Here is a 57157-nt window from a genome sequence, read left to right as displayed (position 1 = left end):
GCACCGGATGTACATCGAAGACCTCAGCCGTCCCGGCCTGCCCAAGGTGCTGCACCCGTCGGAATCCCCACACGTCAAGGGAATGGCCATCGACGTCAGGCCACGGGAAGGCGCGCTGTGGCTTGAACTCAACGGCTGGCGCTACAACCTCTACCGCACTTACGACAACGAATGGTGGCACTTCGAATACCGCACGCGACGACCAGTGCGATTGCCATTTCCCGGGGTTAGGCTGAGCCATGGTCCAAAGCTCAGCCGCTGACGTCGACACATTCCTCGACGAGGTCACGCCGGAACGACAGGCAGCCCTACGCCGCATTCGGCAACTATGCCTGCAGGAACTGACAGGCTTCACCGAGTCGATGCAATACGGCATGCCGACCTACAGCCGCGACGGCGAAGGCAGCTTCGCATTCGCCAGCCAGAAACAGTACATCTCGCTCTATATCCGCGCCGACGTCCGCGACGCCCACGCCCCACAGCTCGCAAACCACGACATGGGCAAGAGCTGTCTGCGATTCCGCACCCCGGACAAGATCGATTTCGACCTCCTCCAGTCACTGCTACAGGCCACCGCCCGCAAGGTCGACTGATCTCAGGATTCCAGTCCGACCAGCAGGTGGGCGATGTCGAGGCCGGTCAGCAGGTATTCTTCGAACAGTGCGTTGTGCAAGGCCCATGGTGAACGGCGTTGTCTGATCAATTGGATCGCGTCGCGGGGTTCGTAGCCGAGTTCGATCAGGGTTTGGGCGACGACCAGGCCTGATCTGTTGTAGCCCGCGTGGCAGCGGACGAGGGTTGTACGGCCGGTTTTTGTGGCTGTCGCGGCGAGCAGGGCGAGCAGGCGGACCTGGTCGATCTGGAACGCGGTGAGTGCCGCGTCCGGTATTTCGGCGACTCTGTGCTCGATGGTGGCCGGCGGGCCGTGGCCTGAGCGGGTGTAGAGGCTTATCACCAGGTCGAATTCGTCGGTCACAATGGCGGGTTGCAGTTCGCCTGCCGGGTCGGTCCAGTGGTGGCCGCCCATCCAGAGGCCGGGTCTGATCTCGTTCCATGGCGCGCCCGGGCCGGGCACGTCTCGATCCTTCTGACGGGTCCGCATGGCGATCTCCCCTCGGTCATGGGGGCAACGAGCGCTGGGCCGGGAATGTTCCGCTGGTGAACGAATGTCCAGTCGGCACTGGTCCGGCGATCACTTTCGATCATCCTCTTGACCTTCGGCTCCGAGGTGGCCGACTCTCAGGGAGAGAGCGCTCTCACGGATCCGTAACCCTGCACGGAAAATGAGGACGACGATGAAGTCTCGACGAGCTCTCGCGATACTCGCCGGCGCGGCTGCGCTTGCCGGTGTGGTCGCGCCGACCGCGACAGCGGATGAACTCTCGCCTGGCCTGACCGCCGCCATGGAGCGTGACCTGGGCTTGACGGCCCAGCAGGCACGGACCTTGCTTCAGCGCGAGGCGCTGGCGATGCGGTCTGCTCAAGCAGCTGAACTTGCTGCTGGGGAGGCTTTCGGCGGCAGCTGGTACGACGCGGACCGTGGCAAGCTGGTGGTCGGGCTGACTGACCAGAGCAAGGCGGCCGCAGTCCGGGCAACCGGCGCGGAAACCGCGCTGACGCCTATCTCGGCGCGGGCGCTGGATCAGGCCAAGGCCAAAGTGGACACCCAGAAGGCGCCACCGGCCGTGCACAGCTGGTACGCCGACCCGCGATCCGGCAGTGTTGTGATCACAGTCGGTGCCCGGAATTCCGAAGTGGACGCCTTCGTTGAGCAGGCGCGCAAAGCCGGTCCGGTGACGGTCAAGACGACTACCGCCGCGCGCCCGCAGACGTTTGCGGCAGGCACAGTCGGTGGCGATCCGTACTACATCAACGGGAACACGCGGTGTTCGATCGGGTTCTCGGTGCACGGCGGGTTCGTCAGCGCCGGTCACTGTGGTGGCGTCGGCAGCAACGTCGTGGGCTGGGACGGCTCGCAGATGGGCCGGTTCGAGGGCTCGTCCTTCCCCGGCGACGACTACTCGTTCATCCGGACCGGGTGGGGCTGGTGGAACGCGCCGGTCGTGCTGGGCTGGGGACAGGTGTCCGACGCGCTCGTGCGCGGGTCGTGGGAGGCCCCGGTGGGCACCTCGGTCTGCCGGTCCGGGTCGACCACACACTGGCACTGCGGCCAGGTGCTCGCCAAGAACGAGACGGTGAACTACAAGGAAGGCGCGTTCTACGGCGCCACGAAGACCAGTGTCTGCGCCGAACCCGGTGACTCGGGTGGCTCGTTCATCACCGGTGACCAAGCCCAGGGCGTCACTTCGGGTGGCTGGGGCAACTGCGGCAGCGGTGGCGAGACGTGGTTCCAGCCGGTGAACGAGATTCTGGGCAGGTACGGGCTGAGCCTGGTCACGGCCTGAGAGGCGGATCGGCTGGGTGCGGGCCCGTAAGACCCGCACCCAGCCGACAGGGGCCTCAGCCGATGGAGATCCGGTCGAGGTCCGGAGCGCCCAGCCGGTCGTTGAACAGTTTGATGCTGTTGTCGCCTGCCTTCAGGGTGATGGGAATTGTTGCGGTGTAAGGAGTGTTGTTGCCCTGGCCGTCGAGGGCCAGTTCGACGGGCGGGCCGCCGTTGACCGAGATGAAGTACGACCGGGGCCCGTTGACCGTGTAGTCGACGAACAGTGTGTACTGCCCGGCCGCGGCCGCTGGGACGTTGTCGAACTGCACGAACGCGTCCGTCGCGCCACCGATATTGCGGACCTTCTCACCGCCGGAGCACGGACCACAGCTGGTCAGGCCGGTGCTGCCGAACTTGTTGCGGGAGTCCTCGGCCTCCCGCATGAAGATCCGGTCGGCGGGCCTAGGCCGGACCTGGACGTTAGTGGTGACCTGCTTGGCCCGGCCGAGCACCTGGAACGACGCGGTGACCGGAATTGTGGACGGGGCAACGGCCTGGTTCGACGTCAATGCCCAGGTACCGCTGAGGATCTGGCCCAGACGCAGTGTCTGTGTCGTCGCCGGATCGCCTTGCAGCGTCCACCCGGCCGGGACCACCGGCGCGAGCTTGACCGTCTGGATAGGACTGTCCACGTCCAGCCGGAGATCCGCCGTGACCTGGACGGACCGTTGGTCGGGCCCGAGCCACTGAATCCCGTGCGGATTCACGGTCATCGTCGTGGTCGGCACGTACGAAGCCGGTGGCAGAGGCGCGACCGCGATTCTGTCGATCCCGGCCTTGCCGGAAATCGCGACCGTGTTCGAGCCTGCGCGCAGGGAAACGGGGATCGCGGTGGGGATGGGCACGTCGGGCCGGTCTGCCGGAATGGCCACGTTGATCGGGGGTGCGTCGTTGACACGGACAGCCACCGATGTCGCCTCGGCTGAGGTCGTGTTCAGCTCGAGCCGGTAGTCGCCTGCCGTGGGCACAGTGACATCGCGGAACGTCACCCCACCCTTGACTTGCAGCGTTCCGGAGCATGCCTGGCAGACGTCCAGACCGCCGTTGTGGCTGGCGCGCTCGGCTTCCAACGGCACCTGTGCCCACGGGTACAACGGGAATCCGTGCGCCACCTTGATCTCGTCGATCTGCAGCTCGTTGAAGAACCGAGGCGCCTGCGGGCCGCTCCACGTGTTGAGGACGTCCAGCTTGATGTAGCGGGCCTGCTGCTCACCGATGTCGATGAACTGGGTGCCGCGGGCGCTCGGCATCGCGCCGGCCCGGACTTGGCGCCAGCGGACGCCGTCGTCGCTCACTGAGACGCGGTAGTCCTTGATCCGTGCGGAGTCCTCTGGGCGGCCGAACGAGACCCGCGCGTACGTCGGCGACCACTCCCGTTGGTTCACCGCGAGGTACGTGGCGGGCTTGCGCTGCTTGAGATCCAGCGTCACCGACACCGGCAGCTGCGCGTTCGAGTCCCAGTTGGTTTCGAAGTTCCCGTCGGCCAGGTTCTCCGCCGGGAAGCCCGGCTTCGACGAGGAAGCGGTCGCGCTGACGGTGGACTGGTCGTAGTAGAGCTGCTGACCCAGTGTGTCTACTTTGAACACCGTGTCGTAGGTGTCCCAGTCGGTGACGCCGAGAATGGTCAGATAGCCGCCGGACTGGTTGAAGTTCAGACGCTTGCCGGTACGGATGTCGGTCACCCTGGTAATCCAGTAACCGTTGTCCCGCAAGCGAACCATATCAGTCGTGGGTTTGGTTACCACGTGCACGTACTGCGTCCGGCCGCCTGGTTTGACCGTGACCACGCCGTGGGCGCCGTCGTTCCAGAAACCGGGCTGCATGCCGCCGTACATGTAGCCGCCGCCTTCGGTGCCGTACAACGACTCCCGGATCGGCGGCACCCAACCGGCCATGAAGTTGTTGAAACTCTCCTGGCCGGGCGGGAACTTCCCGTTCACCATCGGGGTTTCGGCCATCAGCGACTTCATCGACGAGCCCGCGTTGGTGATGTACCGGCCGGTGGACAACCGGAAGTCGACCGCGTGGTCACCGCCGTCGTACCACCAGTCGCCGGTCGTCGGCAGCTTGTAGTCGGCCTCCACCAAGCGAGGCATCGGCGTCCACGCGGCCTGTGGGTAGTCATAGGCCGGGGTCATGCCGGTCTTCTGCTCGTTGCTGACCGTGTCCATGATCGGCGTGTCCTCGTTGTTGTTGCTCAGCAACCAGGACGGCCGGCGTTCACGGATCTGTTCGTAGAGCTTGTTCTCCTCCCAGTACTCGTTGTCGTTGTCGATCCAGAACCCGGCAAGGCCCTCGTAGCGCTGCATCACCTCGAAGAACAGGTCGTAGCTGAACATGCCGAAGCCGCGCCGCGTGGTCAGGTCGACCTGCTGGCCCTTGTAGGCGGAGTAGGCGGCCGAATCCAGGGTCTGCTTGCCCAGTTCGCTGTGCCACTGCGGATCGTCGGTCATGTACAGGATGATCTTGACGTTCTTGGCGTTGCCCGCCTTCACGAGTTCGCCCAGGAAGTCCCGCTCGGTACGGCAACTGCCCGGGATGTCCGACGGCCACGGCCGGGCGTATCCCAACCGGCTGTGGAACGTCGCCAGCACGATGTAGGACGCGCCCAGCTTGCGTGCCTCGTCCACCCAGTAGTCCGGCGTCCAGCCGCCACCCGTGACATCACGCTCCCACTGCGCGCAGTCCAGATGCCGGGGCGCGGTGAACATCCCCCAGTGCAGGAACAATCCCGCGGTAGCGGCGCGTAACCACTCCTGCCGCGGATTGTTCACCTCAGCACTCGCGCTGGGGACCGCGCCAAGCCCCATGACCAGCAAGAAGCTGAGGACTGCGCAGATCAGGCGCCGTCCGGTCCGAAATCGAGTGCTGCGCTGCAATCGACGACCCATTGTCCTGGCCCTCTCCGAGACATCCGATCGGTCCTGGTTCCAAACGACAGCTAAGGCCATTTGACCGCAAATGTAAACGCATACATCCGATGGATACGCGGTGTAAGGAGGGCGCTCACCGAATGGAGGTTGTGTGGTGCTGAGCGGGACAGTTCGATTGTGTCGTTTGTTGTCTGATTGCCTGCATCTTTCGGACAGGGAGGTCCTTGATGGCTGGACGCTGGCTCGGGGCGGTCATGGCTGCCTTATTGATCACGACAGGGATGGCTGTGGTGGTTACGCCGCAGGCTGTGGCGCTGGAGAACGGACTGTCACGAACACCCGTGATGGGGTTCAACAACTGGAACTCCACGCACTGCCGTGCCGAGTTCAACGAGGCGATGGTCAAGGGCATCGCCGACCTGTTCGTCTCGCGTGGCCTGAAGGACGCGGGCTACCAGTACGTCAACATCGACGACTGCTGGGCCGAGCCGCAACGCGCCAGTGACGGCAACCTGGTGCCCAACCGGACGAGATTTCCCAATGGCATCAAAGCGGTTGCCGACTACGTGCACTCGAAGGGCCTGAAGTTCGGTATCTACACCAGTGCCGGCACCGTGACCTGTGATGGCCAGGGTTTTCCGGGCGGTCTGAACCATGAGGAGCAGGACGCGCGGCTGTTCGCGTCCTGGGGCGTGGACTACCTGAAGTACGACAACTGCGGCGACCATCAAGGCCAGAGCGCGCAGCAGCGTTACACGAAGATGCGGGACGCGCTGGCGGCCACCGGACGGCCGATCGTGTTCTCGATCTGCGAGTGGGGCTCCAACCAGCCGTGGACCTGGGCCCAGCCGGTCGGCAACAGCTGGCGCACCACCGGTGACATCAGCGACAACTGGGGCAGCATGCTCGACATCTTCAAACGCAACGTCGGGCTGGCGCCGTACTCGCAGCGTGGCGCGTGGAACGACCCGGACATGCTCGAGGTCGGCAACGGCGGCATGACCGACGTGGAGTACCGCAGCCACTTCACCCTCTGGTCGATGATGAACTCGCCCCTGCTCATCGGTGCCGACCTGCGTAAAGTCGGGCAGTCCACCTTCGATGTGCTGACCAACCGCGACGTCATCGCGCTGGATCAGGACACGCTGGGCATCCAGGCCGGCGAGATCAGCAACGCCGGCGGCCGGCACGTGCTGGCCAAGCCACTCGAAAACGGCGACGTCGGGGTCGCGCTGTTCAACGAGTCCGGGTCGGCTCAGACGATCAGCACGACGGCCACCGCCGCCGGGCTCGGCAACGCGACCTCGTACCGGCTGCGTGACCTCTGGTCCAAAGTGGAGACGACGACCAGCGGTGCGATCAGCGCTTCCGTTCCGGCGCATGGCACTGTGGTGTACCGGGTCAGCCGTCAGGGCACGTTCGCCACTCCTGCGGCCGGTACGACCCAGGTATCGGACCTGACTCCGGCACTGAGCAGCAATGCTTGGGGCCCAGTGGAAAAGGACCGCAGCAACGGCGAGCAAGGCGCGAACGACGGCCGCACGCTGACCATCGGCGGCATTACCTACAACAAGGGAATCGGCGTGCATGCCCGCAGCGAAGTACGCTATTACCTTGGTGGAAAATGCACTCAGTTCACCGCGACCGTGGGCATCGACGACGAGTCCGGCGACAACGGCTCGGTGACCATGGAAGTCTGGGCAGCCGGGACGCAATTGGCCAACAGCGGGCTGTTGCGTGGCACTGATGGACCGAAGGTCCTTCTCGCCGATGTGACCGGACAGTCCTATGTGCATCTCGCTGTGCTGCCCACACAGGACGGCATCAACTACGACCACGCCGACTGGGCCAACGCCACAGTCACCTGCTCCTGATTTCCTGGGGATCCCGGGTAACCCTCGATCGGCTGATCGCCATAACCTTGGCCAGAAGGTGATGATGGATCCTGGGATCCCCTGGAAGGAGCTCTGGTGGCGGCGAACGCCCGCAAGATCGACCGAGGCGAGACCGAGGTCGCCTGCCCGGTCCGGCATGACGACGACGGGGTCTGGCGGATCACCGGATACGCGGCGGGGCGCGCTTTTCTGAGGGAGACCGCCACTGTTCAGGCCGGTCTGGGGATCGAGACCATCGAGAAGATGCCCGCCAGGATGCGGCGGCCCGTGCTCTACCGGGACGGCCCTGAGCACCGCGAACACCGCCGCCAGACCGCCAGGTTCTTCACTGCGCGCCGCGTCGACCAGTCGTACCGCGACACAATGCAGCGAGTCGCGGAAGCCCAATTGGACCGATTACGCCGGGACGGCTCCGCGGATCTGTCCGAGCTGAGTTTCCAGCTCGCGGTCGAGGTCGCGGCGGCGGTGATCGGTCTGACCGAGAGCAGGCCCGGCATCAAGCAACGGCTGGAGCGGTTCTTCCCGGACAAGTTCGGCACACCCGGTTTCACGAGCCTGCACGGGCTGTACTGGGTCTACCGGCAGGTGACCAACTGGGCGCGGATCTACTTCAACGACGTCCGCCCGGCCGTGCAGGCCCGCCGCAAGTCCCCAAAGGACGACCTGATCTCCCACCTGATCGGCGAGGGCTGCTCGGCCGCGGACATCCTCGGCGAGTGCCTGACCTTCGCGGCGGCCGGAATGGTCACCACGCGCGAGTTCATCGTGCTGGCCGCCTGGCACCTGTTCACCGACGCGGATCTGCTCGCCGGATACCAAGCGGCGCAAGAACCCGAGCGGCTGGCGATCCTGCACGAACTGCTGCGCCTCGAACCTGTGCTCGGTCACATCCGCCGCCGCACAACCGAACCGGTCGACATACCCGGCGGTTTCACCGTGCCCCAAGGCGCGATGGTCCACGTCCAGATCGACACAGCCAATCTGGACACCGACGTCGTCGGCGAGCAGCCGCTGGCCGTCTGTCCGGGCCGGGAGATCACCACCGGCCTGTCCTTCGGCGACGGCGCCCACAAATGCCCCGGCGCGCACGTCGCCATGCTGGAGACCGACATCTTCCTGACCAAGCTGTTCGCCTTGGACGGCATCACGATGCAGTCGCCGCCGACCATGAGCCACAAGCCGGACATCGACGGCTACGAGCTTCGCGGCATGCGAGTCGCGGTCAAGTCTTAGGCGTCCACTCGGCGGTGATCGTGAAGTTCGGACAGGCGGCAGTCAGCCCGGACGGCCGGCTCGCACTGCAGGTCAGCGACAACCAGGTGGCAGTGGTCAAAGCGGACGACAGTCAGACCTGGCCATGCGCGAGCCGCCCTGCTCGTGAGGACTACCGGGTTTTGGCGAAGAGTTCGAGGATCTCGGCGGTGGTGCCTGATTCGCCGAGGCGGGGGAAGACCCGCTCGACGCTGTGCTGGTGGGCCGCACTGTCCAGGTCGGACATCGCGTCCGTGGCGAGGGTGACGTTGTAGCCGTGTTCGTGGGCGGCGCGGGCGGTGGACTCGACGGCGATGCTTGTGGCGATGCCGGTCAGCACTACCTGGGTGATGCCGCGGCGCCGCAGGTGCAGGTCCAGGTCTGTGCCGTGGAAGGCGCCCCAGTTCCGTTTCAGGACAACGATGTCCTCGGGGTGGCCGGCCAGGGCGTCGACGATGAGACCCGCGCCTTCCGGCATGGCACGGGAGCGTGAGCCGGTGGCTGCCTCGGTGCGGCCGGGAGCGCCGGGGTTGGCGTCGACCCGGACGAGTACGACCGGAGCGCCGTGTGTGCGGAATTCGGCGGCCAGTTCCGCTGTCCGGGTGATCACTTCCGCCGCTGTGTACGGCTGGGTGGGGATGGCGGCGACCGCGTTGATCAGATCGAGTGCCACCAATGCGGTCTTCTCGTCGAGGGTGGTGAGAGCCATCTGGGTGTTTTCCTTTTCTCGCTGAAGAAATGATCACGGCTGGGTGAGACGGTCCAACAGGGCCATTGCCTCGATCATTGTCCGGCGTTCTGATTCGGTGTAACGGGTCTGCATTGCGCGGGCCAGCCATTCGGCGCGGGCCTGGGTGTCCCCTTCGGCGCGTTCGGTGCCCTGGGCAGTCAGGGTGATCAGTTGGCGGCGGCCGTCGTCGGGGTCCGGGGCGCGCTGGATGAGGCCGTGCTGGTCCAGTGCCGCGAGGGTGGTGGCCATCGACTGTGGACGGACCCGTTCGGCGGCGGCGAGCGCGCTGGCTGTCGACGCGCCTTCCTTGAACAGCAACATCAGCACTGACAGCTGGGAAGAGGAGAGGTCGTCCTGGGCGACGGCGACCTCCCGGAACCGGCGGCGCAGCCGGGTGAACACGACCCGGAGCTCACGCGCGGCCCGCACGGCTGAATCGTCCATGCCGCCCACTGTAGAACCGTCAGTCCAGACTGTCCAGTTTCAGCTGAACAGTCAGGACTGTCTATGCAGGATGGGTGCCCGAAAGGGCGGCCTTTTCTCCTGGTGGTATCAGGTGGAATTGTGAATGATCGGATGATCGCGTGGTCCGTGGTGGCCGAATTCCCCCGCTCAGCGGATGTGTGCCGAAAGCAATACCCTGGTCGGCCGCTAAAAGCGGGCCAATTGGTCGCGTTATCAGCTCTGTCATCCAAATTGCCTAATTTTTCGATGTATCCACGAAAGAGTGACATCCTCTTGTTCTGTGGACCCGGCCGGACCCAAGGCATTCACGGCGGTCCATGTGGGCGTATTCCTGTCACTTGAGGAGCGTAATTTGAGTAAGTATTCCCTGCGGTTGAAGACGCTGCTGGCGGTGGCGGCCGTCATGCTGGTCGCACCGCCGCTCGCCTCGGCCGCGCCTGCCGCGTCCGATGTCACCAAGGCACCCGAGGTCGGTGCGCTGTCGCAGGCACAGGCCGAGCAGTACTGGACCCCGGAACGGATGCGTAAGGCCAGACCGGTCCGCCAGGACGCCAAGGCGGCGCCGGTCGGTCCGCTGGACGCCAACCCTGTGCTCACTCCCGGCGGCGACCAGTTCGGCAACGCCCAGGTGGCGCGGCCGTACACGGGAGACTTCAAGTCCCGGGTCACCGGCAAGATCTTCTTTCTCAACCCCAAGGACGGGCTGAACTACGTCTGCTCCGGCTCGGTGATCAACTCGAGCGGCAAGAGCGTGGTCGCCACGGCCGCGCACTGCGTCTTCCAGGGCGGCCCGGCCCAGCACCTGTGGAGCCAGAACCTGATCTTCGTGCCGTCGTACGACAACAACGCCCGCCCGCTGGGCACCTGGTCGGCGGCCACGTTCTGGATTCCGACCACGTACTTCAACCACGGCAACGACGGCATCGTGCACGAGGACGACGTCGCCTCCGTGGCCATTCAGGCGCAGGGCGCCTCGAAGATCACCAACGTGGTCGGCGGCCTGGGCTGGGTCTCCAACAACAGCGGTGTGATCAACGGCTTCGTCACCCACGGCTACCCGCAGGAGCGTTACGGCGGCCAGAACCAGTTGCGCTGCGTCGGCAACGGCCGTGACGCCAACGGTGCCAACGGTGTGACCTTCCTGTTCACCAACAACTGTGTCGCGTTCGGTGGCTGGAGCGGCGGCCCGGTGATCAACGCGAGCAACCAGTTGCTTGCCGTGGTCTCCGGCAGTGACCGCTCCACCAACACGTTCTACGCCCGTGCGGCGTCGAGCACCTGGATTCCGGTTCTCAACGCCGCTCAGGCAGCCGGTTTCTGATCCGAATACTCCAGGCCGGGCGTGCGGGGCACGTCCGGCCTGGTCTTGACACAGTGAGTCTATCTACGCAACTCTTGAGGTCAGCGCGGCTTTGGGAGGCGTGATGCGGACAGCGACGACCGTGGAGGCGGCCGGCGGCTGGCGCGAGCAGGCCGACTTCGTCGTCGAGGCGGAGAAGCTCGGGCTCGACGTGTGCTTCGTGGCCGAGGCCTGGGGCTCCGACGCGCCATCCGCGCTGGGCTACTACGCGGCCCGGACCGAGCGGATGCTGCTCGGCTCCGGGATCATCCAGCTCGGCACCCGCAGTCCGGTGGCCATCGCGCAGACCGCGATCACGTTGTCGAACCTGTCCGACGGCCGGTTCCTGCTCGGCCTCGGCGCGTCCGGCCCGCAGGTGATCAAAGGCCTGCACGGCGTCGAGTTCGCCAAGCCGTTGACCCGGATGCGCGAAACGGTCGAGATCGTGCGCCGAGTGTTCGACGGCGGCAAGATCGAGTACTCCGGTGAGATCTTCCAGATCCCTTTGCCCGGCGGGGATTCCAAGCCGATGCGGCTCTCAGCCCGCCCGCACCACGACATCCCGGTCTACCTCGCCACGCTCTCGCCGGCGATGCTCCGGCTGACCGGCGAGATCGCCAACGGCTGGCTGGGCACCAGCTTTGTGCCCGAAGGCGCAGCGCAGGCGTACTTCGCGCATCTGGACGACGGCCTTGCGCGCGGTGGGCGTACGCGCAAAGACCTTGATGTCTGCCAAGGCGCGGAAGTGGCGTTCGCGAAAGACGAAGAAGCCTTGCGTGCCATGGTGGGCGCGCGCAAGAAGGAACTCGCGTTCAGCCTCGGTGGCATGGGTTGCGCATCGACGAACTTCTACAACCAGGCCTACAGCCAGCAAGGCTGGGCCGATGTCGCGGCTGAGGTCCGGGAACGCTGGCAGGCAGGCGATCGCGACGGCGCGGCAGGGCTGGTCACTGACGACATGGTGCTCGGCACGACTTTGATCGGCACGGAACCGATGGTGCGCGAACGCTTGCGAGTGTGGCGCGATTCCGGTGTGGACACTGTGCGGCTGTACCCGGCAGGCGAAACTCTGGACACCCGGCTGGCCACACTCGCCAGGGCGATCGAACTCGTCCGGGAGATCTCGTGACTGGCCGGCATGGTGCGGGAACTGATCGCGAGGTGCTGGGATGAAAAGGACTTCGTTCGCGAGGTGGCCGTGCTCGATCGCACGGACGATGGACCTGTTGGGCGACTGGTGGACGCCGCTGGTGCTGCGCGAGGCCTTCTACGGTGTCCGCCGGTTCGACGAGTTCCAGCAGTCGCTGGGTATCGCCCGCAACACCCTGACCGACCGGCTGACCAGGCTGGCCGAGGAGGGCCTGCTGGAGAAGCAGCCCTACCAGACACAGCCCACGCGCTACGACTACGTGCTCACCGAGAAAGGCCGCGACTTCTTCCCGGTGCTGGCCGCGATGTCGCGCTGGGGTGACCGGTGGCTGGCGGGCGACGACGGCCCGCCGATCACGTTCCACCACGACATCTGCGACCACGACGCGCACGCCGAAGTGGTCTGCTCGTCCTGCGCCCAGCCGCTGCGGTCGGCTGACACGACCATGCGGATCGGGCCGGGTTTCCCGGCGAAGCTCAAGCAGCTTCCCGTAGTCCGGCAACGGTTTCAACTCGACTAGACAGGACTGTCGACAATGGAGTGGACAGGTGCGCGGTACGCCGACAAGCCGACCGTCGAGGTTCGGACGTGGGTCAACGCCACGCCTGAACGGGTATGGGCGATCGTGTCGGACGTCTCCCTGATGCCGGACATGAGCGACGAGTTGCAGGCCGTGCAATGGGTGGACGGCGACCGGCCGGCAGTCGGCGGGAAGTTCGTCGGGCGCAGCAGGCACGAGTCGTTCGGTGAGTGGTCGACCACCTCGCACGTGATCGAGTACGAACCCGGGCGAACGTTTGCCTGGGCCGTGGCGGACCTGGACCGGCCCAGCGCGATCTGGCGGTTCCGGCTGAGCCCCAAGGACAGCGGCACGCAGCTCTCGGAGTGGATGCAGATGGGCCCAGGCCGTTCCGGTCTGTCCTATGCGATCGACGCGATGCCCGAGAAGGAACAGAAGATCGTGTTCGTGCGGATGCGGGAGTTCGAACAGAACATGGCCACCACGCTGGCGCACATCAAGAAGCTGGCCGAGTCCTAGAAGGCTCTCACACTCGCCCGGCGTTGAGGTTCAGCGCCGGTGTGTGCTCGGCCAGCCGGGCCCGCGAGGGAATGAACGCGGCAAGGACGAGCGCGATGACGGCGGCCACGGCACCGGCGACGAAAGTCAGCTGGAAGGCAGTGGCGGTGGGCACGGCGCGAGGTCCGATCGGCATGGTGAGGTTGGTGAGGATCAGCGCCATAGCGGCGCTGGCCAGCGATGTCCCGACCGACCTCATCAACGCGTTGAGGCCGTTGGCCACTCCGGTCTCGGTCGGCGGCACGACACCCATGATCAACGCCGGCAACGCGGCGAACGCCAGCCCGACACCGGCGCCGCTGACGCACGCGACCAGGACCAGCAGCCACACACTCGACATCATGTAGATCCCGGCGACGTAACCGACCGCGATGATCACCAGGCCGGCCATGAGCGTGGTCCGTGGCCCGTGCTGGTTGGAGATCCGCGCGGCCAACGGCGCCAGCAACATCATCACCACCCCGGACGGCGCCAGCACCAGCCCGCCGACGACCATGGACTGGCCGAGGCCGTAGCCGGTCTCGGCAGGCGCCTGCAGCAACTGGGGGAGCACCAGGGCGATGGCGTACATGGCGAACCCGGTCATGATCGACGCCAGGTTGGTCAGCAGCACCGGCCGGGACGCGGAGATCCGGATGTCGACCATGGGCTGGGATACCCGCGTCTCGAACCACATCCAGGCCGCCAGGATCACCAGGCCCGCGATCATCAGCGTGATGACGCGCGTGCTCGTCCAGCCCCAGGCCGCACCTTTGGTCAACGCCAGCAGCACGCACATAAGCCCCGCGGCGAGCCCTATGGCGCCGACGAAATCGAACCGGCCAGGCGTGCGTACGGGCGATTCCGGCACCACGACGATGATCAGGACAAGGGCGATGACGCCGACTCCGGCGGTGCCCCAGAACAACAGGTGCCAGTCGAGATGCTGACCGACCAGCGCGGACACCGGCAGGCCGATCGACCCGCCGACGCCCAATGTCGCGCTGATCAACGAGATCGCGGTGGCCACCCGCTCAGGTGGCAACTCGTCGCGCAGGATGCTGATCCCCAGCGGAACCACGCTGGTCGCGGTGCCCTGCAACGCACGCCCGGCGATCACCAGCGCCAGCGACGACGTCAGCGCGCACAGCACCGACCCCATGATCAGCAACACCACACAGACGACGAGCATCCGGCGTTTGCCGAACATGTCGCCCAGCCGTCCGCTGATCGGCGTCGTGACCGCCGCCGACAGCAGCGTCGCCGTGATCACCCAGGACGCGTTGTCCGGCGTGGTGTTCAGCAACCGTGGCAACTCGGCCACCAGCGGCACGACGATGGTCTGCATCAACGCGCCCAGAATCCCCGAGAAGGCCAGTACCGATACGGCGCCACGAGAGTCGGCGCGGCCGGGGCTTCTCGTCACAGTTGCCGACGCTACACATCCATCGCGAGCAACGCGTTAGGCCATTGGCGGACTCAACCGGTTGTCCCGGACACAGGCAGTGCCCGTCGCAGGGCGACTACCGGACACCGTTCAGGGCAGCTTCTTGCCGACGCCGGCGTATACGTGTGCGTTGAGCTCGTGGTTGTCGGCGATGTCACCGGGCCCGCCCGGGTGCCAGAGGCCACAGCCGACGACGCCCGGCTCGACCAGGTCGAACCCGTTGAACAGGCGGACGACCTGTTCGTGGCTGCGCGGAGTCAGCTGGTCGGCGCTGCGCGATTCCTGGATCATGTCCTTGGCGTCTGCGATCTGGTCCTGCCGCTGGTCGGCGGTGACGTGCGAGAGGGCGAGATAGCTCCCGGCCGGAAGGGCATCGCGGTACTGCGCGATCAGTGCCCAGGGGTCGTCGGCATCAGGCACCCAGTGCACCATCATGACCATCAGCAAGGCGATCGGCTCGTCGAAGTCCAGCAGCCGCCGGGCTTGCGAGCTGCCGATGATGCTGTCCGGGTCGCGCATGTCGGCGCGCAGGATCTCTGCCTTGTCGTTGGCGCCCAACATCAATTCACTGTGCGCCACCGCGATCGGGTCTTTGTCCACATACAGCACACGGGCCTCAGGATTGATCTGCTGGGCCACTTCGTGCACGTTGCCGACGGTCGGGATGCCGGAACCGACGTCCAGGAACTGCTTCACCCCGGCGTTGAGCAGGTAACGCACCGCACGGCCGAGGAAGGCCCGGTTGAGCCGCGCGATCTTCGCCGCGCCGGGCATCAGTTTCTCCGCCTGGTCGGCCACCATCCGGTCCACAGCGAAGTTGTGCGCACCGCCCAGCAGGAAGTCGTACGCCCGCGCCATGCTCGGCACGGTCGTGTCCACCTCGTCGGGAACCCATCCCTTGGTCGGTGTCTCGCTCATGTCCCTGCCACCTCCGCATCCCAAGCAACAGTGCAGACTAACGGCAAAGGGGCGGCAACGTGATTACCCGATCGGGTACTCGCCCATCTGGCCGCAGACCTCTACGGTAGGTGGTCGTCTCGATACGACCGCGAGGAGCGGATATCCCGTGGAATCCACCGGCGCGCCGACCGCACTGCCGGTCGCACCTGGCCGGTGGCCCCTGCTCGGGCATACGCCTTCCTTGCTGTGGCAACGTTTCAGGTTCACGTTGTCGCTGGCCGGGCTGGGCGACGTGGTGAAGGTGTACCTCGGTCCACTGCCGACCTACGTCGTGACCAGGCCGGACCTGGTACACCGGATTCTCGTCACCGAGGGGTGCAAGTTCGACAAGGGCATCATGTTCGACCGGTTCCGGCCGTTCTTCGGCAACGGGATCGCGATGTCCAACGGGCCGTTCCACGACAGCCAGCGCAGGCTCGTGCAACCGGCGTTCCACGTCAAGCGCATCGCCGGTTACGCCGAGGTGATGACGCGGGTGGCGCGGTCGGTGGCCGAGTCGTGGCAGCCCGGCCAGGTTGTCGCGCTCGACGAGGCGATGCAGGAACTGTCGGTGAAGATCGTGGGGCAGACGCTGTTCGCGACCGGACTCGGTCGTGCGGCGATCACCGAAGCACAGCGGTCCATGCCGGTCGTGATCAAACAGGGCATGGTGCGTGCCCTGTCGCCAGGGTTCGTCGGGCGGCTGCCGATCCCGGCCAACCGCGAGTTCGACCAGGCCATCGACCGGTTGCGGCGGATCGTGCTGGACGTGATCGCCGAAGGCCGGGCGCAGCAGGCCGATCAGGGCGATGTGCTGTCGATGTTGCTGGCGGCCACCGACGACGACACCGGCGAGGCCATGACCGACCAGCAGGTGTACGACGAGGTCGTGACGCTGCTGACCGGCGGCATCGAGACCACTGCGCTGGCGTTGTCCTGGATGTTCCACGAACTGGCCCGGCATCCGCTGATCGAACAGCGCTGGCACGAGGAGATCGACGGGCTCGGCGGCCGCCCGGTGACCTATGAGGACATTCCGAAACTGACCTACACCAACCAGATCGCGCGTGAAGTACTGCGCAGGTATCCGATCTGGCTGTTGATGCGGCGCACGAACACCGATGTGCGGCTCGGTGACGTCACGATCCCGCCGTCGACCGAGGTCACCATCAGTCCGCACGCCCTGCACCACGATCCCCGTTATTTCCCTGATCCGGACCGGTTCGACCCGGATCGCTGGGACCCGGCCAACCTGTCGCCACCGCCCGGAGCCTATGTTCCGTTCGGCGACGGCGGCAGGAAATGCATCGGGAACCACTTCGCGCTCGCCGAGATCGCGCTCGCCGCGGCGGCCATCGGCTCGCGCTGGCGGCTGGTTGCAGTTCCAGACAAGAAAGTCCGCGTCAAGGTGACCGGTGCGGCCTACCCGAGCCAGTTGCCGATGACCGCGGTGGCCCGCTGAGCCTATTTGTCCTTTGTGGAGGTATTCGCAGTGCGATCACGCCGTTTTCTGGCTGCTCTGACCAGTGCGCTGGCCGTGGCGGCGATCGGGTTCCCGGTCGCGCCGGCCCAGGCGGCGGTGGCGTGCCAGGACCTCACCCTGCCGGTGACACTCGCCGGCCAGGCCGAGCAGATCTACGGCAGGCTCTGCCGTCCGGCGAACGCGAAGGCAGTGCAGGTACTGGTTCCCGGGGCGTCCTACAACAGCGCCTACTGGGACTTCCCGTACACCCCGGAGACCCGCTCGTTCCGGCTGGCGATGAACAAGGCCGGGTACGCCACGCTCACGCTCGACCGGCTCGGCACCGGCCGCAGCAGCCGTCCCGCCAGCCTCGCGTTGACGTCGTTCACCCAGGCAGGCGTTGTCCACCAAGTGATCCAGGCGCTGCGTGCGGGTGATGGCGCACCGAAGTTCGACAAGATCATCCTCGGTGGGCACTCGGTCGGGTCGGCCATCGCGATCATCGAAGCCGGTACGTACCAGGACGTCGACGCCGTGCTGATCACCGGCCTGACCCACGGCATCAACGCACTCGGCGCGGTGCCGATCCTGGCATCGCTCATCCCGGCCAGCCTGGATCCGAAGTTCCTCACCAAGGGCTACGACATCGGCTACCTGACAACCATTGCGGGAACACGGTTCGCGGACTTCCACAGCCCGGGAATCCGGATCCCCGGTGTCGGCGAGACCGACGAGCAGACCAAGGACGTCTTCGCGACCGGCGAGGTCGTCGACACGGTGCTGCTCGGCGCGATCCTGCCGTACTCCAGGAAGATCAAGGCCCCGGTGCTGCTCGTGATGGGCAAGGACCCGGCGTTCTGCGGCCTCACCGCACCCGACTGCAGTACCGCGGAATCCTTGCTGCGCGCGGAAACCCCGTACTACTCACCGGAGGCCGCCCTGCAGACGTTCGTGCTGCCCAGCTACGGGCACTCGCTGAACTTCGCCCCGGACGCCCCGACGTACCACACCGCGGTGGTGAACTGGGCCGACTCGGTCATCCGGTAGAGACCCGTTCGACTGTCCGCACCAGATCGATGAGATCCGGCACGACCGCGTGCGCGATCGACGGATCATCCGCCTGCCCCAGCCGGTTCACCCACACACTCGGGATACCGAGCGAGTGAGCCGGCTGGATGTCATGGAAGTAACTCTGTGCCGCGTGAACCCAGTTCTCCCTGGTGGCCCCGAAAGACTCGGCGAACTGCGTGAAATGGTTGTGGCTCGGCTTGTACGAGCCGACATGCTCAGACGTGACCACGGCATCAATGTGGACACCGAGCCGCCGCTGAGTCTCACCGATGATGTCCCGATCACAGTTGGTCAGCAGCGCCAACCGCCACCCAGCCGCCCGCAACCCGGCCAACGCCGGCCCGACATCCGCGAACACAGGCCAATAAGCAATGGTCGCGCCCAGCACAGAAGCGTTGTCCGTCACCAACTCCAGCCCAGCCTCGTCCGCAACGCGCCGAACAGTCTCAGCCATCACATCCCGGTACCGCATCGAAGGCTGCTCAGCCTGAACCACGGCCTCAACCCGGATGTAGATCTCCAGCAGCTCCCACCCCCTCCCGGGAAACAACAACTCCAGTCCACCCGAGATGCCACGCCGCCAATCGACCAGCGTCCCGAAACAGTCGAACGTAACCCACCGAACTTCCGCCATGAGCCCACCGTAGGCCGTTGGGCAGACAGGTGCAGCGCGGGTGTCCGTGATCGGGTTGGCCCGATCACGGACACCTCGCTTCATGCCTCTGGGAGGCTAGTTGCCGCCCTGCTCGGAGCGGGCGCCGCCTTGGCCTCCGCCGGGGCCGCCGCCCTGCATCTGGCCGCCTGTGCCGCCCTGCCCGCGTTCCATTACTGAGTCGGCGGTTGCGTTGTCGCCTGAGGGGGTGGCGACGACCATTACTGTGTCGCCGGTTTGGATGTCGGAGGCTGAGGCGTTGCCGAAGAGGGTTTCTTTGTCGATTGTGTAGACCTTGGTGTAGCCGTCCGCGCTCTTCGCGGTGAGGGAGGTGTCGCTGACTGCCGTCACTTCGCCGGTTTGCATGATCGCGGTTTTGTAGCCGCCGTTTCCGTCGGAGATTGTGAACTCTCCGTGCAGGGCGTCCATCATGCCTCCGCCGCGCATGCCTCCTCCGCCTGGGCCGCCCATGCCGCCGCCCATTGCTTGCTGGGAGGTGGCTGCGCCTGCGGAGCCGGTCGCTGCGTAGACCGCGACTCCGCCTGCTGCGGCCACGCCGACGGCTATTGCGACCGCGGCCGCGGTTTTCTTGCCGGACCAGCGCTTTTTGGGCTCGGGTTGTCGTCCGCCCCAGGTCAGTTCCTGATCGGCAGGATCGTGGTGGGGTTGCGTCATGGTTCCTCCTGTGGGTTGTTGAGATCCACATTCGGCAGGTTTTCTGTGTCCGCGCTGTGTCCACGTTGGGCGTGGGCTATGAGGATCAGGCCCACAGCGGGCGCACAGCATGGCCACATCGAGTACCCAGCCAGGTCGGTGATCGTCCGTGGCATGACAGCGATCTCGGCATTGCCCACGCCCGCTCGCGCCCCGGTGAGCACCACTGGCCCAGGTCCGGTTCTGGACGTCGTCATCCCCGTCCACAACGAGGAAGCCGACCTGGAGCCGTGCATCCGCCGGTTGTACGCGCACCTCACCGGGCAGTTTCCGTACAGCTTCCGAGTCACGATCGCCGACAACGCCAGCACCGACGGCACGTGGCGGATCGCCGAAGCGCTCGCCGCCGAGTTGCCCGATGTCCAGGCTGTCCGGTTGGAACAGAAGGGCCGTGGCCGGGCGCTGCACACGGTGTGGCTTGCCTCGGACGCACAAGTGCTGGCGTACATGGATGTCGACCTGTCGACCGACCTCGCGGCCCTGTGGCCTCTTGTCGCTCCGCTGATGTCCGGGCATTCGGATGTCGCCATCGGCAGCAGGCTGGCGCGTAGCGCCCGGGTTGTACGTGGCGCGAAGCGTGAATTCATCTCTCGCTGCTACAACATGTTGCTGCGCGGCACGCTGGCGGTCCGTTTCTCGGACGCGCAGTGCGGGTTCAAGGCGATCCGGGCGGACGTCGCGCACGAGTTGCTGCCGCACGTGGTCGACACCGGCTGGTTCTTCGACACCGAACTGCTGGTGCTGGCGCAACGAGCCGGCGCACGGATTCACGAGGTGCCAGTCGACTGGGTGGACGACCCGGACAGCCGCGTTGACATCGTGGCGACTGCCCTGGCAGACCTACGCGGCATCGCCCGCTTGGTCAAAGGATTCAGCAAGGGAACGATCCCGATCGGACAGCTGCGTGACCGGCCACGGAACTCACTGGGGCGCCAGCTACTCAGCTTCGGTGCGATCGGAATTGTCAGCACGGTCGCATACCTTGTGCTGTTCTCCTTGCTGCGTGGGGGACTGGGTGCGCAAGGCGCGAACTTTGTCGCCTTGCTGGTGACCGCGATCGGGAACACCGCAGCCAATCGCCGCATGACGTTCGGGGTGCGTGGATCCGGTGTTGTCCGGCACCAGTTCGAAGGTCTCATGGTCTTCGCGTTGGGGCTCGGTCTCACGAGCGGGGCGCTGGCGCTGGTGCCCGCGCCCAATCACCTGCTGGAGATGACTGTCCTGATCGCCGCCAATCTCGCCGCGACCTTGTTGCGGTTCCTGCTTCTGCGGGTCTGGGTCTTCAACCCGGCTCGTACTCGTTCCTAGGAGAACTCGATGTCTGCCATGACCCTCACGCGTCCGGCGGTGCCACGGCACCGGACCGCGGCGGCCACCCAGCGTTGGGTTCGCCCGTCGTTCTGGGCTCTGCTCGCCGGCACAGCCCTGTTGTACCTGTGGAATCTCGGCAGTTCCGGCTACGCCAACGACTTCTACGCCGCCGCTGTACAGGCGGGAACCCAAAGCTGGAAGGCCTTGTTCTTCGGCTCGCTGGACGCCGGGAACGCCATCACCGTGGACAAACCGCCGGCCGCCCTGTGGATCATGGGACTGTCCGGGCGGATCTTCGGCTTCTCCAGCTGGAGCATGCTTGCTCCGCAAGCGCTTGAAGGCGTTGCGGCAGTGGCATTGCTGTACGCAGCCGTCAAGCGGTGGTCCGGTCCGGTCGCGGGCTTGCTCGCGGGCGCGGCACTCGCGCTCACTCCCGTGGCCGCCTTGATGTTCCGGTTCAACAACCCGGACGCTTTGCTGGTGCTGTTGCTAGTCGCCGGGGCGTACTGCGTGGTCCGGGCGACCGAGAAGGCCAGTCCCATGTGGCTGATGCTCGCCGGATGTGCGGTGGGATTCGGCTTCCTGACCAAGATGATGCAGGCTTTCCTTGTCCTGCCCGCGTTCGGGCTCGTGTATCTGCTCGCCGCACCGACTGGGCTCGGCCGTCGGCTGCTGCACCTGGGTGGCGCTGCACTGGCGGTAGTCGTTTCGGCGGGTTGGTACATCGCGATCGCGGATCTGTGGCCGGCGTCGTCACGGCCCTACATCGGTGGCTCGACGAACAACACAGTGCTGGATCTGGCCCTCGGTTACAACGGGTTGAGCCGCATCTTCGGTGGTGCGGGCAATGGCGGCGGCCCAGGCGGTGGTGGAGGTGGCGGGAACAACACGGCCTTCGGTGGCGAGACCGGCATCGGCCGGATGTTCGGAGCTTCGTTCGGCACCGAGATCTCCTGGCTGCTCCCGGCCGCGTTGATCGGGCTCGTCGCAGGTCTGTGGTTCACACGCCGGGCACCGCGCACCGACCGGACCAGGGCTTCGCTTGTCCTGTGGGGCGGCTGGCTTTTGGTGACAGGGCTGGTGTTCAGCTACATGCAGGGCACCGTGCACCCGTACTACTCGGTCGCACTGGCTCCGGCCATCGCCGCGCTGATCGCGATCCCGGGGCGTGAACTGTGGCGGGGCAGGGCGCATTGGGGCGCACGGCTCGCACTGGCCGGGATGGTCGCCGCCACGGCGATGTGGTCGTTCATCCTGTTGACACGGACCGAATCCTGGCTGCCGGCATTGCGCTGGATCCTGTTGGCCGCGGGCCTGCTGATCGCCGGTGTGATCATGTGGGGCCACAGGTTCACGGCCGTGGTGCTCACGCTGACCCTGTTCGCCGGTTTCGGTGGCACCGCGGCGTACGCGGTCTCCACGGCATCGTTGGCCCACGGCGGATCGATCCCGGTCTCCGGCCCGGTCTCCGGCGGCGGCATGGGTTTCGGCGGTGGCCGAAGCGAATCAACCGACAGCGCACTGGTAAAGGCATTGCAGGCGACCACCGAACGCTGGGCCGCAGCGAGCAGCGGATCGCAGGGTGCTGCGAGCCTGCAGTTGTCCAGCGGCAAGGCCGTCATGGCAATCGGCGGCTTCAACGGCAGCGATCCGTCGCCCACCTTGGAGGAATTCAAGCAGTATGTGGCGGAAGGACAGATCCACTACTTCATCGCCGGTGGGCGTGGGGGCGGTCCAGGCGGCGGCAACAGCGAGATCGCCACATGGGTCGCGGACAACTTCACCTCGACTACAATCGGCGGGCAGACCGTGTATGACCTGACCAGCTAGACGAAACGTCCCAGAAGTCGGCGTAACGGCCGCTGCGACGCAGCAACTCGTCGTGGCGGCCTTCCGCTGCGATCCGGCCGTTACCGTCCAGGAAGACGACGCGGTCAGCGCGTTCGACGGTCCGCAGCCGATGCGCCACCATGACCACTGTCCGGCCTGCCATCAGGCGCTCGATGCCTTCGTGGACAGCTGTTTCGTTGATTGGGTCCAGGGCGGAGGTCACTTCGTCGAGTAGGACGATGGGCGCGTTCTTCAGCAGTGCCCGTGCGATCGAGACACGTTGGCGCTCACCGCCTGAGAGCAGTGCGCCGCCCTCGCCGACAGAAGCCGCCCATCCTCCGGGCAGGCGCTCGATCACTTCGTCCAGACGTGCTGCGGTTGCTGCTGCCCGTACTTCGGCCTCGGAGGCCTCGGGACGGCCGAGACGGACGTTTTCCTCGATTGTGCCGTCGAAGAGGTAGACGTCCTGGAAGACGATGGCGATCTGTGCCATCAACACCTCGGTGCTGATCGCGCGTACGTCTACACCACCTATGCGCACCGCGCCTGCGTTCACGTCGTAGAACCGTGCGAGTAACTGCAGCAGTGTGCTTTTGCCCGCACCTGATGGTCCGGCAACGGCAAGCATCTGTCCTTCTGGGACGGACAATGACACGCTGTCCATCACTGTGCGGTTGCCGTGCTGGAAGGTGACGGACTTGAATTCCAGGTCATGGCGTTTCGGCTGGATCGGTTCGCGAGGTTCCGGCAGCGGCTCTGTGCACAACACGGTGTCGAGTCGTGTCAGCACGGAACGTGCGCTGCGGAGTTTGCCGACGATGTCCGTCAGTGACAGCAGCGGAGCGGTGCAACGGGCGGCGAGTACCAGGATCGTCAGAAGCTCTGCTGCGCCAACGCTTCCGTTCAGCGCGAGGTAGGCTCCCAGGACCAGGACTATGGTGAACATCGCCTGCACTGTGAGGGCCAAGCCGATTACGCCGGGCAGCGCCGACAGCGTTGTGCGGCGGGACGCGCGCTGGACGTCCTGCAACGAGTCGTCCAGCAGGCGGAAGCGTTCCGCAGTCCGGCCCCCGGCCCGCAGTACGGGCTGGGCCTGGAGATACTCGATTACTCGTCCGGTGGCCTCGTGGTCGCGTTCGGCACGTTCGGCGTCGGCGGCGGCCATCGAACGTGCCGTCCAGACCTGGATCGCCGCCACGAGTGGCGCGGCGATCAACGCGGCCAACCCTAGTTGCCAGTTGAAGGCAAGCATGACGGCGACGATCGTCAGGGGAGTAATGCTGGCGGTGATGAACGGCGCCAGCAGGTGCGCGATCACGCTCATCGCCTGTAGCAGGCCACGGCTGGCCATGACGGACACCTGCCCGACGCGGCCCGCGTTGTACCAGCCGATGGGCAATCGGGCCAGATGATCACCAAGACGGTGGTACATGCCGCGCAGCAACGTGATCCCGGCGCGGAACCCGGACAGGTCGCTGGCGTAACGCAGCACCCCGTAGACCGCGACCGCGGCCCCGAAGGCGATCAGCCAGGGCACGGCATCCGCGGGCCGGCTCCCGAACAGCTCCTGCAACACGGGAACCAGCAGTGCGTAGGACAAACCCTCGGCCACCGCGGTTGTTGTCATCAAAGCCACGGTGCGCCGCACCGGTTTGGCGTACTCGTGCCCCAGCACGCGTAGCAGTAATCGAATCATCGGAGCTGCTCTCCTTGCGTTGCGCCGACCTGGGATTGCCAGAACGCGGCGAACTTTCCCTTCTCTGCCAACAGCTGCGCGGGGTTGCCGCGCTCGACGATCGAACCGTCCTCCAGCATCACGACTGTGTCTGCGTCGGCTACCGTCTCCAGGCGATGGGCGATCACCAGGATCGTCCGATCGACTGACAGTGTCGCCAGGGCTTGACGTACGGCCTGTTCGGTCTGCGGGTCGGCGAAAGCGGTCGCCTCGTCGAGCACAAGCACGGGCGTGTCGGCAAGCAGTGCGCGTGCGATCGAGATTCGTTGGGCCTCGCCACCCGACAGCTTGACGTCTTCCCCGATGATCGTTTCGTATCCGCGTGGCAGCTCAAGAATCCGGTCGTGGATGTTCGCCAGCCGGGCGGCGTGCACCACGTCCTCGATGCCAGCCTGTGGCACGGCCAACGCGATGTTGTCCGCGACCGACGCGCGTAGCAGGCGAACATCCTGGAAGACAAAGGAAACCATCCGGTAGAGCTGCCGGCTGCCGAGCTCGCGCAGGTCGACGCCGCCGAGCACGACCGAACCATGGTCCGGGTCGAAGAACCGCGGCAACAGCTGAACCAGTGTGGATTTCCCGCTTCCCGACGGTCCGACGACCGCGGTGACGGTCCCTGGTTCAAGTACCAGGTCGATCCCGCGCAGCACCTCGTGCCCGGCTTCGTAACCGAATCGCACGTCACGCAGTTCCACCCGGTACCCCTGCGCTTCGACCGGGTGCGCTGGCTCCGGAAGCGATTGCACCGCAAGCACATCCCGGATCCGGCCGACCGCGCGCCGGGCCGCCTGCATATCGTCGAACCCGTGGCCGAGGGCCGCCACCGGAGCGGTCAATCCCAGTCCCAGCAAGAGGAAGGGCAACAGGTCCGCAGGGATCATGCCACCGCTCGAGATCAGAGCCGTACCACCGATCAGCACGACCAGCAGCACGAACGGCGGCGACAACGCCAGTTGCATCCCTGCGGCGACTCCGGAGATCCCGCGCACCCAACGGAGAAAGGTGCGGACGAAATCGTCCGCGGCCGCACGGAACCTGCCGTGGGCGCGCTCGCCACCGCCGAACGCCTTGACCACCGCGATGCCTTGGACGAACTCGACGACGGAGTTCGAGATCCGGGCCATGCCCGCGTCGAACTCCTCCTGTTCCTTCAGCCGGACCGGGGTCATCATCAGCGGGACCAGCGCTATCGCCAGCACCACTGGGAGCAACGTGATCAGCGTGAGCCGCCAGTCGACCGTGAACAAGTAGATCAGCGACACCAACGGCACCACGAACGCGGCAACGAGCTCGCTTGGGGCGTGGGCGATGAACGGATGCACGGCACTTACGTCGTCGCCCACGACTTTCGCCAGCTCACCAGTCCGGCGCCGGGAGAACCAGCCGATCGGTACGCGCCCCAGTTGCGCGGCCAGCCGACGGCGGAACGACAGCTGCACCTGGTCGTCGAGCATGTGCCCGATGCCCGACGACGCGGCCGTGAACAGCACGCGGACGAACAAGCCCACCGCACCCGCGAGCACGACAAGCCAGACATGACTGTGATCGATCGGGCTGGGCGACAGCAGAGTGCGGCCCAGCTCGACGACTGCAAGCAGCGGTGCCAACCCCGAGACAGCACCGATGACCTGCAGGATCACAACGGTGGCGAAACTCCCGAGATAGGGACGCAGTAACCCTGCCGCGGTCATTGATCTCACCCAGCCAGGGCACGGCGCAGGACAGCGCCAAGCTCGGCGTTCTGCCGTTGTGACACGTCAGCCGACAGGAGCGCCTGCGACCCGTGGAACGTGCCCGCCCACTGGTGTAGTTCGACCGAGACGCCTGCCTGCATCAGCCGCAGCGCATAGGTGATGTCTTCGTCTCGGTTCGGGCAGAACTCCGCGGTGGCGATGTAGGCAGGTGGCAGGCCGGACAAATCGACGGACCGCGCTGGGGCTGCGTAAGACGTGGCGGTCGCGGAGCCGAGGTAGTGCCTCCACGCCGCAGTGACTTTGTCGCGGTTCATCCAGGGTGTGTCGGTGAAGTGCCGTGCCGACCATGTCTCCTGCCTGTCGTCCAGTCCGGGCTGGTTGAGCAGCTGAAAACGGATCGGAGGCCCCTGCTCGTCGCGTGCCCGCAACGCCACCGCGGCCGCGAGCCCGCCGCCGGCACTGTGCCCTCCGACCGCGATCCGCTCCGGATCGATGCCCAGCTCAGCCGCGTGCCCGGCCGCCCAGAGGAGTACGGCGTAGGCGTCGTCCAGTGCGGCTGGGAACCGATTTTCGGGGGCCAGGCGGTACCCCACGGAGATCACCACCGCGCCGGAGTTCTCGGCGATCCGGGCGGCCCATGGGTGTTCGGTGTCCACGGTGCCCATGACAAATCCGCCGCCGTGCAACCAGATGACAGCGCCCTGCGCCTCGTGCGGGCGATAGATCCGCACCGGCACGTCCGGGTCGGCGGGCACCATGCGGTCGTCGATCTGCATGTTCGTCGTGTCCGGCGTCGGCACGGCGGCGGCCAGCTTTGCCAGGCCCTCACGCGCGGCGGCCGGGTCGGACAGATCGGCCTTGGGGAAAAACGGGATGAATGCTTCCAGCTCGGGATCCATGTCGTCGATCCTCCCGGCCGGACCCGCGAAGATCGCCCGCCATCTGTCGGCCACTGGGCCCCGATCACGCGCCGATCGTCGCTACCCTCGTGTCATGGAGGTCCTGATCGCACGGCTGTCGCACCTGGATCCGGAGGCCGGGGGTGCGCTGCGGGTCGTGATGTTCTACGACACGCTGATGCGCAGGCGGGTGGATCTCCCGGCGCTCGCCCGGTCTTCGGCGGGCCTGGCCGAGTGCGTGGCCGGCCTTCGGCTGCACGGCACGGGGCAGGTGATCCGCTTCTCGCCGGACGGCAAACAGGTCTCCGGAGCGGGCCTGCCCGCGTCCACCACGACGCCGATCACACTCGACGACGAGGAGATCGGCTCGGTATGGCTGGAACGCCCGGACGCGCCCGGCGCGCTCGACGAGGTGCTCCTGGACCGGCTCTCCATCGCCGCCGCCTCGGTAGTCGAGCGGTACGGCCCCGCCCGCACCACCATGGCCGACCCGGCTTTGGTCGAACTCGTGATCAGTTCCGACAGCGACGAAGCAGGCCGAGCCAGGGCGCTACGGCTGCTGGGTTTCGCCGCCGATCTGCCGATTCGCGTTGTCGCCGTGCGGTCGCGGCTTCCGCTCGATCAGATCGGCGGCCTCATTTGCCCTGCCCGCCCGGTAAAGGCCGCGCCGGTCGCCGGCATAGGCGTCATCCTGGCCACCACGATGGATCCAAGTCGGTTCCCGGAAGGCGTGCGTGCGGGGATCGGTGCCGCGCAAAGCCCTGGCCAGTCCTGGCTGGAGGCGCGCACCGCCTTGCGTTTCACCACTCCACGCCAGCCTGTCGTGCACTACTGCGACCTGGGGGCCTTGACGCTGCTGGCCCAGGTACCTCCGGGCCTCGCGCGGGAAAACGCCGACGTGGCCGCGATCGCCCACATGGCAGGCAATCCGGAAGACCTGGAGACCCTGGACACCTACTGCGCCACCGGTTCGCTGCGCCGGGCCGCGGACCTGCTGCACCTGCACCACAGCAGCGTCGCCCGACGCCTCGATCTGATCGGCAGGACATTGGGCATCGACCTGACCGAGCCCACCGGCCTGACCCGAGCCAGGCTCGCCCTTACCACATGGCAACTGCTCAACGACTGACGCCTTTGTTGGCAGGTCACCAGATTTCAGTAAACTCGCGGGTACAGAGAATTGCTTGTCGGCAATCCGCCCGTGTTCGCTCCTCGATCATTAGGCCGATCGGGTTGCCCAATGTAACCGGACAGCGGACGTCGGCGATTAGTGGTGACGTGGCGTCATAAGGAGGTTCATGCTCATTCGCGGAAAACGCGCCAGTGGAGTTGTCGCTCGATCGTTGATCAGAGCGAGCGGCAGGTTATCGGGTCGCGCTGCGGGTGGACAGCCGTTGTGCGGTTACCGCGCCGCGCGGCGTCACGTGCCAGCCTTTCGCTCGGCCATGCCGGTTTTTAACGAGCAGACCGCGTTCGACAAGCGCTTTTCCGCTCCGGCTGACCTGCGCCTCGTGAATTCCCAGCCTGTTGACGATGTCCGTACTGGTGATATGTGGCTGTTCACAGACGAGGATCAGCATCCGCGCGGCCCACGAACCCGGGTCGAGCGTATCGGCGATGTGGTTCTGCCTGGCCCGGTCCAGACCGGCACGAGCGACTTCCGCGAGCGTGACGACAGCGGTCTCCAGCCGCGCGGTCGGCCCGGACGGCTGCAGGCGCATGACCGCCTCGCGCAGAATCTCCAGCGCGGCATGCAGGTTGGCGGCGTCCGACAGCAGGGCGGCATCCATCAACCAGCGACTCACCGCGGCGGTCCACCGGTCGACCATGGCCTGCTCACCGAGGACTTTCCCGTCCCCGGTCTCCTCTCTGAGGCGGTCGGCCCAGACCCTGAGCCCGCGTTCGAGCCCGGCAGCCGGGGAAGCAGCGTCTATGTCCGTCGGAGACGTACCTGTAGTGGAGGCCATCTCGGAACCACCGCCGATCGTCAAGGAAGTGTTAAGCATGGATCCGGCTGACGCGTATGTCAAGCTTTATGACGAGCTCCGCACTGTCGACGCCGCGACCTTGAGTGATTGGTTCGACACACCGCAGGTCAGGGAAATCGCGGATCATGTCCGGCTCGATGTCGAAAAGACCGGCGCGCTGCCGGACCGATGGATGGCTGATCCGCCTGTCCGAGATCGGTCGTTGTTCGGTGTGCTGCTGGGCCTTGATCTGGCATTGCTGCACGCCAGCAAACAGACCGACAGCCTGGCTTTCAACGCCCTGGACGAGTTGCGGGTCAGGCTGACGATGACCGGCCGGCTGAATGCTGACACCAGCGGAGCTCTGTTGTTCAAGCGGACCACATGGCTGCGGCCCAATGAGGACCCCGAAGAGATCGACGGATTTCTCAATCTGGTTCGTGTCCCGGCGTATCTCAGCGCGGATCTGCATGTGCAATTCGTTCCCGAAGCCTATGACCTGCCCGACGTCGAGTCGGTTGTGGAAGGTGAGGAGCTGGAATCACCGCCGCCGCTTGTCCTCGCGCAGCTGCCATTTCTCGCCGAACCCGAGGACGTCGAATGGACCGTCCCCGATGTGAGTGCGGCTTTCTACAACGTGGCACCTGCAAGCGAACGTCTTCTGCCGCATTTGCGCACGGCCCTGGAATCACTTGACGAGAGTGGCGCGGTGCTCGCGATCCTTCCTGAGGCCAGCGTGGACGACACGTTGTTCGACAAGTGGTGTGAGCTGCTCGAGTCCACGCCAAGACCGGACGGTGGCCTGCTGACGTGGCTGATGCTGGGGACCGGTCCGGTGTGGAACGTCGTGCCGCACCCGCGCACAGGCCGTCCGCCGAACCGGGCGGTTCTGCTGCACCGCTCAGGACGTGCCCGGCTGCTCACGACGCAGGACAAGCATTCCGGCTTCACCTTCACCACCGACAAGCAGCGGGAGTACAAAGTCGACCTCGGGGAGGTCAAACGGGACGAGTACATCTCGCACAGCCGCCAGCTGAATCTCCTCGAATCCCGTTACGGTCGTTTCGGGATCCAGATCTGTGAGGACTTCAACCGGTTCGAAAGACAGCAGTACGTCGTGACGGCCGGGGTCACCCACCTTCTCGTGCCGGTTCTGGCGGCAGCCATGTGGACGGGCGGCTGGCAGGCCAAGGCCAGCGAGATGCTCGCGGTCAGTGCCGGAGTCAAGGTCGCGGTCAGCAACAGCCTGGCTGTCGAGCGTTTCTACGCCGAGAAGCCGGTACCGACCCTGCTGACGGTGTCCGGGCCGCCTGGCGTCCCAGAGCAGTACCTGACGACCGGCGATCTGGTGCGGCACCACGACAACCCGAACGGCAGGACGATGCAGGCCAGAGAGGACGCCCTGAAGCCGCGCACGGCAGCATGGTGAGGGCCGGTCCCCGAACGGGACCGGCCTCGCCGGGGCCGGTCAGCCGACGACGTCGTAGACCAGCTTCTGGATTCCGTTGCTGTAGGACTCGCTCTCGACGACCTTGAGGTTCTGGCGGTCCTTGTCGGTGGCGCTGAACAGCCGCTTGCCCGCGCCGAGCAGGACCGGGAAGACCAGCAGGTGGTAGCGGTCGATCAGGCCGGCGTCGGAGAGGTTGCGGTTGAGGGCGGCGCTGCCGTGCACGATGATCGGCCCGCCCTCGGTCTGCTTGAGCGCGGCGACGTCGTCCAGCGACCGCAGGATGGTGGTCTCGCCCCAGTTGGACACCAGGTCCTGCTCCTGCAGCGTGCTGGACACGACGTACTTCGGCATCGCGTTGTAGCCCGGGAACTCCGCGGTCATGCCCGGCCACACCGGCGAGAACGCCTCGTAGCTGGCACGGCCCATCATCATGGCCGTGGCCTCGTCCTGCTCGCGGCCCTTGATCTCGTACGCGGCCTCGACGAACTCGATGCCCTGGAAGGTCCAGCCCGAGTTGCGGTAGCCCGGCTCGCCACCAGGCCCTTCCATGACGCCGTCGAGCGAGACGAACGCGGTGGTGATCAGGGTGCGCATGGGGTTGCTCCTTGGTCGTTCTGACGTGCGGTCATCAGTGCGTCGAACAAGACCCGCCGGATGCGACACCGCCCGCCAGAAATTTTTTCTCCGGTGATCCTGCCCTGCTCAGGGCCCGGTCGCCCAGCCGGACCCGCGCGACGACGCGGAGGTGTGGTTGTTCCCCTCCGACCTGAACTGTGCGTCAGGTCATTTCGTGCTGATCGGCAGCGTCGCGCTGTTGGTCGGCACGAATGCTTGGGCGCGCTGGCTGGGTGAAGAGGACGAGGGTGACGAGTAGCAGGGCGCCTACGCCGAAGCCGAATGCGACGGCGCCGCCGAGTCGCTGGCTGTCCAGGAGATTGGTGTTCCAGGCGAGTCCGAGCGACCGGTAGAACTCTTCGCCGATGACTGTGCTGGTGCTCACCAGGATCGCGGCGAACAGGGCGTGTGCCGCGGTCGCTGTGACGAGCATGATTCGCCTGTGCCGTAAGGGGATCGGCGTCGGGAAGGAATCCACTGCGAGTACGGCCCAGAAGAAGAGGAAACCGGTCGCCAGCAGCCAGACGTTTGTTCCCATCTGTGTCAGCGGCCGGTTCTGGGCCCACTCGAACAGGCCGGAGAAGTACAGGGCGTAGAACGACCCGTTGAACAGGACGAGCACGACTGCGGGATGTGTCAGCAGCCGGACGACGGGTGCCTGCGTCATCATCGTCAGCCATTCGCGCAATCCGGGGGCCGCCCGTGAGATGAGCGTGAATGGTGCGCCCTGGACCAGCGGGATGGCGGCGAGCATTGCCAGCAGGATGTTGCCGATCATGTCTGTGCTGAACATCGCCGGGGCGTATCGGCCGATTCCCGAGGAGGATGCCAGCAGGATTGTGGCGCAGCCGCCCAGCCAGGAAACGGTACGGAAGACGGGCCACGGCTCACGCAATCGCCGGACACCGAGCAGGTACACCACCGCGAGGATCATGGCAGCAGTGCCGAGGATCAGATCGAACCGCCATTGCGTGAAGATCGCCAGCAGAGTGGGCGGTCCGTCGATGACGTAGCCGATCCGCAGCTCGATATCCGGCAGGACAACACCCAGGCTCGGTGGTGGCGGCGTGCGTGAGAGTGCCGTCGCCAGGCCGAGCGTCATCATCATGAGCAGGACTTCGAACGCTGCCAGCTGCACGAGGGCGCGGCCGCTGCCTTTCTCGACCACGTCTCGTACGCCACGCTTTCGTTGGAAATAGCCGAAAACGCCGAGTGCGGCCAGTGCGGCGCCCTTCGCGATCACCAGCATTCCGTAAGCCGTTGTGAACACTTCGGACAGTCGTAGCCGGACGAGAGCGTTGAACACGCCTGACGCGGCCAGCACGAGCCAGCAAACCAGGGCAAGCCTGGAGAACCGGCTCGCTGCCAGGCCGAGATGTTCGCCTTTCTGACGGCCATAGGCCAGCAGGGCTGCGAGGCCGCCCACCCACAAGGCCGCGGCGACCAGGTGCATCAGCAGGCTTGAGGTGGCCCAGTCGTGGTTGCCGCCCTCGGACGAGTGTCCGCTCGAAGCCACCGGCACCAGGTTGAGCAGGGCCACAACGAGCAGCACCGGCGTGGATCGCCATAGTTTGACCGATCTGGCCGTGACGGCGAGCACGATCGCGACAGCCGCCGTGAGCATCCAGGCCCTGGTCGGCTCCACGGCGAACGACAGCCGGACCAGCCGGTCGAGTTCGAGAACATAGCTCAGCGGTCTGCCGTACGCGTCCGCCAGCACGAACGGCACTGACAACAACGCTGCGACGCACCACACGACGGCCGACCAACTGGCGGTGCGCATCGCCGTCCGGGCGGCATCGGACAGTTCGCCGGATTGCTTTGCCGGCACCAGAAAAGCGGCAAGCAGCAGTGCCCCGGCACACAACGCCGCGGCGATCTCAGCCGCTACCCGGGCGACCGGCAGGCCGTACGCCGCCAAGGCCGCGGTGCCGCGTTTGCCCGCCGCGGCGAACTCCTCGCTGAACAGGGAAAGCAGGACAACAGCGACAAGACAGGCCGCGACCCCACCCACGACAAGCAGCGGGCTTGTCCTCGCCTGGCTTTTCCTACTATGCGCTATCGGAGATGGAGCCACGGGCGCAGCGTAGAGCCCACTGGGCGGCCGGCCAACTTCCGAGTTCGGCTTGATCGCACGCGTCGGCATCGGCGCAGGTCGGCAGTGGGTGTGTGGCGCGTGCCAGTGCGTGACGTGCATATATGGCCGGAGATCATGTTTGCCTGCGGGCGTGCGGGGGTATATAACTGTCGGCGGTGACATACCCTATGGGGGTATCTACGGAGAGGGGCTCAACATGGACGAGACACACGCCAGGGCGAGCTGGTCCACCGCCGCGTCGGCCACACTGCACTGCCTCACCGGCTGTGCCATCGGCGAGGTGCTCGGCATGGTCATCGGTACATGGTTGGGCCTGAACAACATCTGGACAATCGTGCTGGCGGTCGCCTTGGCCTTCGTGTTCGGCTACGCCCTGACGATGCGCGGTGTGCTGAAGGCCGGTGTCCCGGTGAAGCAGGCCCTCAAGGTCGCGCTGGCCGCCGACACGGTGTCGATCATCGTCATGGAGATCGTCGACAACGCGATCATGATCGGTGTCCCCGGCGCGATGAACGCCGGCCTCAGCAGCGGATTGTTCTGGGGCGCCTTGGCTTTCTCACTTGCCATCGCGTTCGTTCTCACAGTCCCGGTCAACAAGTGGATGATCGGCCGGGGTCGCGGTCACGCGGTCGTGCACGCCTACCACCACTGAAACCTGGGTAGGGCGGCCCCCGGTGAGGCCGCCCTACCGGTTGGCTACAGCAGGGCCTGCATCTCGGTGATCTCGGCCTGCTGGGCGTCGATGATCTTCTGCGCCAGGGCTTTCGCGTCCCCGCTGGCACCCTTGCCCAGCTCGGTCCGGGCCATCTTGATCGCACCCTCGTGATGCTTGATCATCATTTGTGTCCACATGCGATCGAATTCGGCGCCCTTGGCGGCTTCGAGCTGCTTCATCTCGTCGGCGGTCATCATCCCGCCGCCGCCGTGGTCCATGGAACCGTGATCCGTGCTCGCCGGGGCCGATCCCCACTTCTTGAGCATGTCGGTCAGCTGCTGGATCTCCGGATCCTGTGCCTGCTGGACCCTGGTGGCCAGGGCGAGCATCTTCGGGTTCGTGCTCCGCGACGGCACCAGTTTCGCCATCTCCACGGCTTGGGCGTGGTGCGGGATCATGCCCTGGGCGAAGCTGATGTCGTCGGCGTTGTTTGCGGCTGGGGCGCTGCTCGTGGGCGTGGGCGTGGAGCTGTGCCCGGCCATCGTGGCGTCGTTCCCGCTGCTGCCGCAGCCGGCGATCAAGGCGAGCACGGCAGCCGCGCTCGCACCGACAAGGAACTTCCTCATGGTGTACGTGTCCTGTTCTGCGTATTCGATTGGCTGTGCGAACCCGGACGGCGGCGCGGCAAGGCGCTGCCGTTGGGCCTGTCACAGCCGCAACACGCAGACCGAACTGAGCAGATCCCGGCCGGACGACTTAGGTGGGCGATCCACCCGCTGGATGCGTCGTTCTGGCCGGAGCGAAGGCACATGGACCGGTATGGCCATCGCGAGCAGCAAACCGAGGAGAAGCAATCCGGCGATCGCGCCCATCACCGCCAGGCAGAGATGCAACAGGTCGTGCTTGGGGCTGGGTGCTGGTTGCTCCGGCTCGTGCTGCGCCGGGGCTGATGCCGGCGCGTCCATCGTCATGCCGGACGACTGGTGGTGCGCCTCGGATGTGACGAAGTGATGCATGCTGACCACGCCGAAAAGCAGCAGGCACAACAGGAGCCATCGGGGCCCTGTCCTGAGTGTGCCTGCTGCTTTCATGGTCTGCGACGTAGTCCTGTCCGGGTCGGTGTCTGACTCCTAGATAGGTTAGTACTAGCTGGCGCAGTTGGTGTTGCGGGACCCGTCCTGCGGGTCCCGCAACGCGTTCGTCTTAGAAGGGACGGTTGCTGCGGTGGCGGGCCTTGGTGGGCCGCTTGCGCCACAGGTAGACCGCGCCGCCCAGCAGGACCAGCGCGCCGAGCGCGCCACCGACCAGGGCGCCGGCGGGCAGGTCGGCCAGGAGGTTGGCGGACTTGGTCTCGACCTTGGCCTCGACCGCGGCGTTGACCGAGTTGTTGTTCGGGACAGCGACATACGGGAAGCGCTGTTCGAACGCGACGTCGTTGGCATCCACCTTGTCCCCAGTGGCCAGAGCGTCCACGAGCTGGCCGGACTGGGCGGCGCCTTCCATGGCCTGCACCGCGATATCGATCACGTCATCGGTCAACCGGCGCCCGTTGGGGAAGCCCTGCAAGTCCCCACCGAGCACACCGAGCCGGTTGGGCTTCGCGGTCGGCGGTACCGACATGTTCAGCCGCAGCATCTCCGAGGGCACGAACATGTGCGCGGCGACGTCCTTGTTGTTCAGCTGCGAGTTCAGATCGGCCTTGATCGGGCCACCGGCCTTGGTGGTGATCCCGGTCAGGAAGATCTCCACCAGATCATTACGCGGCGCCGCCGGGGCCTTGATCTTGTAGATCTGCTCGATCAGCTGCGGCAGCTCCGGGGTGGTCACCCGGTCCAGCAGGGCTTTGACCTTGCCGTCCTGATCCGGGGTCAACCCGTTGAACGCGTCCTTCAATCCCGCTGGGGCGACGACCTCGTTGACCAGCGGGTTGCCCAGCCTCGAGACCTGCACGAAGTCACCCTCGGCCTTGGCCTTGCCCGGCGAGAGTTTCAGGGATTGGCGTTCGGTGTCGGCCCAGATCCCGAGCACCGGGTTGCGCTTCGCGTCGCCTTTCAGCGCGAGCAGGTGGGCGGGGATTTGCAGGGCGATGGTGTTGACGTTGTAGCCGCGCAGGGTGTCCTGGCCGACCTCGGAGAGGTTGCCGCCATAGAGCAGGTCGAACACGCGCAGGTCGGCGAAGAAGGAGTCCTCGGCCGGGCCGGCGTAGCTCAGCCCGTCCCCGGGCAGTTTGGCGATCGCCTGGTCACGCACGGTGCGGAAGTCGGGGAAGGAGGCGGGGCCGGTGTTGGACGGTGCCGCCCGCGCGCTCTTGAGCAGCGTTTTGCTGCTGCCGTGCATGTCGATCAGTTCGAGTTTGTAGTTCTGGCGGAACAGCAGGTTCTCGTCGTTGATCGAGGTGACCGCGCCGTTGTTGTAGAGGAAGGTGGCGTTCTTGCGCCGGTCGTCGGTGTCGAAGGTGTAGCGGAAGATCAGGTCGGGTTTGGCGTCGCCGTCGTTGTCGATGTTGATGTCGTAGCGGGCGTTCTCGGCCCAGGGGTAGAAGTTCGGGCCGCCGTTGGCTTCCTGGAACCCGAAGTAGTTCGCCACGACGGTCACCGTGTCCGGCCGGTCCGGACTGACGAACGCGTAGAGATCGGTGTTGTCCACGGTCGGGTCGGCGGCGATCAGCGGCGCCTCCCGGTGGCTGGACGCGCTGGCCGGACCGGGTACAAGCCCGCCCACCAATGCCGCGCCCACCGCCAAGAGGGCAGCTGTAGCACGTGACCGACGTGGTCCACGCACGATATGGGGTTGTGGCATAACCATTCCTTATGGGCAGGTCATGCGCCTCGTCCTCCCTGGACACCTCTTATACGGAGCCACGGGCGATCCGGATCGGTCCGTACGGCAAAAATCTTGATCACCTGCTGATCTGTCCGTCCTGGGGACGGCTGACCAGGTGCTTACCAACGATTGCTGTCCGCGGTGGACGCTTGTATTCGAACGGCGCCCGGCCGGATGAATCGGCTGTAACCGACAAAAGAGTAATATCGCTTGGCCGGGCCGCGCGCCAATCGTTTGCGGGCCAGGAATCTCGTTGTCCTCTCCTATCCGGCAGGGGAGTATCAGTCGTGAGGCGACACTCCGGAGTCGGGATCATGGGTGTCGAGCCGGCCGCACATGCCGAACTTCTGCGTGTCCTGCGGCGGCAGTACGCGGATGTCCGCCTCCAGCAGGTGGCTGATGTCGTTGGCCCGTAGCCGGTCCAGTTGTTCGCCGGTGCGCTGTGCGGCGGCCAACGCACCACTGCGCCAGCGCTGCTCCCAGTCTGCGAGGCGGTCTCGCTTCAACCGCACTGCGGCCTGGTAGAACTCGTCCAGGGGTGCGTAGTCGCCCGACTCGATGTGCCGCCGCAGTTCGAGGAATCCTTCGATCGCCAGGTCGCGACGTTGTTGCGCAGCAGCCTCATCGCGGGGGAGTGAAGCGGCCTTCGTGTATTCGTCGGGGTCCGCCAATGTGGTGGATGGGAAGGTGAACACCGCGTCGCCCGCCTCCGGCAGCCCGCTGTTCTGCATGATCACCACGATTTGCAGGTCGGCGTCGTTCACCAGGCGGTGGATTGTGCCGGGGGTGAACCATGCGACTGTTGCGGGGCGCAGTGGGACCTCGGCGAAGCCGCGACGCGTCAGGGTCTGCACGCGGCCGCTGCCGTTGATTACCACGTAACACTCGGAGCAGGTCAGGTGCACGTGTGGCGACCCGCCACACACGCCATCCGATGTCGGCCAGTCGTAGACGCGCAGCCCGGAGATCCCGGTAGCACCGGGAAACGGCATCACCATGGCTTTTCCTCCACATATGACTCAAGGCGCTCTCTGTCCCACGCGCCGTCAGCGATGACCACGCGGTAGCGCAGGCGTAGCGCGTCTCCAGGTGCCAGCTCTACCGTGTCGAAGAACGCGAACGACGGGTTGACCGCGGCGAACGGGGTGTTGCGCACGAACCAGTGGGTCGTCTTGTTGTCGGGGTGGTCCAGGAAAAGCAGTGTCGACGAGCGGTCCACCTCGTCGTGCTGGCCGACATAGGCCAGCCAGCGCGCGGGACGGCCCATCACTTCGGGGCCGCTGAGCCCATCCGCCGCGAGGATCTCTCCGTCGGTGAAGGATCGCGGGCCACGCCAGAACAAGCCGGTGTACCCGGCCATCTCGCGCCCCTGGGTCGTCGGGCTGCCGAGAACCAACGGCTCGGCGTGCACGTTCGTCAGCTCGGTGGCGAACTCCAGCGTCCACGCCTCATCATCGGCATCACGCACTGTGAACTCGCGCGTCTCGTCTGCCCGATGTTCTTCGGCCTGGGTGTGCCAGGACAGTCTTTCTTCGAAGCGGATCTGTTCGGGTCCTTGATCTGTGAAGGTAAAGCTCTCGTGCCGCATGGTTCCGACGTTCGGTAGGACTACGTAGCCTTCGTCGCGCACATACGTGACGCCGCCCCAGAAGTTCTGCCCGGATACTTCCGACGCGGTCATCTGAATGCCCTTGTGCCACCGGTGATCGTGTGGCCGGTAGACGGTGACGACGTCCCCCGCGAGGGTCCGCACGGGATGCAGGTACGGCTTCGGGCCCTCGAACGGCGGCATGGACGGGCGGTACACGTAGTGGAAGATCTCCACGTCACTCGCGCCCACCACGAGTTCCTTCTCGTCGAGCCGCGTGACCGCGAGGTTCACCGCCAAGGCGCACCAATCCCTTCCATTGTGGTGTAGAACGGGTTTCCTGGGCCGATATTGCCGCGACGCACGGGCGCCCCCGTGAACGCGGACGCATACAGGGCCGCGATGAACTCCATGGTGTTCCTCGCGTCGGCCAACGAGACAGGCGGTGGTTCGCCACCGTCGACCGCGTCGTAGAACGCTTCGACCTGACAGCGGTGCCCACTGGTGACGTCTGATTGCTCCTTCTGCCACAACGGAAGGATGTCTTCGTGGCCAGGTGCCGGGGTGACGCTCCAGTCGGCGTCCGTGTAGCCGTAGAGGTGTTCCACTTCGACCGTGGCGTGTTGGTAGTCGAATCTCAGTGTCGACGTCTCCCGTGGTGACACAACGGAATTCACCACCGCGGCGACCGCGCCGCTTGTGAAGCTGACCAGTGCCAGGGAAACATCCTCGGTATGCACATCGCGCGCCTGCCGTGCGGCCAGGGCGCGGATCTCCTGCCAAGGGCCCAGGATCGACAGCAGCAGATCGAACTGGTGGATGCCGTGGCCCATTGTGGGACCGCCGCCCTCACTGTCCCAGGAACCACGCCACGGCACCGCGAAATAGGCGTCATCGCGGTACCACAGGGTGGAGCATGTGGCCATCAGCGGCCGGCCGAGCTGGCCGGCCGCTGTCATCCGCCTCAGCCGGATCGCGGCAGGGCCGAAACGGTGCTGGAACACGGTCGCGACATGTCCGGCGGAACCCCGCTCCGCCTCCACGAGCGCGTCCATTTCGGCGAGCGAGAGCGCAGGTGGTTTCTCCACCAGCACGGTAACGTCCGCCGCGAGACACTCGAGCGCCATAGGCGCGTGATACTGCGGTGGCGTACATAGATGGACCACGTCCACTGTCTCCGCTTCCAAGAGCGCGCTCACGCTTGAATAGACGTGAGGGGAACCCCACTTTTCAGCGAAGGCGCGCACTCGATCGTCGTCCACATCCACGACTGCGACTAGGTCGGCTCGATCGCGTAGGGCCGCCGCGTGGGCGGCCGCTATCGCTCCCGTGCCGATGATCGCCGCGCGCTTCACCGGGCGGCGTCCACTTCGGATTGCAGCTCGGCGATGAACGACGTGGCCGCCTGCTCGGGTGTGGTACGTCCGAAGAGGACGTTCTCGGTGTGCCGTTTGAGGATCGTCTCGATGGTGCTGGCGCCGTTGGGTGTCACCCGCGGCGGATCGCTGACCGGCAGGGTGTCGAGGAACTCGGCGGCGGCCTTGTCGGTTTCCTTGAGCTGGCCGGTGATCCCCGCCCGGATCTTCTGGTTGGCCGGCACACCGCGTTCGGTGAGCAGGATCTTGGCCGCCTCCTCGTTGTTGGCGAGGAAACTCACGAACGCGGCGGCCTCGGCCGGGTGCTTCGAGCGTGCCGAGACCGACCAGAACATCGAGGGCTTGTAGTAGGCGGCGGGTGCCTTGGCCTGCGCCTCCCCAGGCAGCCTGAGCAGTTTCAGCTTGGCGCCGCTGGCGGCGGTCAGCGCGGTGAGCTGGGTGTTCCACCACAGGCCGAACGCCGCTGTGTTGGTCGCGGTCGCGGACTGGTTCAGCGCGCCGGAGCCCTTCTCGACGGAGACCGCCGGTGGTGGTGCGACTCCGGTGCGGGCGATGTCGAGCAGGTATGACCAGTACTCCTGGAGAACCTTGGCCGGGACGGTCACCTTGCCCTTGTCGTCGAACATCGACGTGCCCGCCTGACGGGCCCGGATGTGCAGGCCGCCGGTGTCGTTGAAGCCGCCCGACTGCACGCCCCACACCGTGCCGCCGCCGGCCTTGGACACTTGGTCGCCTACCTTCTTCAGGTCGTCCCACGACCACTTCGTGTCGTCGGGCAGTGCGATGCCGTACTTGGCAAGCAGATCGGTGTTGGCCACGATCGAGTAGGAGGCGAGCCCGACGGGCACGCCGTACTGCTTGCCGTCGATGGCTCCGGTCGCGAGTGCCTTGCCGTCGAAGTCGTTGGTGGAAAGGTGTTTCTTCGCCTCGTTGAAGTCCATCAACGCGCCTCGCTCGGCGTACGAGGCCAGATACAGCTCGTCCATCTGGATGATGTCCGGCGCGTCGTTGGCCGCCACGGTGGTGGCGAGGCTGTCCCAGTAGCCGTTCCATTCCTTGAACTCGCCGCGCACGGTGATGTTCGGGTGCTGCTTGGTGAAGAGGTCGATGACCTGCTGGGTCCGCTTGTGCCGGTCGTCACCGCCCCACCATGTGAAGCGCAGCGTCACCGGTTCGGCCGACAATTCGTCGCCGGCGCCGGAGCCGGATGAGCAGGCTACGAGCAACGTGGCGGTCAGTGACAGCAGAACCGCCCACGCGGTCCTACACGGTTTCCTGGTGGGCATGGCGACGGGTCCTTTCCGGCTATTTGCCTCCGGTCGTGGCGATTCCCCTGACGAGATAGCGCTGTCCGATCAGGAAGGCCAGGAAGATCGGGACCAGCGAGACGACGTTCATCGCGAACAGTGAGCCCCACGACGTCGAGACGGTCGAGTCGACGAACGAGCGCAGGGCGACGGGCACCGTGTACATCTGCGGGTCGGTCAGGTAGATCAGCTGGCTGAAGAAGTCGTTCCACGTCCAGATGAACGTGAAGATCGTCGTGGTGGCCAGGGCGGGCTTCATCAACGGCAGGATGATCCGCAGGAAGATCCGCGGATGGCCGCAGCCGTCGATACGGGCCGCCTCGTCGAGCTCCCGCGGCAGCCCGCGGATGAACTGCACCATCAGGAATATGAAGAACGCGTCCGTGGCAAGGATTTTCGGCACGATCAGCGGCAGGAACGTGTTCACCCAGTCCAGCTGGGAGAACAGGATGTACTGCGGGACGATGATCACGTGGATCGGCAGCATGATCGTGCCGAGCATGATCCCGAACCACCACCGCTTGCCGGTGAACTCCAGCCGCGCGAAGGCGTACGCGGCCATGGAACACGACACCAGGTTGCCGACGATGCAGCCCACCACCACGATCGTCGAGTTGATCAGGTAGTGCCCGAACGGCGACGCCAGGGCGTTCCAGCCCTCCAGGTAGTTCTCGGTGTGCAGCGTGTCGAGGATCAGGCCGGGGGAGCGGAAGATCTCGTCGTCGGGCCGCAGGGAGCTGACGACCATCCACAGCACCGGGTACAGCATCACGAACCCGAGTGCGATCAGGCCGATGTGCTTGGCTGGTCCCGACAGTCGTCGTCGGATGAGCTCAGTCGTCATAGAACACCCAGTACTTCGCCGCCCAGAAGTTGATCGCGGTGAACGCGCCGATGATCAGCAGCAGGAACCACGCCAGCGCCGAGGCGTATCCCATGTCGAACCGGCTGAAACCCTGCTGGTAGAGGTAAAGCGTGTAGAACATGGTGGAGTCCGACGGCCCGCCGGTGCCCGCGGAGACCACGAACGCCTGGGTGAACGACTGGAAGGCGTGGATGATCTGCAGCACCAGGTTGAAGAAGATGATGGGCGACAGCAGCGGCAGGGTGATGTGGCGGAAGCGTGACCACCGGCTCACCCCGTCGATGGCGGCGGCCTCGTAGTACACCGTCGGGATCTGCCGCAGCCCGGCCAGGAAGATGATCATCGGTGCGCCGAAGGTCCAGACGTTGAGCACGATCAGCGTGGACAACGCCGTGTCCGGGTCGGAAATCCAGCCTTTGCCCGTGATGCCGAAGAACCCGAGGACGCGGTTGACCAGGCCGTCGTTGCCGAAGATCTGCGTCCACAGCACGGCGATCGCCACACTCGAGCCGAGCAGTGACGGCAGATAGAAGGCCGAGCGGTAGAAAGCCAGCCCGCGCAGCCCACGATCCAGCAGCATCGCGACACCCAACGCGAAGGCCAGCTGCACCGGCACTGACACCAGTACGTAGGTGAAGGTCACGCCGAGAGCGTTGTGCAGCCGTTCGTCGGTGAAGATCCGGGCGAAGTTGTCCAGTCCGATGAACTTCGGTTGCTGGATCAGGTTGTACTTGGTGAAACCGAGGCCGAACGATGCCACGACCGGGCCGGCGGTGATGAGGACCAGGCCCACGAACCAGGGCGCGAGGAACCAGAACGCGGCCTTGTTGTCCCGCTTACGGGCCGGGATGTCACTACGTCGCAGCCGGCGGAGCTCGTCCAGAGCGCTCATGTTGTCCGCTTCGGCTGCTGGGACGCGCGACGACTACTCGGAACGATCATCACAACTCCGTGGATCGGGTCCGGTGCGGAAAACGCTTTCCACAGTGGCATCCGGGCAACGCCCTCGTCAAGGGCCGTTTTATCGTTTTAATTCAAGCAGTGGCCCGGGTGCTGTCGCGGATCATCAACTGTCCCTCGACTTTCACGTGAGTGACCGCGCCGGGATCTTGCAGCGCGAGGCGGATCGCCTCCATGCCCGCGTACGCCAAGGGCAACGCGACAGTCGTCAGCCTGGGAGTCACGTTGACCGCCAGCCCGATGTCGTCGAACCCGGTCAAGGAGAGATCCGCGGGGACCGCGACACCTGCCGTGCGCAAAGCCGACAAAGCACCGACGGCCATGAGGTCGTTCGCGGCCATGATGGCGTCGAGATCGTCGGTGACGAGTCCTTGTGCCGCCTTGAATCCGCCCTGCCGGCTCACTTCGCAATGCACGACCCGCACTTCGGTCTCAGCGCCCAGCCCCTCGATGAACCCCGCGGTACGCGCGGATATCGCCGCCTGTTCCGGCTCACCGGCGAGGATCGCGACCCGGCGGTGCCCGGTCCGGGCGATGTGGCGGCCGATTTCCCTTGCCGCCCGGTGGTTGTCGAAGCTGATCGAGTGAAACGGCAGGTCTGTGTCGCCGACGATCACCACACGCCCGCCGCTTTGCTGGTAGGCCAGCAGTTCGGCGAGCAGGCGCCCGGACAGGGCGTCCGCGTCGATACGACCGGACGTCAGTACGAGCGCCCGCGGCCGCAGAGCGCGTAGCTGCCGGATGGTCTCCAGTTGGCGTTGCGGATCGCAGTGTGTCGCCGACACCGTTACGAACGCGCCCCTGGTGCGAGCCTGGCGCTCCATGGCCGCCACCACGATGGCGATCGATGGTGTGGTGAGGTCGTCCGCCACAAGCGCCAGCGCATCGCTACCAGTCCGCATCGCCCGCGCGGACGCGTCCGCCGCGTAGCGCAAACGCGCTGCCGCAGCGAGTACGCGATCCCTGTACTCCGGCGCGACCGGCCGGGAACTGCCGCCGAGCACCCGCGAGGCCGTCGCCAGGGACACGCCCGCGTCCGCAGCCACGTCGTGCAGCGTCACGGATCGACGCGGATGCGGCATCGCAGTCCTCTCAGATATGTCAGCCGGCGTGTTCGAACGCGCCGATGTCAGGTCTGCCGTTGTACAGCCGGGTACCGGCGTAGTCGCGGCTGCCGGGGTCGCTGATGGTTGCGCCCGTGTCGATCGCACGGGAGCCGGAGCGAACCTTCAACGCGAATGCGGTATCAAGTCGTGGACCCGACTCCGGTGTGCCTGTCCCTTGGCCGAGCGGGGCGGCGAACAGTGGGTCGGCAACGACGGCTTTGGCATCGCTGGCGGGGACTGGGAGAGCGGCACCGCCGTACAGATTGTTGTTGTACCGCACGGTTGCACTGGTGGTCAGTGCTGCGTCAGGCACAGTCGAGTAGACGACGTTGTTGGTGATGTCGTATGTGGACTGCAGGCTTGTTCCGTAGCCGTAGATCGCGTACTGGCTGCGGTCGTTGTAGATCGTGTTGTTGTAGACCTTGGCCACTGACGCCGGGTCGGAGTGCAGGTAGATCTGATAGCGGATGTTGCGGGCGATCACGTTGTAGCGCACCACGACGTCACCGAAGGAGAACTGGCACAACAGGATGCCGTCGCCGTTGTCGTGCGTGTAGTTGTACTGGACCACTTGGCGCGTCGTGCTTTTGTCCGGGTCGATGCCGTTGGAGTCCGCGCCGCCTGCGCGTTTCTGCGTCTCGGACACCTCGTTGAACTGGATGGTCACGTCGTCGGCGTAGTAGGTCTCGATGCCTGAGGTGCCGGTGCGGTGTACGACGTTGCGCTCGACGACCGCGTGCCGCACGTTGGTGATGTACATGCCGTTGCAGCCGTAGGCCGTGTCCGGGTGGCTGATGTAGTTGCCACGAATGACGATGTCGGTGTGCGGGGCGAACTTCGGGTCGTCCGGGCGGGTGCGGATGCCCCAGCCGGTCGGGACCGCGCCAGGGGCGTCGCCCGCGTACTGCTTGATGGAGATCCCGGCGAACGACGTGTTGGTGATGACCGAGTTCTGGATCGTGACGCGGTGCAGCGTGGTCGGCGTCGCCGGTGGGGCGGCCGGGTCCGGGACGGTCGTGTCGAAGACGATGCCGCCGGTCTTCTTGGAGCGGTCCCAGCCCGTCTTGAAGGTGATGCCCGGCGCGTTGCCCGCGGTGTCGCCGCCGATCCAGTTCACGTGCCCGGTCACGTCGTGGACGTGGACGCGATCGATGACAAAGCCCTCCAGGCGTTGGCCGTTGTCGCCGGTGACGTGGATGCCGCGCAGGTCGCCCAGGTTCGCGCCGGGTGTCCCGGCCGCCGGGGCCTGGTTGGTGACCTCCAGGTTCCGGATGGTCCAGAACTGCTGGTTGGCGAGGCGGACCGCGTCGGCGACACGTCCAGCGCCGTCGACTCTAGGCGCCGGGCCGTTGCCGTAACGGTCGATCGTGATGGGTGCGGTGGTCCCGCCCGAGCCTTTGGGCCACAACTGGCCGGTCCAACGCCCGCCGGCGCGCAGCAGGATCCGGTCGCCTGGTTGGAAGGTCGTCCGGTTCACGCGGTCGAGGGTGCGCCACGCGCGTGTGGCGTCGAGGCCCGACGCGGCGTCATTTCCGCGTTCGGCGTCGACGTAGTACGCGGTATTGGCACGTTGTTCCGGTTCGGCGTAGGCGGCCTGCGGCATGGCGAGAGCAACCGCTGCGGTGAGGATGAACAGGCGAATCCAGCTGGAAGTGAGTGTCACGTTCCTGCTCCTCATGGGCCATCATGGAGCCATGGGTGGGAAAACGCATTCCAACACGTCCGGCCCGGTTCTTCAAGGGCGGGCCCCCACCCTGGCGGACGTCGCCAGGGAGGCAGGTGTCTCGCTGGCCACGGCTTCGCGCGTCCTCAACGGCAGTACGCGCACGGTCGGCAAGGACAACGTGACACGCGTGCTCCGCGCGGCGGACAAACTCGGCTACGCGCCCAACCTCTCGGCACAGGCCACCGCCAGAGGATCGACGCGGACCGTCGCACTGGTGGTGAGCGACATCGCCGATCCCTATTTCTCTTCGCTCGCCGCGGGTGTCCTCGAACGTGCCGAGGACGCGGGCCTCATCGTCACCATGGCTGTGGCCGATCGGTCTGCCGGGCAGGAGCTCCGGATCGTCACAACCCTTCGCGGCCACCGGCCGCACGTGATCATCATCGCGGGCAGCCGCCTGGACGGCCCGCAAGATGACCTGATCGACGAATTGGGGGCCTATACGGCAGCCGGCGGTCGTGTCGCGCTGATCAGCCAACCGGGTCTGCCCTTCCCGACCGTCGCGATCGACAACACCGGCGCCGCAAAGGATCTGGCGCTCGCGTTGGCCGGCCGGGGTTACGGCCGGTTCGCGGTGATCCGCGGCCCGGATGGGCTGCACACCTCACGGGATCGCTGCGACGGATTCCTCGCCGGCCTCGCACAGGCTGGGATCGAAGAGGAGCGCGTTCTCGTAACCGAATTCTCAGAGGACGGTGGATACGCCGCAGGTGCACGGCTGATCGCGGACGGACTCGGCAATGTCGAACTCCTTTTTGCGGTCACTGACGTGATGGCGCTCGGCGTCATGCGAGCACTGCGTGACGCAGGTCTCGTGCCTGGCCGTGACATCGGGGTGGCGGGCTTCGACGACATCGCGGCGGCCATGGACGTCGATCCGGCGTTGACGACCGTGCGTGTCCCGCTGCGCGATATGGGCAGACGCGCGATGGACCTAGCGCTCTCCGGCACCGACCCGGCGGAGGTGGTGTGGATGCCTACGACGTGCGTGATCCGGGGCAGTACTCGCGATGCGTTGGTGTGATCTACACGCACCGTGACGGCCTGGGGCCTGCTTGCCGAAATGCCTCCATTCAGGTCAACCATCGTGGTAGTACTTGACGGACAGCTGCTGCACTCGATGGACGGACCATGACGCCACAACGCCGCCCGATGTTCGGGCCGATCGATCCGTACTGCCTGCTGCCAGTCGTCCCCATGGCCGTCATCGGAGTGATGCTCGCGATCGCTGTCGACGTACTGGCGGGTATTGCCCTCATCGTGGTGGCCCTGCTCATCGTGGCTGTGGACTCCTGGGCCAACCGCCGGGACGCCCGGTCCTACCGGCGACAGGCACAGGACGACTACGACTACGACTATGACCCGGTTGACCGGCGACGCCATCCCTGAGATGACGCCTTCCGGCAGTGCTTCACGAAGATCGGGACTTGCCCTGGTTGTCGTTTGTGGACACGCATCCCGCGGTCGGTGACGTTTGCGTCCGCTCGGCCGGAGTGCCTGTAATCGATGGTAATTCAGGGGAATTCCACCATGTTTGCCGCTGAGGCGAACAGATTGCCGATATCAATTCCGGTGAAGCTGTAAGCGCGACGGCTCGCTGTCGCCGCAGGCCGCCTCGGGTCGTCTCCCCAGCCGTGTGACCTCAGCGTTTCTGCTATGACCCATGCGCGTGTCATGCGGCTTTCGGCTCATGTCGTCCTACTTGGACGCGTTTTTCCGGGATGGTCGATGACGAACCCGGCCGCTTCCGTGCGCTGGATCATGATCGCAATTTGGTGTATTATATACAAAGGATGACGGCTAGCACGCGGGTCAAGCCGCCAATCGTCGTCGCGGACTAGTCTGTTCGACTTTCTGACGTGTCGTACAATCTGCGTAACCGAATGTAATTATCGGCAATCCATTGTTACCGGACGGCAAGATCTCTAAAGTGTCGCCGGTATATCGGGGGGCGATCTTTCAAACATCCACCATCACCGAGGAGAGGCAATGCCTGGACGCGGCGACGCCGTGAAGGCGTCCCGGTCGCGTACGCGGCTCTCGATCATCGCCACTACCGCTCTCGCGCTTGTTCTCGCGGCCTCCGGCTGCAGCGCGATCGGCGGCGGCTCCGAACCGACGAGCTCGGGCACGCCCGGCGGACCGGTGGAGAAGCCGGCGATCAAGGTCGGAGTGCTACCGGTTGTCGACATGGCACCGTTCTTCGTCGCGGTCGACAGCGGCTACTTCAAGCAGGAGGGCCTTGATGTCCAGGTGGTGACCGCGCCGAGCGGGCCCAAGGCCATCGAGTCGCTGATCGGCGGGGACCTGGACATCGCGGTCACCAGTTACCCGGGTGCCTTTGCCGCGCAGGCGAAGAAGGCCGCCGACATCAAGATCGTGACCGACCTGTACGCCGCCCGTCCGGGCCACGGCGTCCTGGTCTCGAAGGGGAAGATCACCAAGCCCGAGGACGCCGCCGGCAAGAAGATCGCCGTCACCAGCACGGGCTCGATCTCCGACCTGGCGCTGAAGTCGGTGCTGCAGCCCAGGATCGCGGACATCAACACGATCAAGTGGGTGCCGATGCCGCTGCCGGACATGGGGCCTGCCCTGGAACGCGGCGACATCGACGGCGCGGTTGTCATTGAACCGTTCGTGACGCTGACGGAGAAGTCGATCGGTGCCATGCCGGTGATCGACATCGCATCCGGGCCCACGGCCGAGCTGCCGATGTCCGGCTTCGCGTCACTGGCGAAGTGGGTCACCGCCAACCCGAACACGGCCGCGGCGTTCCAGCGTGGCCTGGCCAAGGGCATCAAGGACGTGAAGTCCGACCGCGGTGGCAAACTCGAGCCGGTCCTGATCAAGTACGTCAAGATCGACGCCGCGACCGCTCCGCTGGTGCACATCTCCGACTACCCGGAGTCGCTGGACCCGATCCGGCTGCAGCGGGTGGCCGACCTGATGCTGAAGTTCGGTGCCATCAAGGAACCGCTGGACGTGTCCAAGATGGTCGTGGCACCACCGAGCAACAAGTAGTGATCGAACACCGGACGAGCCTGAGACCCCGCGGTCTCAGGCTCGTCCGGTCGTTTGCCGGATCGTCAGTAAAGCGTGCGGGCCTCTTCGACCACGGGAACATGCAGCAGTGTGGGGCCGTCGTCGGTCAGGGACCGCGCCAACGCTTCTCGTAGCCCGGCCAAGCTGTCCACCAGCACGCCCGCACAGCCCATTCCCGCTGCCAGAGCGACGAAGTCGATACCGCCGAGATCGACGCCAGGCAGCTTGGCGCCGTCCGCTCCGGCCAGGATCGCCAGCGCCGCGTACTGCGAGTTGTCCAGGATGACGAATGTGACAGGCAGGTGTTCGCGGACTGCCGTCCACAGTGCCTGGATTCCGTACATGCTGGATCCGTCGCCGATCACCGCGACGATCCGGCGATCCGGGCGGGCCAGCGCGGCGCCGACCGCGGCAGGCAGACCGTAGCCCAGAGTCCCGCTCGCCACCGTCAGGAAACCCGTGTGGCGTGAGCGAATGGGCAGATGGTCGTGCATGATGCCCCGGTGGCTCGGTGCCTCTTCGACCACGATGGCGTTGTCCGGCAACATCTGCGAGAGCACCGTGAACACCTTCTCGGCCGTGATCGTCGGGCCGTCGAGCGAGATCTCCGGCCTGTCCAACGGTTTTGGTGTCGGACGGTCCACCTGTGCGACCAGTTCGGACAGTTGCCGGAGCGCGGGACGCAGCATGGTGCGGATCCCGGTCCCATGTCCGGCCCTGGCCAGCAGATCGTCGTCGTCGCTGAGCACGAACAGTTCCGGCAGCGGGTGCTCGGCCACACCTCGGAAGACGTGGTGGGTGAAGACCGGCGCGCCGAAGACGAGTACCAGGTCGTATTCTTCGAGAGCGGCGGCGATGGATCGTTGTTCCGGGTCCAGAAACCCTTGGAACAGCGGGTGATCCTCAGGGAAGGAGCACCGGGAGGACATCGGGCTGACCCGCACCCCGGCCTGGATGCGTTCGGCCAGCGTGACCATGTCGGCGACGGCGCCCTCGATGTCCACCGCGGGGCCGACCACGATCCCAGGGCGTTTGCTGCCGTCGATGGCCGATACGAGTGCCCGCAAGGCATCCGGGTCCGCTACCGGACCGGCGATCCTCGGCCGTGCGGTGGTCACGCTCGTGGTCTCGATATCCCAGTCGTCAGCGGGGATCGAGATGAAAGTCGGACCGTAGGGCGGTTGCGTGGACAGGTGATAGGCGTGAGCGATCGCCGAGGGGACGTCATCGGGCCTCGCCGGCTCGCAGCTCCACTTCACGTACGGCTTGGGGAAGCTCGCCGCGTCCGTGGCGCCCAGGAACGGCTCGCCTGGGAGTAACGAGCGAACCTGTTGCCCGGCAACGACAATCATCGGCGTGCGATTGCGGTAGGCGGTGAAGATATGGCCGAGACCGTGGCCCACTCCACCGGCGGAGTGGAGGTTCACCAGCACCGGCCCGCCGCCTGCCTGGGCGTAACCGTCCGCCATCGCGACCACAATGGACTCCTGCAGTCCCAGCACGTACCTGAAGTCGTTCGGCCAGTCGCGCAGAAACGGGACCTCGGTCGAGCCAGGGTTGCCGAACACCGTGGTCAGGCCGTAGGCCCGCATCAGGTCCCGGCTGATCTCGCGCACAGTGCGCCCGGTCATGAATATTGCCCCTTTCGCGCGTCCCCCGACGTTCTTCTCGCAGAAGCACTCTGTCATGGCACGCAGGGCGATGAGTTTCGGCCGTCTGGTGAGTCTGCATGGGCGTGAAGGCGACGGACCACCACAAGGAGGACAGCGCGATGACCACACGTACCGGCAGGGTGACCTGTGACCTGACGATCTCGGCCGACGGCTACTCGGCCGGGCTCAACCAGTCCGAGCAGCGCCCGTTCGGTGATGACGGCGGCGACGGCTGGGGCGACAAGCTGCACGCCTGGATGTTCGAGACCGCCGAGGAAAACCGGGCGGAGCTCGAGCAGTTGGCAGGCGCAGGAGCATTCATCATGGGGCGCAACATGTTCGGTCCCGTGCGTGGCGAGTGGGACCGACCGTGGAACGGCTGGTGGGGCGACAATCCGCCGTACCACACCTCGGTCTTCGTACTCACCCACCACGCACGCGAACCGCAGCCGATGGACGGCGACACAACGTTCTACTTCGTCACCGACGGAATCGAGTCAGCACTGGCCCAGGCACAAGCGGCGGCCGGGGACGGCGACGTCGCAATCCAGGGCGGCGCCACCACTGTCAACCAGTACCTCGCCGCAGGCCTGATCGACGAGCTACGGCTGCACATCGTGCCGCTCACGCTCGGCGCGGGAACACGACTGTTCGAGGGCGTCCCGCCGCTGAACCTCGAGCAGGTGAACTCGCGAGCCGCGACTTCGGTCACGCACGTGACCTACCGCGTGCACTGATGCCCATCACGGAGTAATGGCCGGGTTTCGTGCGGCGTCGAGGATCGCCGTGCTCCAGGTGTCACGCGGCAAAGCGGAGGCCCCTCCGATACGGTGCTACAGTCGTGGAGCGGAGGTTCCTCCGCTTACCTCGATGGAAGGAACGCTCATGACCGCACGTAGCACGCCTTCCGTACAGCCCGCCGCCTCCGGAAAGGCTGGGACGATCGCTGGCCGCCCGGTGTCCCGGGTCGGATTCGGCGCGATGCAGCTGGAGCATCTGCATGGCGACCGTGAGGCCGCGATCGCTTTGCTGCGCCGCGTGGTGGAGCTCGGCATCAACCATGTCGACACGGCCCAGTTCTACGGCAACGGTTTCGCTAACGGGGTGATCAGTGACGCGTTCCGGCCTGAGGACGGCGTTGTGGTCGTCAGCAAGGTCGGCGCCGACCCCAACCCCGGCGGCACCATTCCGCTACGCCCCGCCCAGCGACCCGAACAGCTGAGGGCGAGCGTCGAGGACAATCTCAAATCCCTGGGGCTGGACCAGATCCCGGTGGTGAACCTGCGCCGCCTGGACACCCGGCCGGGCCTGCGCGCCGAGGGTGATCAGATCGTCGGCCTCGACGACCAGCTCGCGGTGATGACCGCGCTGCGGGACGAGGGCAAGATCGGCGCGATCGGCTTGAGCGCCGTCACCCTGGACGGACTGCGCCAAGCCCTTCCCGCCGGGATTGTCTGCGTCCAGAACGCCTACAGCCTGATCTCACGTGGTGATGAGCAGATGCTCCGGCTCTGCCTCGACGAACAGATCGCCTGGGTCCCGTTTTTCCCACTCGGCGGCGCCTTCGCCGGCATGCCGAAGGTGACCGATGAGCCGACGGTCACGGCGATCGCGCAGTCCCTCGGCTATAGCCCCGCACAGGTCGCCCTTGCGTGGCTGCTGCACCACGCACCGAACGTGCTGCTCATTCCCGGCACCGCGAACCCCCGCCACCTTGAAGCGAATGTCGCTGCCGCGAAGATCACTCTGGATGACTTCACCATGTCCGCGCTGGATGCCGTCCAGTAGTGGATTTCTGTCACGGGGCGGGAGCGTGCCTCCCGCCCCGTGGTGGGTGTCAGCCGTTGTATTCGCTGACGACGTCGACAACCCAGACGACGCCGAAACGGTCCCGGAGCATCCCGTAGACGGGAGCCCAGCCCGCCGGGCCCATCGGGATCACGACGGTCGCTCCGTCGGAGAGCTTTTCCCAGTAACCGGTGACCTCTTCGACGGTCTCGCCGCGCACCGAGACGAAGAACGAGTTCTCGCCCTGGTTGTAGCCCATCCGCGACGGCACGTCGTAGGCCATCACGTGGAAACCGTTCTCGGCGAGCACCTGGCCCCACATCACCTGGTCGGCCTCGGACTCCTCCTGGACGTTGCCGGCGTCCTTGTACGTGATCACGGCCAGGTGGCCGCCGAACACGGACTGGTAGAACTCCAGCGCCGCCTGCGCGTCACCGCGGAAGTTCAGGTGGGTTGTGGTCTTGACGGACAACGTTGCTCCTTATTTCGACTTGCTGTCTGGGACAACAGTCGCAAGGCAAGCGGCCAGGGTGTGTCCTCTTCTTCCGGCGGATCGAAAAACCTGGCGAGGACCGCCGCGGCAGCAGGAACGGCGTGGTGAGAAGCAGAATCCCGGCCAGGGCGACAGCTGTACGCGGGCTGGTGAGTTGCGCCAGGAGACCCCACAACACGGTGATCACGGCGATGCTGACGCTGCTGGTGATCGACCACGCCGTGAGCACTCGGGCATGGCGGTCGGCATCGGTGTTGTTCAGCCGGTAGGCGGCGAAGACGGGGTTGAAGATGCTCATGCAGATGATCAGCCCGAGCTCGGTGGCCATCACGATCACAAGTCCTGCCGGGCCTGGCTGGATGAACACGAGCCCGATGGGCCAGCAGGCGCGTGACACCCCGAAGACCCGAAGCACTGTCTGTTCGCCGCGACGGGAAGCGATGCGCCGGGCGAGTCGTGACCCGATCAGGCCGCCGATACACGGGACTGCGAACGCCAGCCCGTACTGCCAGACCGGGAATCCCAGCTGCGAGAGCATCAGCACCGACAGCAGCGGCTCGGTCGCCATGATCAATCCGTTGACCAGCATGACATTGAAGAAGAACCGGCGCAGCGTGCGATGGGTGAGGATGTAGCGCCACCCTTCGACGAGGTCGCTCCACCGGCGTGCTGCGGTTCTCCCTGGTTTCGAGGGTGGCTCGGGTTGCCTGATCGCGGCGATGCCGAGCGCCGAGAGCAGGTAGCTCACCGCGTCCACGACGACCGTGATCACCGGCCCCAGCAGCCCGATGGCCGCGCCGCCCAGGGGTGGCCCGATGATCGTTGCCGACCAGGTGGTGGACTCGAAACGACTGGTGGCCACCAGAAGTCTCTCGGCAGGGACGATGGTCCTGAGATAAGCGCCGCTCGCGGCCGTGAACGCGATCTTCGCCGCCGCGGTGGCGACGGAGACCACCAAGAGTTGCACGAAAGACAACGCTCCCAGCCAGTACGCGAGCGGGATGGAAGCCAACGCCGCGAAGCGGATCACGTCCATCGTGATCATGACTGGCCGCTTGGCGCGAAACTCCATCCACGGTCCAAGCGGGATCGCCAGCAGCGCCCCGATCACGAGCCCGGATGACGACAAGGCCGCCACTTGCGCCGAGTCGGCGTTCAGGACCGTGATGGCAACGACCGAGAACGCTCCGAACCCGAGCCCGGTTCCGTAGGCGCTGACCGCGTAGGCGGCCCACAACCACCTGAACGACCGGCCCAATCTCTCCCCCTGTAGATCTCGCGGACAACCCTGTGTTGTCCGCGAGATTGAAGCCGGTGGACCTGCAAGGGCACCAACAACGGATCGGGCGGCGTGTCACAACCCACGGTTGTGGGAGTAGGTTTCGGCGCGTGGAGCTCGATGCGGTTCGTACCTTCGTCGCCGTCGCTGAGACCGGCCAGTTCCAGGCGGCCGCCGACGATCTGGGAATCACCCAGCAGGCCGCCTCGAAACGGATAGCCAACCTGGAACGGGAACTCGAAGTAAAGCTCTTCGCGCGGACCGCCAGAGGCGTCCGGCTCACCGTTGACGGGCAAGCACTGCTACCGCATGCACGCGAACTCCTCCGCGCCGCCGAACGCGTCACAGCGGCGGCGACGCCAGGGCGCAGGGCCCTGCGGGTCGATGTCGTCAGTCGCAGGATCGCGCCCTCCCATCTCCTGCACGCCTTCTACCAGCAGAACCCCGGCATCGAACTCGACGTCGTCGCCCTGGTCAACGCCGATGCCGCGACGGCACTGGCCGAGGTCGACGCCGGCACCCTGGACGCCACTTTCCGATCCCTGCGGGCCTCCGCCCGCAAAGTCCCCAGTGGACTCCGGTCGTCGCGTGTGGTCGATGACCGGCACGAACTGCTGGTCGGACCCCGGCACCCGTTGGCGAACGCCAAGACCGTGACCCTGGCCGAGCTCACCGACCATCCAATCTGGATGCCCGGCATGTCCGACGCGGAACCATTGGGCTACTACGAGGATCTGGCCGGGGCGTTCGGCCTCACCATCGACACGATCGGGCCGATGTTCGGTATCGAGGCGCTGCTCGCCGAAATCGCGGACTCGACGAAACTCGCCATGTTCGTCGGCGAAGGCTCGCGCTACCTCTGGCCGGAAAGCTATGACCTACGCCGGATCCCTGTCGTCAACCCGACTCCTGTCTATCCACTGTCGGTGATCTGGCGTGCCGACAACCCGCATCCCGTCCTCGCCGATCTCATCGAGTACCTCCAAACCAGGTACAAGACGACAGCTGACGAGAACACCTGGACGCCAGACTGGGCCCACTGAGTACCGGTGAAAGCGTTGGCATGGCGCTGTTCGGGTGCTTGACGTGATGCTCGTTACCCGCTTACGGTAAGAAGCCAGCAGGATTGAAACGATTCAATCGCTTCATCGGAGAAGCCATGCCGTTACCGTGCCCTCGCTTGGTCGTGCTGTTTCGTTGTCTCCTCGTCCTTGTCGTGACGCTTTGTGCGGTCGTGGGTCTTAGGCCAGTGCCCGCGTACTCGGACATGTCGTCGTCCGGGTTGCGTGTGGACGGCTTGTCGGCCAATGGCCGGGTCGACCCGGTCGGGATCGATGGCAGGAACCCGTCGCTGGGGTGGCGGTTGGCGTCGTCGGAACGCGCGGTTGTGCAGCGTGCGTACGAGATCCGTGTCGGGCGTGCGCCCGGAGCGAATGACGTGTGGTCCTCGGGAAAGGTGCTCTCCGCCCGGCAGGTGGACGTGGCGTACGAGGGGCCCGCGCTCAAGCCGGCCACGAGGTACTACTGGAGTGTCCGTGCGTGGAACGGCCGGGGCGTTGCCAGTCCTTGGAGTGCGGACGCGTTCTTCGAGACCGGTCTGCTGACGGCCGCTGACTGGGGTGGTGCGCAGTGGATCGCGCGGCCGCGTGTCGACGAGGTGGACAAGTGGACAGACTACGTCGCCAATGTCGACTTCAAGGTCGACAACGCGGCGTTGGGCGTCTTCCTGCGTGCCAGCGATGCGAACAATGGGTACATGTGGCAGGTCAGCGTTGTCGAGGCGCAACCGACTCTCCGTCCTCATAGGAAGGTCAACGGCGGCTACACGCTGCTGGGATCGGTGAACCTGGCAAGCTTCGGCTTCACCAACGACCAACTGCGCACCGGTCGGCACACGATCCGGTTCGACGTGGTCGGCAGCACCATCAAGACAACGCTCGACGGCGTGCTGGTCGACACCCGCTCGGACTCGACATTCGCCAAGGGATACCTCGGTTTCCGCGTGCACGATGCAGCAAAGGAGCAGGGAACGGTCTACGACGCCGTGGTCACCCGTCCGGATGGGACCGTGCTGCTCGACACCGACTTCCCGGCCGGGCGTAACCCCTTCGCGGGTGGGGAGCTGACCGGCTCGGCGCTGGTCGTGTCCGGGACCACGGACGCGCTGTACGACCCCAATGCCCGGTCGATGCCTTTGCTGCGCAAGAGCTTCGACACGGTTGCGCGTAAGAAGATCGCATCCGCCCGGGTCTACGCATCAGGTCTGGGGCTCTACCGGCTCACGATCAACGGCAAGGCAGTCGGGGACCAGCTTCTCACTCCTGGCTGGACCGACTACAACAAGCGCATCCAGTCCCAGACCTATGACGCGACCGCACTGCTTGGCAACGGCGGCAACGTGATCGGCGCCGCTCTCGCGGAGGGTTGGTGGGCCGGCAAGGTGGGGATCGGCTGGAGCCGCCAGTACGGCGACACTCCGGCGCTGGTGGCAAAGCTGCGGATCGTCTACACCGACGGTTCCGTCCAATGGATCGACACGGACGGCTCATGGAAGGTGGGCGACGGCCCCTTCGTACGGGCTGACCTGCAGGACGGCGAAACCTACGACGCCCGCTTGGAACCCGCTGGATGGAATCGGCAGGGCTTCAACGACGCGAACTGGCTTCCCGCAGCGAACATGCAGTCGAAGACCGCGCTGCTGGTCCCGCAGACCGACGAGCCGGTGCGCGCCACCGAGGTGCTCCCAGCGCGCAAGATGACCGAGCCCACGCCTGGTGCGTACGTCTACGACCTGGGCCAGAACATGGTCGGCGTGTCGCGCCTGAAGTTGACCGGACAGGCCGGGCAGACGGTGAGGATCCGGTACGCCGAGGTGCTCAACAAGAACGGAACCCTTTACACGGACAACTTCCGTACCGCCAAGGTGACCGACCGCTATGTGTTCGCCGGATCCGGCACCGTGACCTACGAGCCCACGTTCACCCAACATGGGTTCCGCTACATCGAGATCACCGGCGTCAGCACTCCGCCCGCCCTCGCCGACGTGAAAGGCGTGGTGTGGGGCTCGAACCTGAGGCCGACCGGCACACTGCGGACTTCGGACGGCATGCTCAACCAGTTGGTGAGCAACATCTCCTGGAGCCAGCGCGGCAACTTCCTCTCGATCCCGACCGACACCCCGGCCCGGGACGAGCGGCTGGGCTGGACAGGCGACATCAGCCTGTTCGCCCCCACGGCCAACTATCTGGTGGACACCCGTGCGTTCCTGTCGCACTGGATGGCGGACGTGCGCACCTCCCAGCATCCCAACGGCGACCTGCCGGCAGTGGTGCCCTCGCCCCAGGGCGTGTTCGCGGAAAGCGGCGTCGGCTGGTCGGACGTGATGATCACCGTGCCGTACTCGGTTT

Annotated in this window: 51 protein-coding genes (2 of these 51 only partly in view); 23 read left to right on the top strand and 28 right to left on the bottom strand. The window is 65.8% G+C overall.

Annotation, left to right across the window (positions count from 1 at the left end; genetic code table 11):
- Positions 1 to 262 carry the 3' portion of a M15 family metallopeptidase domain-containing protein gene (locus JOF56_RS54680; RefSeq protein ID WP_209647389.1) on the top strand. It extends 260 nt beyond the left edge of the window, so only the last 262 of its 522 coding nucleotides appear in the window; its start codon lies beyond the left edge, outside the window; its stop codon occupies positions 260 to 262.
- Entirely contained in the window at positions 240 to 593 is a 354-nt protein-coding gene (locus tag JOF56_RS54675) for an iron chaperone (RefSeq protein WP_209647387.1), read from the top strand. Before JOF56_RS54680 ends, JOF56_RS54675 begins: the two co-directional genes overlap by 23 nt.
- A 2-nt stretch (positions 594 to 595) precedes the next feature.
- Here JOF56_RS54675 and JOF56_RS54670 read toward each other — a convergent pair whose 3' ends face one another.
- Positions 596 to 1102 (bottom strand): protein-tyrosine phosphatase family protein, encoded by a 507-nt coding sequence (locus JOF56_RS54670; RefSeq protein ID WP_209647386.1) that lies wholly within the window; start codon positions 1100 to 1102, stop codon positions 596 to 598.
- A gap of 193 nt (positions 1103 to 1295) precedes the next feature.
- On the opposite strand from JOF56_RS54670, the gene JOF56_RS54665 reads away from it, so the two are divergent.
- Entirely contained in the window at positions 1296 to 2405 is a 1110-nt protein-coding gene (locus JOF56_RS54665; RefSeq protein WP_209647384.1) for a S1 family peptidase, read from the top strand.
- Between the two features lie 55 nt (positions 2406 to 2460).
- Here the strand turns inward: JOF56_RS54665 and JOF56_RS54660 are convergent, their stop codons facing one another.
- On the bottom strand, positions 2461 to 5337 hold the full coding sequence (locus JOF56_RS54660) for a discoidin domain-containing protein (protein ID WP_209647382.1): 2877 nt from the start codon (positions 5335 to 5337) through the stop codon (positions 2461 to 2463).
- A 209-nt stretch (positions 5338 to 5546) separates the two neighbouring features.
- Between JOF56_RS54660 and JOF56_RS54655 the strand changes: the two genes are divergently transcribed.
- Together JOF56_RS54655 and JOF56_RS60610 are read left to right on the top strand one after the other, a co-directional pair.
- On the top strand, positions 5547 to 7193 hold the full coding sequence (locus JOF56_RS54655) for an NPCBM/NEW2 domain-containing protein (protein WP_372448345.1): 1647 nt from the start codon (positions 5547 to 5549) through the stop codon (positions 7191 to 7193).
- Between the two features lie 96 nt (positions 7194 to 7289).
- Positions 7290 to 8447, top strand: coding sequence for a cytochrome P450 (locus tag JOF56_RS60610; protein WP_307855710.1), 1158 nt, complete (start codon positions 7290 to 7292; stop codon positions 8445 to 8447).
- Positions 8448 to 8598: 151 nt separating this feature from the next.
- Here the strand turns inward: JOF56_RS60610 and JOF56_RS54645 are convergent, their stop codons facing one another.
- Positions 8599 to 9174, bottom strand: coding sequence for an isochorismatase family protein (locus JOF56_RS54645; protein ID WP_209647381.1), 576 nt, complete (start codon positions 9172 to 9174; stop codon positions 8599 to 8601).
- Between the two features lie 33 nt (positions 9175 to 9207).
- On the bottom strand, positions 9208 to 9639 hold the full coding sequence (locus JOF56_RS54640) for a MarR family winged helix-turn-helix transcriptional regulator (RefSeq protein ID WP_209647379.1): 432 nt from the start codon (positions 9637 to 9639) through the stop codon (positions 9208 to 9210).
- A 373-nt stretch (positions 9640 to 10012) separates the two neighbouring features.
- On the opposite strand from JOF56_RS54640, the gene JOF56_RS54635 reads away from it, so the two are divergent.
- From JOF56_RS54635 to JOF56_RS54620, 4 genes are all read left to right on the top strand, one after another.
- Positions 10013 to 10981 (top strand): trypsin-like serine peptidase, encoded by a 969-nt coding sequence (locus JOF56_RS54635; protein WP_245378799.1) that lies wholly within the window; start codon positions 10013 to 10015, stop codon positions 10979 to 10981.
- A gap of 103 nt (positions 10982 to 11084) precedes the next feature.
- Positions 11085 to 12128 (top strand): LLM class flavin-dependent oxidoreductase, encoded by a 1044-nt coding sequence (locus JOF56_RS54630; RefSeq protein ID WP_209647378.1) that lies wholly within the window; start codon positions 11085 to 11087, stop codon positions 12126 to 12128.
- Between the two features lie 40 nt (positions 12129 to 12168).
- A complete protein-coding gene (locus JOF56_RS54625; RefSeq protein WP_209647376.1) occupies positions 12169 to 12669 on the top strand; it encodes a winged helix-turn-helix transcriptional regulator in 501 nt (166 codons plus the stop codon).
- 15 nt (positions 12670 to 12684) lie between these two features.
- The gene (locus JOF56_RS54620) at positions 12685 to 13188 is read left to right on the top strand and encodes an SRPBCC family protein (RefSeq protein ID WP_209647374.1); all 504 of its coding nucleotides are present in this window, start codon (positions 12685 to 12687) and stop codon (positions 13186 to 13188) included.
- Between the two features lie 7 nt (positions 13189 to 13195).
- Here JOF56_RS54620 and JOF56_RS54615 read toward each other — a convergent pair whose 3' ends face one another.
- Both JOF56_RS54615 and JOF56_RS54610 read right to left on the bottom strand, forming a co-directional pair.
- On the bottom strand, positions 13196 to 14632 hold the full coding sequence (locus JOF56_RS54615; RefSeq protein WP_307855709.1) for an MFS transporter: 1437 nt from the start codon (positions 14630 to 14632) through the stop codon (positions 13196 to 13198).
- Between the two features lie 111 nt (positions 14633 to 14743).
- Entirely contained in the window at positions 14744 to 15571 is an 828-nt protein-coding gene (locus JOF56_RS54610) for an SAM-dependent methyltransferase (protein ID WP_209647372.1), read from the bottom strand.
- A 148-nt stretch (positions 15572 to 15719) separates the two neighbouring features.
- Between JOF56_RS54610 and JOF56_RS54605 the strand changes: the two genes are divergently transcribed.
- Both JOF56_RS54605 and JOF56_RS54600 read left to right on the top strand, forming a co-directional pair.
- Positions 15720 to 17054, top strand: coding sequence for a cytochrome P450 (locus JOF56_RS54605; protein ID WP_307855708.1), 1335 nt, complete (start codon positions 15720 to 15722; stop codon positions 17052 to 17054).
- 30 nt (positions 17055 to 17084) lie between these two features.
- Positions 17085 to 18101, top strand: coding sequence for an alpha/beta hydrolase (locus JOF56_RS54600; RefSeq protein WP_209647370.1), 1017 nt, complete (start codon positions 17085 to 17087; stop codon positions 18099 to 18101).
- On the opposite strand, the gene JOF56_RS54595 is transcribed toward JOF56_RS54600, so the two are convergent.
- Together JOF56_RS54595 and JOF56_RS54590 are read right to left on the bottom strand one after the other, a co-directional pair.
- Positions 18091 to 18759, bottom strand: coding sequence for an HAD family hydrolase (locus JOF56_RS54595; protein ID WP_209647368.1), 669 nt, complete (start codon positions 18757 to 18759; stop codon positions 18091 to 18093). The genes JOF56_RS54600 and JOF56_RS54595 overlap by 11 nt on opposite strands.
- Before the next feature lie 96 nt (positions 18760 to 18855).
- Positions 18856 to 19452 carry a hypothetical protein gene (locus JOF56_RS54590; RefSeq protein WP_209647366.1) on the bottom strand — a complete coding sequence of 199 codons (597 nt, stop codon included), beginning with the start codon at positions 19450 to 19452 and terminating at the stop codon, positions 18856 to 18858.
- 153 nt (positions 19453 to 19605) lie between these two features.
- Here JOF56_RS54590 and JOF56_RS54585 point away from each other — a divergent pair, with 153 nt between their 5' ends.
- Together JOF56_RS54585 and JOF56_RS54580 are read left to right on the top strand one after the other, a co-directional pair.
- Positions 19606 to 20799, top strand: coding sequence for a bifunctional glycosyltransferase family 2/GtrA family protein (locus JOF56_RS54585; protein WP_209649054.1), 1194 nt, complete (start codon positions 19606 to 19608; stop codon positions 20797 to 20799).
- Between the two features lie 18 nt (positions 20800 to 20817).
- Positions 20818 to 22632 carry an ArnT family glycosyltransferase gene (locus JOF56_RS54580; RefSeq protein ID WP_209649053.1) on the top strand — a complete coding sequence of 605 codons (1815 nt, stop codon included), beginning with the start codon at positions 20818 to 20820 and terminating at the stop codon, positions 22630 to 22632.
- Here JOF56_RS54580 and JOF56_RS54575 read toward each other — a convergent pair.
- Genes JOF56_RS54575 through JOF56_RS54565 form a run of 3 tightly spaced genes read right to left on the bottom strand, consistent with a single transcriptional unit; the run spans position 22592 to position 26960 of the window.
- Entirely contained in the window at positions 22592 to 24328 is a 1737-nt protein-coding gene (locus tag JOF56_RS54575; RefSeq protein ID WP_209647365.1) for an ABC transporter ATP-binding protein, read from the bottom strand. The genes JOF56_RS54580 and JOF56_RS54575 overlap by 41 nt on opposite strands.
- Positions 24325 to 26058, bottom strand: coding sequence for an ABC transporter ATP-binding protein (locus tag JOF56_RS54570; RefSeq protein ID WP_209647363.1), 1734 nt, complete (start codon positions 26056 to 26058; stop codon positions 24325 to 24327). Before JOF56_RS54570 ends, JOF56_RS54575 begins: the two co-directional genes overlap by 4 nt.
- A gap of 5 nt (positions 26059 to 26063) precedes the next feature.
- A complete protein-coding gene (locus tag JOF56_RS54565; protein WP_209647361.1) occupies positions 26064 to 26960 on the bottom strand; it encodes an alpha/beta hydrolase in 897 nt (298 codons plus the stop codon).
- Positions 26961 to 27054: 94 nt separating this feature from the next.
- On the opposite strand from JOF56_RS54565, the gene JOF56_RS54560 reads away from it, so the two are divergent.
- On the top strand, positions 27055 to 28089 hold the full coding sequence (locus JOF56_RS54560; protein WP_209647360.1) for a PucR family transcriptional regulator: 1035 nt from the start codon (positions 27055 to 27057) through the stop codon (positions 28087 to 28089).
- Positions 28090 to 28324: 235 nt separating this feature from the next.
- On the opposite strand, the gene JOF56_RS54555 is transcribed toward JOF56_RS54560, so the two are convergent.
- Positions 28325 to 28927, bottom strand: coding sequence for a Fic family protein (locus JOF56_RS54555; RefSeq protein ID WP_209647358.1), 603 nt, complete (start codon positions 28925 to 28927; stop codon positions 28325 to 28327).
- 37 nt (positions 28928 to 28964) lie between these two features.
- Between JOF56_RS54555 and JOF56_RS54550 the strand changes: the two genes are divergently transcribed.
- Positions 28965 to 30356 (top strand): carbon-nitrogen hydrolase family protein, encoded by a 1392-nt coding sequence (locus JOF56_RS54550; protein ID WP_209647356.1) that lies wholly within the window; start codon positions 28965 to 28967, stop codon positions 30354 to 30356.
- Between the two features lie 39 nt (positions 30357 to 30395).
- Here the strand turns inward: JOF56_RS54550 and JOF56_RS54545 are convergent, their stop codons facing one another.
- A complete protein-coding gene (locus JOF56_RS54545; protein WP_209647354.1) occupies positions 30396 to 30971 on the bottom strand; it encodes a dihydrofolate reductase family protein in 576 nt (191 codons plus the stop codon).
- A gap of 184 nt (positions 30972 to 31155) precedes the next feature.
- Positions 31156 to 33006 (bottom strand): bifunctional copper resistance protein CopD/cytochrome c oxidase assembly protein, encoded by a 1851-nt coding sequence (locus JOF56_RS54540; RefSeq protein WP_209647353.1) that lies wholly within the window; start codon positions 33004 to 33006, stop codon positions 31156 to 31158.
- A gap of 280 nt (positions 33007 to 33286) precedes the next feature.
- Here JOF56_RS54540 and JOF56_RS54535 point away from each other — a divergent pair, with 280 nt between their 5' ends.
- The gene (locus JOF56_RS54535) at positions 33287 to 33742 is read left to right on the top strand and encodes a DUF4396 domain-containing protein (protein WP_209647351.1); all 456 of its coding nucleotides are present in this window, start codon (positions 33287 to 33289) and stop codon (positions 33740 to 33742) included.
- A 44-nt stretch (positions 33743 to 33786) separates the two neighbouring features.
- Here the strand turns inward: JOF56_RS54535 and JOF56_RS54530 are convergent, their stop codons facing one another.
- The 11 genes from JOF56_RS54530 to JOF56_RS54480 all read right to left on the bottom strand — a co-directional run bounded on the left by JOF56_RS54530 (position 33787) and on the right by JOF56_RS54480 (position 45433).
- Complete coding sequence (locus JOF56_RS54530; RefSeq protein ID WP_209647350.1) at positions 33787 to 34371, bottom strand: DUF305 domain-containing protein; 585 nt, start codon at positions 34369 to 34371, stop codon at positions 33787 to 33789.
- 81 nt (positions 34372 to 34452) lie between these two features.
- On the bottom strand, positions 34453 to 34836 hold the full coding sequence (locus tag JOF56_RS54525; protein ID WP_209647348.1) for a hypothetical protein: 384 nt from the start codon (positions 34834 to 34836) through the stop codon (positions 34453 to 34455).
- A 112-nt stretch (positions 34837 to 34948) separates the two neighbouring features.
- Positions 34949 to 36481, bottom strand: a complete 1533-nt coding sequence (locus JOF56_RS54520; protein WP_307855707.1) for a DUF4331 domain-containing protein — start codon at positions 36479 to 36481, stop codon at positions 34949 to 34951.
- 368 nt (positions 36482 to 36849) lie between these two features.
- The gene (locus JOF56_RS54515; RefSeq protein ID WP_209647345.1) at positions 36850 to 37566 is read right to left on the bottom strand and encodes a cupin domain-containing protein; all 717 of its coding nucleotides are present in this window, start codon (positions 37564 to 37566) and stop codon (positions 36850 to 36852) included.
- Complete coding sequence (locus JOF56_RS54510) at positions 37560 to 38450, bottom strand: DUF6807 domain-containing protein (protein WP_307855847.1); 891 nt, start codon at positions 38448 to 38450, stop codon at positions 37560 to 37562. Before JOF56_RS54510 ends, JOF56_RS54515 begins: the two co-directional genes overlap by 7 nt.
- Positions 38447 to 39511, bottom strand: a complete 1065-nt coding sequence (locus JOF56_RS60605; protein ID WP_307855706.1) for a Gfo/Idh/MocA family protein — start codon at positions 39509 to 39511, stop codon at positions 38447 to 38449. The genes JOF56_RS54510 and JOF56_RS60605 overlap by 4 nt, the downstream gene beginning before the upstream one ends.
- Positions 39508 to 40818 carry an ABC transporter substrate-binding protein gene (locus tag JOF56_RS54500; protein ID WP_209647342.1) on the bottom strand — a complete coding sequence of 437 codons (1311 nt, stop codon included), beginning with the start codon at positions 40816 to 40818 and terminating at the stop codon, positions 39508 to 39510. The genes JOF56_RS60605 and JOF56_RS54500 overlap by 4 nt, the downstream gene beginning before the upstream one ends.
- 19 nt (positions 40819 to 40837) lie before the next feature.
- Positions 40838 to 41683, bottom strand: a complete 846-nt coding sequence (locus JOF56_RS54495) for a carbohydrate ABC transporter permease (protein ID WP_209647340.1) — start codon at positions 41681 to 41683, stop codon at positions 40838 to 40840.
- A complete protein-coding gene (locus JOF56_RS54490; RefSeq protein WP_209647338.1) occupies positions 41673 to 42596 on the bottom strand; it encodes a carbohydrate ABC transporter permease in 924 nt (307 codons plus the stop codon). Before JOF56_RS54490 ends, JOF56_RS54495 begins: the two co-directional genes overlap by 11 nt.
- Before the next feature lie 142 nt (positions 42597 to 42738).
- Positions 42739 to 43746 (bottom strand): LacI family DNA-binding transcriptional regulator, encoded by a 1008-nt coding sequence (locus tag JOF56_RS54485; RefSeq protein WP_209647336.1) that lies wholly within the window; start codon positions 43744 to 43746, stop codon positions 42739 to 42741.
- A gap of 19 nt (positions 43747 to 43765) precedes the next feature.
- Positions 43766 to 45433, bottom strand: a complete 1668-nt coding sequence (locus JOF56_RS54480) for a right-handed parallel beta-helix repeat-containing protein (RefSeq protein WP_307855705.1) — start codon at positions 45431 to 45433, stop codon at positions 43766 to 43768.
- A 31-nt stretch (positions 45434 to 45464) separates the two neighbouring features.
- Between JOF56_RS54480 and JOF56_RS54475 the strand changes: the two genes are divergently transcribed.
- The 3 genes from JOF56_RS54475 to JOF56_RS54465 all read left to right on the top strand — a co-directional run bounded on the left by JOF56_RS54475 (position 45465) and on the right by JOF56_RS54465 (position 48517).
- On the top strand, positions 45465 to 46520 hold the full coding sequence (locus JOF56_RS54475) for a LacI family DNA-binding transcriptional regulator (RefSeq protein WP_209647333.1): 1056 nt from the start codon (positions 45465 to 45467) through the stop codon (positions 46518 to 46520).
- Between the two features lie 107 nt (positions 46521 to 46627).
- Positions 46628 to 46885 (top strand): hypothetical protein, encoded by a 258-nt coding sequence (locus tag JOF56_RS54470; protein ID WP_209647331.1) that lies wholly within the window; start codon positions 46628 to 46630, stop codon positions 46883 to 46885.
- 600 nt (positions 46886 to 47485) lie between these two features.
- Complete coding sequence (locus tag JOF56_RS54465) at positions 47486 to 48517, top strand: ABC transporter substrate-binding protein (protein ID WP_209647330.1); 1032 nt, start codon at positions 47486 to 47488, stop codon at positions 48515 to 48517.
- A 65-nt stretch (positions 48518 to 48582) separates the two neighbouring features.
- Here JOF56_RS54465 and mdlC read toward each other — a convergent pair whose 3' ends face one another.
- On the bottom strand, positions 48583 to 50169 hold the full coding sequence (gene mdlC / locus JOF56_RS54460; protein ID WP_209647328.1) for a benzoylformate decarboxylase: 1587 nt from the start codon (positions 50167 to 50169) through the stop codon (positions 48583 to 48585).
- Between the two features lie 140 nt (positions 50170 to 50309).
- On the opposite strand from mdlC, the gene JOF56_RS54455 reads away from it, so the two are divergent.
- Together JOF56_RS54455 and JOF56_RS54450 are read left to right on the top strand one after the other, a co-directional pair.
- On the top strand, positions 50310 to 50927 hold the full coding sequence (locus JOF56_RS54455; RefSeq protein WP_209647326.1) for a dihydrofolate reductase family protein: 618 nt from the start codon (positions 50310 to 50312) through the stop codon (positions 50925 to 50927).
- Between the two features lie 148 nt (positions 50928 to 51075).
- A complete protein-coding gene (locus JOF56_RS54450; protein WP_209647324.1) occupies positions 51076 to 51978 on the top strand; it encodes an aldo/keto reductase in 903 nt (300 codons plus the stop codon).
- 49 nt (positions 51979 to 52027) lie between these two features.
- On the opposite strand, the gene JOF56_RS54445 is transcribed toward JOF56_RS54450, so the two are convergent.
- Both JOF56_RS54445 and JOF56_RS54440 read right to left on the bottom strand, forming a co-directional pair.
- The gene (locus JOF56_RS54445; protein ID WP_209647323.1) at positions 52028 to 52450 is read right to left on the bottom strand and encodes a VOC family protein; all 423 of its coding nucleotides are present in this window, start codon (positions 52448 to 52450) and stop codon (positions 52028 to 52030) included.
- Positions 52410 to 53729 (bottom strand): MFS transporter, encoded by a 1320-nt coding sequence (locus tag JOF56_RS54440; protein ID WP_209647321.1) that lies wholly within the window; start codon positions 53727 to 53729, stop codon positions 52410 to 52412. Before JOF56_RS54440 ends, JOF56_RS54445 begins: the two co-directional genes overlap by 41 nt.
- 131 nt (positions 53730 to 53860) lie before the next feature.
- Here JOF56_RS54440 and JOF56_RS54435 point away from each other — a divergent pair, with 131 nt between their 5' ends.
- Both JOF56_RS54435 and JOF56_RS54430 read left to right on the top strand, forming a co-directional pair.
- Positions 53861 to 54793, top strand: coding sequence for a LysR family transcriptional regulator (locus JOF56_RS54435; RefSeq protein ID WP_209647319.1), 933 nt, complete (start codon positions 53861 to 53863; stop codon positions 54791 to 54793).
- Positions 54794 to 54999: 206 nt separating this feature from the next.
- Positions 55000 to 57157: the 5' end (the start) of a family 78 glycoside hydrolase catalytic domain gene (locus JOF56_RS54430; RefSeq protein ID WP_209647318.1), read on the top strand. 2408 nt of this gene lie beyond the right edge of the window; 2158 of the gene's 4566 nt are visible here — the first part of the coding sequence; it begins with the start codon at positions 55000 to 55002; its stop codon lies off the right edge, out of view.

This window comes from Kibdelosporangium banguiense, from assembly GCF_017876405.1.
Lineage (GTDB): Bacteria > Actinomycetota > Actinomycetes > Mycobacteriales > Pseudonocardiaceae > Kibdelosporangium > Kibdelosporangium banguiense.
The sequence above is the reverse complement of the archived record's forward strand: the minus strand, read 5'-3'. Positions and strand labels throughout refer to the sequence as shown.

What these genes read in the sequence shown, in the direction of transcription:
- JOF56_RS54645 (WP_209647381.1), bottom strand. Translation starts at nt 9,174, where the DNA reads ATGGCTCTCACCACCCTCGACGAGAAGACCGCATTGGTGGCACTCGAT.
- JOF56_RS54560 (WP_209647360.1), top strand. Translation starts at nt 27,055, where the DNA reads ATGGAGGTCCTGATCGCACGGCTGTCGCACCTGGATCCGGAGGCCGGG.
- JOF56_RS54570 (WP_209647363.1), bottom strand. Translation starts at nt 26,058, where the DNA reads ATGACCGCGGCAGGGTTACTGCGTCCCTATCTCGGGAGTTTCGCCACC.
- JOF56_RS54580 (WP_209649053.1), top strand. Translation starts at nt 20,818, where the DNA reads ATGACCCTCACGCGTCCGGCGGTGCCACGGCACCGGACCGCGGCGGCC.
- JOF56_RS54630 (WP_209647378.1), top strand. Translation starts at nt 11,085, where the DNA reads ATGCGGACAGCGACGACCGTGGAGGCGGCCGGCGGCTGGCGCGAGCAG.
- JOF56_RS54575 (WP_209647365.1), bottom strand. Translation starts at nt 24,328, where the DNA reads ATGATTCGATTACTGCTACGCGTGCTGGGGCACGAGTACGCCAAACCG.
- JOF56_RS54500 (WP_209647342.1), bottom strand. Translation starts at nt 40,818, where the DNA reads ATGCCCACCAGGAAACCGTGTAGGACCGCGTGGGCGGTTCTGCTGTCA.
- JOF56_RS54535 (WP_209647351.1), top strand. Translation starts at nt 33,287, where the DNA reads ATGGACGAGACACACGCCAGGGCGAGCTGGTCCACCGCCGCGTCGGCC.
- JOF56_RS54555 (WP_209647358.1), bottom strand. Translation starts at nt 28,927, where the DNA reads ATGGCCTCCACTACAGGTACGTCTCCGACGGACATAGACGCTGCTTCC.
- JOF56_RS54475 (WP_209647333.1), top strand. Translation starts at nt 45,465, where the DNA reads ATGGGTGGGAAAACGCATTCCAACACGTCCGGCCCGGTTCTTCAAGGG.
- JOF56_RS54495 (WP_209647340.1), bottom strand. Translation starts at nt 41,683, where the DNA reads ATGACGACTGAGCTCATCCGACGACGACTGTCGGGACCAGCCAAGCAC.
- JOF56_RS54550 (WP_209647356.1), top strand. Translation starts at nt 28,965, where the DNA reads ATGGATCCGGCTGACGCGTATGTCAAGCTTTATGACGAGCTCCGCACT.
- JOF56_RS54590 (WP_209647366.1), bottom strand. Translation starts at nt 19,452, where the DNA reads ATGACGCAACCCCACCACGATCCTGCCGATCAGGAACTGACCTGGGGC.
- JOF56_RS54675 (WP_209647387.1), top strand. Translation starts at nt 240, where the DNA reads ATGGTCCAAAGCTCAGCCGCTGACGTCGACACATTCCTCGACGAGGTC.
- JOF56_RS54660 (WP_209647382.1), bottom strand. Translation starts at nt 5,337, where the DNA reads ATGGGTCGTCGATTGCAGCGCAGCACTCGATTTCGGACCGGACGGCGC.
- JOF56_RS54450 (WP_209647324.1), top strand. Translation starts at nt 51,076, where the DNA reads ATGACCGCACGTAGCACGCCTTCCGTACAGCCCGCCGCCTCCGGAAAG.
- JOF56_RS54625 (WP_209647376.1), top strand. Translation starts at nt 12,169, where the DNA reads ATGAAAAGGACTTCGTTCGCGAGGTGGCCGTGCTCGATCGCACGGACG.
- JOF56_RS54655 (WP_372448345.1), top strand. Translation starts at nt 5,547, where the DNA reads ATGGCTGGACGCTGGCTCGGGGCGGTCATGGCTGCCTTATTGATCACG.
- JOF56_RS54465 (WP_209647330.1), top strand. Translation starts at nt 47,486, where the DNA reads ATGCCTGGACGCGGCGACGCCGTGAAGGCGTCCCGGTCGCGTACGCGG.
- JOF56_RS54455 (WP_209647326.1), top strand. Translation starts at nt 50,310, where the DNA reads ATGACCACACGTACCGGCAGGGTGACCTGTGACCTGACGATCTCGGCC.
- JOF56_RS54565 (WP_209647361.1), bottom strand. Translation starts at nt 26,960, where the DNA reads ATGGATCCCGAGCTGGAAGCATTCATCCCGTTTTTCCCCAAGGCCGAT.
- JOF56_RS54610 (WP_209647372.1), bottom strand. Translation starts at nt 15,571, where the DNA reads ATGAGCGAGACACCGACCAAGGGATGGGTTCCCGACGAGGTGGACACG.
- mdlC (WP_209647328.1), bottom strand. Translation starts at nt 50,169, where the DNA reads ATGACCGGGCGCACTGTGCGCGAGATCAGCCGGGACCTGATGCGGGCC.
- JOF56_RS54545 (WP_209647354.1), bottom strand. Translation starts at nt 30,971, where the DNA reads ATGCGCACCCTGATCACCACCGCGTTCGTCTCGCTCGACGGCGTCATG.
- JOF56_RS54515 (WP_209647345.1), bottom strand. Translation starts at nt 37,566, where the DNA reads ATGGTGATGCCGTTTCCCGGTGCTACCGGGATCTCCGGGCTGCGCGTC.
- JOF56_RS54665 (WP_209647384.1), top strand. Translation starts at nt 1,296, where the DNA reads ATGAAGTCTCGACGAGCTCTCGCGATACTCGCCGGCGCGGCTGCGCTT.
- JOF56_RS54620 (WP_209647374.1), top strand. Translation starts at nt 12,685, where the DNA reads ATGGAGTGGACAGGTGCGCGGTACGCCGACAAGCCGACCGTCGAGGTT.
- JOF56_RS54485 (WP_209647336.1), bottom strand. Translation starts at nt 43,746, where the DNA reads ATGCCGCATCCGCGTCGATCCGTGACGCTGCACGACGTGGCTGCGGAC.
- JOF56_RS54525 (WP_209647348.1), bottom strand. Translation starts at nt 34,836, where the DNA reads ATGAAAGCAGCAGGCACACTCAGGACAGGGCCCCGATGGCTCCTGTTG.
- JOF56_RS54640 (WP_209647379.1), bottom strand. Translation starts at nt 9,639, where the DNA reads ATGGACGATTCAGCCGTGCGGGCCGCGCGTGAGCTCCGGGTCGTGTTC.
- JOF56_RS54595 (WP_209647368.1), bottom strand. Translation starts at nt 18,759, where the DNA reads ATGGCGGAAGTTCGGTGGGTTACGTTCGACTGTTTCGGGACGCTGGTC.
- JOF56_RS54470 (WP_209647331.1), top strand. Translation starts at nt 46,628, where the DNA reads ATGACGCCACAACGCCGCCCGATGTTCGGGCCGATCGATCCGTACTGC.
- JOF56_RS54490 (WP_209647338.1), bottom strand. Translation starts at nt 42,596, where the DNA reads ATGAGCGCTCTGGACGAGCTCCGCCGGCTGCGACGTAGTGACATCCCG.
- JOF56_RS54530 (WP_209647350.1), bottom strand. Translation starts at nt 34,371, where the DNA reads ATGAGGAAGTTCCTTGTCGGTGCGAGCGCGGCTGCCGTGCTCGCCTTG.
- JOF56_RS54585 (WP_209649054.1), top strand. Translation starts at nt 19,606, where the DNA reads ATGACAGCGATCTCGGCATTGCCCACGCCCGCTCGCGCCCCGGTGAGC.
- JOF56_RS54670 (WP_209647386.1), bottom strand. Translation starts at nt 1,102, where the DNA reads ATGCGGACCCGTCAGAAGGATCGAGACGTGCCCGGCCCGGGCGCGCCA.